At 56.8% G+C, this 57671-nt stretch carries 48 protein-coding genes (1 of these 48 running past the window's edge); 29 read left to right on the top strand and 19 right to left on the bottom strand.

The window, feature by feature from the left end; all coding sequences use genetic code 11:
• The 5 genes from lpxK to KHQ26_RS10760 form a co-directional block, all read left to right on the top strand.
• Window positions 1–335 carry the end of a tetraacyldisaccharide 4'-kinase gene (gene lpxK / locus KHQ26_RS10780; RefSeq protein WP_019704634.1) on the top strand. The gene continues 646 nt to the left of window position 1, outside the view, so 335 of the gene's 981 nt are visible here — the last part of the coding sequence; the start codon falls outside the window, past its left edge; the stop codon is at window positions 333–335.
• Window positions 336–389: 54 nt separating this feature from the next.
• A complete protein-coding gene (locus KHQ26_RS10775) occupies window positions 390–1619 on the top strand; it encodes a winged helix-turn-helix domain-containing protein (RefSeq protein ID WP_009486271.1) in 1230 nt (409 codons plus the stop codon).
• A 63-nt stretch (window positions 1620–1682) separates the two neighbouring features.
• Window positions 1683–1865, top strand: coding sequence for a protein YcaR (ycaR, locus tag KHQ26_RS10770; RefSeq protein WP_002898177.1), 183 nt, complete (start codon window positions 1683–1685; stop codon window positions 1863–1865).
• Complete coding sequence (gene kdsB / locus KHQ26_RS10765; RefSeq protein ID WP_002898180.1) at window positions 1862–2608, top strand: 3-deoxy-manno-octulosonate cytidylyltransferase; 747 nt, start codon at window positions 1862–1864, stop codon at window positions 2606–2608. Before ycaR ends, kdsB begins: the two co-directional genes overlap by 4 nt.
• Window positions 2609–2745: 137 nt before the next feature.
• Window positions 2746–3639 (top strand): YcbJ family phosphotransferase, encoded by an 894-nt coding sequence (locus KHQ26_RS10760; protein WP_211777884.1) that lies wholly within the window; start codon window positions 2746–2748, stop codon window positions 3637–3639.
• On the opposite strand, the gene elyC is transcribed toward KHQ26_RS10760, so the two are convergent.
• Window positions 3616–4395 carry an envelope biogenesis factor ElyC gene (gene elyC / locus KHQ26_RS10755; protein ID WP_020804503.1) on the bottom strand — a complete coding sequence of 260 codons (780 nt, stop codon included), beginning with the start codon at window positions 4393–4395 and terminating at the stop codon, window positions 3616–3618. The two genes, KHQ26_RS10760 and elyC, sit on opposite strands and share 24 nt — an antisense overlap.
• A 121-nt stretch (window positions 4396–4516) precedes the next feature.
• Here elyC and cmoM point away from each other — a divergent pair, with 121 nt between their 5' ends.
• The 7 genes from cmoM (at window position 4517) to KHQ26_RS10720 (ending at window position 15275) form a co-directional block, all read left to right on the top strand.
• On the top strand, window positions 4517–5317 hold the full coding sequence (gene cmoM / locus KHQ26_RS10750; protein ID WP_002898187.1) for a tRNA uridine 5-oxyacetic acid(34) methyltransferase CmoM: 801 nt from the start codon (window positions 4517–4519) through the stop codon (window positions 5315–5317).
• Window positions 5314–6636: a chromosome partition protein MukF gene (gene mukF / locus KHQ26_RS10745; RefSeq protein ID WP_002898189.1), complete on the top strand. Its 1323-nt coding sequence runs from the start codon at window positions 5314–5316 to the stop codon at window positions 6634–6636. The genes cmoM and mukF overlap by 4 nt, the downstream gene beginning before the upstream one ends.
• Window positions 6617–7321 (top strand): chromosome partition protein MukE, encoded by a 705-nt coding sequence (gene mukE / locus KHQ26_RS10740; RefSeq protein WP_004150840.1) that lies wholly within the window; start codon window positions 6617–6619, stop codon window positions 7319–7321. The genes mukF and mukE overlap by 20 nt, the downstream gene beginning before the upstream one ends.
• Entirely contained in the window at window positions 7321–11769 is a 4449-nt protein-coding gene (mukB, locus tag KHQ26_RS10735; protein ID WP_004176682.1) for a chromosome partition protein MukB, read from the top strand. Before mukE ends, mukB begins: the two co-directional genes overlap by 1 nt.
• A 200-nt stretch (window positions 11770–11969) precedes the next feature.
• On the top strand, window positions 11970–13760 hold the full coding sequence (gene ldtD, locus KHQ26_RS10730; protein ID WP_004211429.1) for a L,D-transpeptidase: 1791 nt from the start codon (window positions 11970–11972) through the stop codon (window positions 13758–13760).
• A 302-nt stretch (window positions 13761–14062) separates the two neighbouring features.
• Window positions 14063–14614 carry a YcbK family protein gene (locus KHQ26_RS10725; protein WP_002898198.1) on the top strand — a complete coding sequence of 184 codons (552 nt, stop codon included), beginning with the start codon at window positions 14063–14065 and terminating at the stop codon, window positions 14612–14614.
• A gap of 13 nt (window positions 14615–14627) precedes the next feature.
• Window positions 14628–15275, top strand: a complete 648-nt coding sequence (locus tag KHQ26_RS10720; RefSeq protein ID WP_002898200.1) for an MBL fold metallo-hydrolase — start codon at window positions 14628–14630, stop codon at window positions 15273–15275.
• A 68-nt stretch (window positions 15276–15343) separates the two neighbouring features.
• Here KHQ26_RS10720 and KHQ26_RS10715 read toward each other — a convergent pair whose 3' ends face one another.
• The 4 genes from KHQ26_RS10715 to KHQ26_RS10700 form a co-directional block, all read right to left on the bottom strand.
• A complete protein-coding gene (locus KHQ26_RS10715) occupies window positions 15344–16534 on the bottom strand; it encodes an amino acid aminotransferase (protein WP_002898202.1) in 1191 nt (396 codons plus the stop codon).
• Between the two features lie 187 nt (window positions 16535–16721).
• A complete protein-coding gene (gene ompK35, locus KHQ26_RS10710) occupies window positions 16722–17801 on the bottom strand; it encodes a porin OmpK35 (RefSeq protein WP_004141771.1) in 1080 nt (359 codons plus the stop codon).
• A 591-nt stretch (window positions 17802–18392) separates the two neighbouring features.
• Window positions 18393–19793 (bottom strand): asparagine--tRNA ligase, encoded by a 1401-nt coding sequence (gene asnS, locus KHQ26_RS10705; protein WP_002898206.1) that lies wholly within the window; start codon window positions 19791–19793, stop codon window positions 18393–18395.
• 175 nt (window positions 19794–19968) lie between these two features.
• Window positions 19969–20430 (bottom strand): Lrp/AsnC family transcriptional regulator, encoded by a 462-nt coding sequence (locus KHQ26_RS10700; RefSeq protein WP_002898209.1) that lies wholly within the window; start codon window positions 20428–20430, stop codon window positions 19969–19971.
• Between the two features lie 311 nt (window positions 20431–20741).
• Between KHQ26_RS10700 and dpaL the strand changes: the two genes are divergently transcribed.
• The 4 genes from dpaL to KHQ26_RS10680 all read left to right on the top strand — a co-directional run bounded on the left by dpaL (window position 20742) and on the right by KHQ26_RS10680 (window position 25801).
• The gene (dpaL, locus tag KHQ26_RS10695) at window positions 20742–21953 is read left to right on the top strand and encodes a diaminopropionate ammonia-lyase (RefSeq protein WP_071599331.1); all 1212 of its coding nucleotides are present in this window, start codon (window positions 20742–20744) and stop codon (window positions 21951–21953) included.
• 122 nt (window positions 21954–22075) lie between these two features.
• Entirely contained in the window at window positions 22076–23365 is a 1290-nt protein-coding gene (locus tag KHQ26_RS10690; protein ID WP_020804933.1) for an aromatic amino acid transport family protein, read from the top strand.
• A gap of 24 nt (window positions 23366–23389) precedes the next feature.
• Window positions 23390–24628, top strand: coding sequence for a Zn-dependent hydrolase (locus tag KHQ26_RS10685; protein ID WP_020804929.1), 1239 nt, complete (start codon window positions 23390–23392; stop codon window positions 24626–24628).
• Between the two features lie 18 nt (window positions 24629–24646).
• Entirely contained in the window at window positions 24647–25801 is a 1155-nt protein-coding gene (locus KHQ26_RS10680; protein ID WP_020804931.1) for a M20 aminoacylase family protein, read from the top strand.
• Between the two features lie 42 nt (window positions 25802–25843).
• Here KHQ26_RS10680 and pncB read toward each other — a convergent pair whose 3' ends face one another.
• Window positions 25844–27046, bottom strand: coding sequence for a nicotinate phosphoribosyltransferase (pncB, locus tag KHQ26_RS10675; RefSeq protein WP_002898217.1), 1203 nt, complete (start codon window positions 27044–27046; stop codon window positions 25844–25846).
• A 326-nt stretch (window positions 27047–27372) separates the two neighbouring features.
• Between pncB and pepN the strand changes: the two genes are divergently transcribed.
• Window positions 27373–29988 carry an aminopeptidase N gene (gene pepN, locus KHQ26_RS10670; protein WP_211777883.1) on the top strand — a complete coding sequence of 872 codons (2616 nt, stop codon included), beginning with the start codon at window positions 27373–27375 and terminating at the stop codon, window positions 29986–29988.
• Between the two features lie 204 nt (window positions 29989–30192).
• Here the strand turns inward: pepN and ssuB are convergent, their stop codons facing one another.
• The 5 genes from ssuB to ssuE are packed head-to-tail and all read right to left on the bottom strand — an operon-like array spanning window position 30193 to window position 34437.
• Window positions 30193–30966 carry an aliphatic sulfonates ABC transporter ATP-binding protein gene (ssuB, locus tag KHQ26_RS10665; RefSeq protein WP_004150838.1) on the bottom strand — a complete coding sequence of 258 codons (774 nt, stop codon included), beginning with the start codon at window positions 30964–30966 and terminating at the stop codon, window positions 30193–30195.
• Window positions 30963–31754 carry an aliphatic sulfonate ABC transporter permease SsuC gene (gene ssuC / locus KHQ26_RS10660; RefSeq protein WP_029497160.1) on the bottom strand — a complete coding sequence of 264 codons (792 nt, stop codon included), beginning with the start codon at window positions 31752–31754 and terminating at the stop codon, window positions 30963–30965. The genes ssuB and ssuC overlap by 4 nt, the downstream gene beginning before the upstream one ends.
• 10 nt (window positions 31755–31764) lie before the next feature.
• Window positions 31765–32910: an FMNH2-dependent alkanesulfonate monooxygenase gene (gene ssuD, locus KHQ26_RS10655; protein WP_002898293.1), complete on the bottom strand. Its 1146-nt coding sequence runs from the start codon at window positions 32908–32910 to the stop codon at window positions 31765–31767.
• The gene (locus KHQ26_RS10650) at window positions 32907–33869 is read right to left on the bottom strand and encodes a sulfonate ABC transporter substrate-binding protein (RefSeq protein ID WP_004141753.1); all 963 of its coding nucleotides are present in this window, start codon (window positions 33867–33869) and stop codon (window positions 32907–32909) included. The genes ssuD and KHQ26_RS10650 overlap by 4 nt, the downstream gene beginning before the upstream one ends.
• Complete coding sequence (ssuE, locus tag KHQ26_RS10645; RefSeq protein WP_002898296.1) at window positions 33862–34437, bottom strand: NADPH-dependent FMN reductase; 576 nt, start codon at window positions 34435–34437, stop codon at window positions 33862–33864. Before ssuE ends, KHQ26_RS10650 begins: the two co-directional genes overlap by 8 nt.
• Before the next feature lie 249 nt (window positions 34438–34686).
• Between ssuE and pyrD the strand changes: the two genes are divergently transcribed.
• Window positions 34687–35697: a quinone-dependent dihydroorotate dehydrogenase gene (pyrD, locus tag KHQ26_RS10640; protein WP_002898303.1), complete on the top strand. Its 1011-nt coding sequence runs from the start codon at window positions 34687–34689 to the stop codon at window positions 35695–35697.
• Window positions 35698–35866: 169 nt separating this feature from the next.
• Window positions 35867–36409, top strand: coding sequence for a cell division protein ZapC (gene zapC / locus KHQ26_RS10635; protein ID WP_002898308.1), 543 nt, complete (start codon window positions 35867–35869; stop codon window positions 36407–36409).
• Here zapC and KHQ26_RS10630 read toward each other — a convergent pair.
• Window positions 36406–37515, bottom strand: a complete 1110-nt coding sequence (locus KHQ26_RS10630) for a YcbX family protein (RefSeq protein ID WP_004179196.1) — start codon at window positions 37513–37515, stop codon at window positions 36406–36408. The genes zapC and KHQ26_RS10630 overlap by 4 nt on opposite strands.
• A 99-nt stretch (window positions 37516–37614) precedes the next feature.
• On the opposite strand from KHQ26_RS10630, the gene rlmKL reads away from it, so the two are divergent.
• From rlmKL to rmf, 6 genes are all read left to right on the top strand, one after another.
• Window positions 37615–39720, top strand: coding sequence for a bifunctional 23S rRNA (guanine(2069)-N(7))-methyltransferase RlmK/23S rRNA (guanine(2445)-N(2))-methyltransferase RlmL (rlmKL, locus tag KHQ26_RS10625; RefSeq protein WP_004191110.1), 2106 nt, complete (start codon window positions 37615–37617; stop codon window positions 39718–39720).
• 12 nt (window positions 39721–39732) lie between these two features.
• Window positions 39733–41640 (top strand): ABC transporter ATP-binding protein, encoded by a 1908-nt coding sequence (locus KHQ26_RS10620; protein WP_004147848.1) that lies wholly within the window; start codon window positions 39733–39735, stop codon window positions 41638–41640.
• A gap of 14 nt (window positions 41641–41654) precedes the next feature.
• On the top strand, window positions 41655–42923 hold the full coding sequence (gene pqiA / locus KHQ26_RS10615; protein ID WP_004147849.1) for a membrane integrity-associated transporter subunit PqiA: 1269 nt from the start codon (window positions 41655–41657) through the stop codon (window positions 42921–42923).
• Entirely contained in the window at window positions 42913–44550 is a 1638-nt protein-coding gene (gene pqiB, locus KHQ26_RS10610) for an intermembrane transport protein PqiB (protein WP_020804932.1), read from the top strand. The genes pqiA and pqiB overlap by 11 nt, the downstream gene beginning before the upstream one ends.
• Entirely contained in the window at window positions 44550–45113 is a 564-nt protein-coding gene (pqiC, locus tag KHQ26_RS10605; protein ID WP_002898392.1) for a membrane integrity-associated transporter subunit PqiC, read from the top strand. Before pqiB ends, pqiC begins: the two co-directional genes overlap by 1 nt.
• Before the next feature lie 254 nt (window positions 45114–45367).
• Window positions 45368–45535 carry a ribosome modulation factor gene (gene rmf, locus KHQ26_RS10600; RefSeq protein WP_002898396.1) on the top strand — a complete coding sequence of 56 codons (168 nt, stop codon included), beginning with the start codon at window positions 45368–45370 and terminating at the stop codon, window positions 45533–45535.
• Window positions 45536–45603: 68 nt separating this feature from the next.
• On the opposite strand, the gene fabA is transcribed toward rmf, so the two are convergent.
• Entirely contained in the window at window positions 45604–46122 is a 519-nt protein-coding gene (fabA, locus tag KHQ26_RS10595) for a bifunctional 3-hydroxydecanoyl-ACP dehydratase/trans-2-decenoyl-ACP isomerase (protein ID WP_002898398.1), read from the bottom strand.
• Window positions 46123–46191: 69 nt separating this feature from the next.
• Window positions 46192–47949, bottom strand: coding sequence for an AAA family ATPase (locus KHQ26_RS10590; protein WP_020804925.1), 1758 nt, complete (start codon window positions 47947–47949; stop codon window positions 46192–46194).
• Between the two features lie 185 nt (window positions 47950–48134).
• Here KHQ26_RS10590 and matP point away from each other — a divergent pair, with 185 nt between their 5' ends.
• Window positions 48135–48587: a macrodomain Ter protein MatP gene (matP, locus tag KHQ26_RS10585; protein WP_002898404.1), complete on the top strand. Its 453-nt coding sequence runs from the start codon at window positions 48135–48137 to the stop codon at window positions 48585–48587.
• A gap of 131 nt (window positions 48588–48718) precedes the next feature.
• Here the strand turns inward: matP and ompA are convergent, their stop codons facing one another.
• Both ompA and sulA read right to left on the bottom strand, forming a co-directional pair.
• A complete protein-coding gene (ompA, locus tag KHQ26_RS10580) occupies window positions 48719–49789 on the bottom strand; it encodes a porin OmpA (RefSeq protein WP_002898408.1) in 1071 nt (356 codons plus the stop codon).
• 352 nt (window positions 49790–50141) lie between these two features.
• Window positions 50142–50651 carry an SOS-induced cell division inhibitor SulA gene (gene sulA, locus KHQ26_RS10575; protein WP_004179215.1) on the bottom strand — a complete coding sequence of 170 codons (510 nt, stop codon included), beginning with the start codon at window positions 50649–50651 and terminating at the stop codon, window positions 50142–50144.
• 348 nt (window positions 50652–50999) lie between these two features.
• On the opposite strand from sulA, the gene KHQ26_RS10570 reads away from it, so the two are divergent.
• Window positions 51000–51596, top strand: coding sequence for a TfoX/Sxy family DNA transformation protein (locus KHQ26_RS10570; protein ID WP_004179217.1), 597 nt, complete (start codon window positions 51000–51002; stop codon window positions 51594–51596).
• 13 nt (window positions 51597–51609) lie between these two features.
• Here KHQ26_RS10570 and yccS read toward each other — a convergent pair whose 3' ends face one another.
• The gene (gene yccS / locus KHQ26_RS10565; protein ID WP_002898422.1) at window positions 51610–53745 is read right to left on the bottom strand and encodes a YccS family putative transporter; all 2136 of its coding nucleotides are present in this window, start codon (window positions 53743–53745) and stop codon (window positions 51610–51612) included.
• A gap of 17 nt (window positions 53746–53762) precedes the next feature.
• Complete coding sequence (locus KHQ26_RS10560) at window positions 53763–54209, bottom strand: YccF domain-containing protein (protein WP_002898425.1); 447 nt, start codon at window positions 54207–54209, stop codon at window positions 53763–53765.
• 124 nt (window positions 54210–54333) lie between these two features.
• Between KHQ26_RS10560 and helD the strand changes: the two genes are divergently transcribed.
• On the top strand, window positions 54334–56388 hold the full coding sequence (gene helD / locus KHQ26_RS10555) for a DNA helicase IV (RefSeq protein ID WP_211777882.1): 2055 nt from the start codon (window positions 54334–54336) through the stop codon (window positions 56386–56388).
• A gap of 11 nt (window positions 56389–56399) precedes the next feature.
• On the opposite strand, the gene mgsA is transcribed toward helD, so the two are convergent.
• Complete coding sequence (mgsA, locus tag KHQ26_RS10550; protein WP_002898432.1) at window positions 56400–56858, bottom strand: methylglyoxal synthase; 459 nt, start codon at window positions 56856–56858, stop codon at window positions 56400–56402.
• Between the two features lie 154 nt (window positions 56859–57012).
• Here mgsA and KHQ26_RS10545 point away from each other — a divergent pair, with 154 nt between their 5' ends.
• Window positions 57013–57426, top strand: a complete 414-nt coding sequence (locus KHQ26_RS10545) for a CoA-binding protein (protein WP_004144085.1) — start codon at window positions 57013–57015, stop codon at window positions 57424–57426.
• Window positions 57427–57671 lie beyond the last annotated feature (245 nt).

Here is a 57671-nt window from a genome sequence, read left to right as displayed (position 1 = left end):
ACCTGCTTACCGGCGAACGTCGCGATGTCTCCACCTTCACGAACGTAGTGGCGATGGCCGGCATCGGCCATCCGCCGCGCTTCTTCGCCACCCTCGAAAGCTGCGGCGTCCAGCCGGTCAAAACCGTGGCGCTGGCGGACCATCAGGCGCTGAGCCAGGATGATGTCGCCGCCCTGGTGACCGCCGATCAGACGCTGCTGATGACCGAGAAAGATGCCGTGAAATGTCGCGATTTCGCCGCTGCAAACTGGTGGTATTTACCGGTCGACGCCATAATGGCCGATGAACGCGCACAGCGGTTGCTTGCGGACTTAGCGACGTTGGCGCAACGTTAACTGACGCGCCGGCTTTGCTCGCCGCTGTGCTGGAATTCCTGACGGAGAACCTGCATGTCGGTATTGCAACTATCGCTTAACGAGGCGCGCCACCTCCATCTCGCGGCGCAGGGGTTGTTAAAGAAGCCCCGACGTCGCGCTCGCCCGAAAGACATTCTTTCCACCATCCAGCAGATGTCGCTGCTGCAAATCGATACCATCAACGTGGTGGCCCGCAGCCCCTACCTGGTGCTGTTCAGCCGTCTTGGCAGCTATCCGCAGCACTGGCTGGATGAGTCGCTGCGCAACGGCGAGCTAATGGAATACTGGGCGCATGAAGCCTGCTTTCTGCCGCGCAGCGATTTCGCCCTGGTGCGCCATCGCATGTTGAATCCCGACAATATGGGCTGGAAATACCATCGCGCGTGGATGGAGGAGCATGCCGGGAGTATTGCCGAGCTGGTGGCGCATATCGGGCAAAACGGCCCGGTTCGCTCGGCGGATTTTACCCACCCGCGCAAAGGCGCCAGCGGCTGGTGGGAGTGGAAACCGCATAAGCGCCACCTGGAAGGGCTGTTTACCGCCGGCGAAGTGATGGTGGTGGAGCGGCGCAATTTTCACCGCGTGTATGATCTAACCCGGCGGGTGATGCCGGACTGGGACGACGAGCGCGACGCGCTCTCCCGCGAAGACGCAGAGGCCATTATGTTGCGCAATAGCGCCCGTAGTCTCGGCATCTTCCGCGCCCAGTGGCTGGCCGATTACTATCGCTTGCGCCAGCCGTCGCTACCGGGTCTGCTGGCGGCCTGGCAGGAAGAGGGGCTGGTGGTGCCGGTTAACGTGGAAGCACTCGGCGAGATGTGGCTGCATCACGAGGCGCTGGCGCAGCTGGAGACCGCGCCCGGCGGTAAGCTGACCGCCAGCCATAGCGCCGTGCTCTCGCCCTTCGACCCGGTGGTCTGGGATCGGAAACGCGCTGAGCAGCTGTTCAACTTCAGCTATCGCCTGGAGTGTTATACCCCGGCGCCGAAGCGTCAGTATGGCTACTTCGTACTGCCTCTGCTGCACCAGGGAAAACTGGTCGGGCGGATGGACAGTAAAATACATCGCAAAAGCCGGGAGCTGGAGATCTTCGCTCTGTGGCTGGAGGAGGGGGTGAAGATCACCCGTGGTCTGGAGCAGGGGCTGCGCCGGGCGATTAACGACTTCGCACGCTGGCAATCGGCAGAGCGGATCCTGTGCCGACGCCTGCCGGAAGGGCTGTTTGTCGGCCAGGAGCAGGGGTGGGAAATCGACGCCGATTGATCCCGGCGCCTGCCTTCCTGTGATATGCTGCTGAGAAATCTATCCGGTCCATCAGGAGGAAACATGGATCACCGTTTACTTGAAATCATCGCCTGCCCGGTCTGTAACGGCAAGCTGTATTACAGTCAGGATAAGCAAGAACTTATTTGCAAACTTGATAGCCTGGCGTTTCCGCTGCGCGACGGTATCCCGGTGCTGCTGGAGACAGAGGCGCGTCCGCTGGCGCTAGAAGAGAGTCACTCATGAGTTTCGTGGTCATTATTCCTGCGCGTTTCGCCTCCACGCGCCTGCCGGGAAAACCACTGCAGGACATTAATGGTAAGCCGATGATTGTCCATGTGCTGGAGCGCGCTCGCGAATCCGGCGCGGATCGCATTATTGTCGCCACCGATCACGAAGATGTCGCCCGGGCGGTTGAAGCCGCCGGCGGCGAGGTCTGTATGACCCGCGCCGACCATCAGTCCGGCACCGAACGGCTGGCGGAAGTGGTGGAAAAGTGTGCGTTCAGCGATGACACCATTATCGTCAATATTCAGGGCGATGAGCCGATGATCCCCCCGGCGATTGTCCGCCAGGTGGCGGAGAATCTGGCTGCCAGCAGCAGCGGAATGGCGACCCTGGCGGTACCGATCCATGATGCGGAAGAGGCGTTTAACCCGAATGCGGTCAAAGTGGTGATGGATGCCAAGGGTTACGCGCTCTATTTCTCCCGCGCGACTATTCCCTGGGATCGCGATCGCTTTGCCCAATCCCGCGAGACCATCGGTGACTCCCTGCTGCGTCACATCGGCATCTATGGCTATCGCGCCGGCTTTATCCGCCGCTATGTCAGCTGGGCGCCGAGCCCGCTGGAGCAGATTGAAATGCTCGAGCAGCTGCGAGTGCTGTGGTATGGCGAGAAAATCCATGTCGCCGTGGCGGCCGAAGTGCCCGGCACCGGCGTGGATACCCCGGAAGATCTGGAGCGCGTCCGCGCTGAGCTGCGTTAGCCCTCTGTCCCCTCCTTGCTGGAGGGGATATCCCCGTCGGTTTTTTGCTTTTTTTACCCCTTTTTGATCTTATCCGATGACAACCCAGGTGCGGGCGCTCATTATGAAACCAGTAGTGTTCATAGGGGTAATCGACAATGGAACAGTTGCGAACCGAACTCAGTCATCTTCTTGGCGAAAAGCTAAGCCGGGTGGAGTGTGTCAGTGAACAAGCCGCTACGGCGCTGTGGTTCCTGTACGATGCGCAGGGAAACCCGATGCCGCTGCTGGCGCGAAGTTTCACCACGCCCGGCGTGGCGCGGCAGCTGGCATGGAAGATCTCGACCCTGGCGCGTAATGGTACGGTGCGTATGCCGGTGGTTTATGGCGTCATGACGCACGAAGAACATCCCGGACCAGATGTGCTGTTGCTTGAGCGCCTGCGCGGCGTACCGGTGGAGGCGCCGACGCGCACCCCGGCGCGCTGGGAGCAACTGCAGGAGCAAATCGTCGAGGGGCTGCTGGCGTGGCATCGGCAGGACAGTGGCGGCTGCGTGGGAATGGTCGACAATACCCAGGAAAACCTGTGGCCGAACTGGTACCGCCAGCGGGTAGAGATATTGTGGAGCACCCTGAACCTGTATCAGGACACCGGTCTCACCATGCAGGATAAGCGCCTTTTGTTCCGCTCCCGCGAGTGCCTTCCGGAGCTGTTCCGCGATTTCAATGATAATGCTGTGCTGGTGCATGGCAACTTCACTCTGCGCAGCATGCTAAAAGATCCGCGCAGCGATCAGCTGCTGGCGATGGTGGGGGCGGGGATGATGCTGTGGGCGCCACGCGAGTATGAACTGTTCCGCCTTGCTGAAGGCGGCCAGGCGGAACAGCTGCTGTGGCGCTACCTGCAGCAGGCGCCAGTTTCCGAGGCCTTTGTCTGGCGGCGCTGGCTTTATCTGCTGTGGGATGAGGTGGATAGTCTGGTCAACACCGGGCGCTTTGATCGCGCCCGTTTTGACCTCGCTGCAAAATCACTCCTGCCCTGGCTCGCCTGAGCTGCCTTTCAGCCATTGCCAGACGCGACCAAGGGTTTCATAGCCGACCCGGTCGCTGTGCATCAGCCACACTGGAGAAGGAATGGCCCGCTCCCACGGATTGAGCGGCGAGGTCACCGCCAGCTGATTGGCCGGCGCGGGAAGCGGATCCAGGCCGGCATGGCGAAAGAATATCATCGCCCGCGGAAGGTGTGACGCCGAGGTGACCAGCAGGAAGGGCGCGTCGCCGATGGCGCGCTTCACCGCCAGCGCTTCCTCTTCTGTATCTTTCGGCCGATCGAGCACAATGATATCGCTGCGAGGTACGCCAAGGCTCTCCGCCACTCTCGCCCCGGCTTCCGCCGTGCTGACGGGGTTCGTTTTCGCCGCCGCGCCGGTAAAGATCATTTTCGAACCGGGATTCGCCTGCCACAGGCGGATGCCCTCCGTCAGGCGCGGCAGGCTGTTATTGATAAGATTAGAGCTTGGCGCCCACTCCGGATTCCAGGTATAACCGCCGCCCAGCACCACCACGTAGTTCACCGGCTGCTCGCCGCGCCAGGTGGGGTAGGTACCTTCAATCGGTTTCAGCAGGCTGTCGGCCACGGGCTGCAGGCTCAGCAGCGTCAGCAGCAGCCAGCCGAGGCTCACGCATAGCTTCCCGGTACGCTGAAAGCGGCTGAACCATAACAGCGCGATCCCGATACCGATCAGCAACAGTAAGGCGGGTAGCGGCAACAGCAGGCCGCCGACGATCTTTTTTAGCGTGAAAAGCATGCCAGATGGTTCCTTTTTTAACCATATAACCAAAGTTATGTTCGGATCTTATAACAGATCGCTTCATTCTCGGCGCGGGTATGACAAAATAGCGGTTTTGTGTTGGCTTGTGGAGTCACTCGTGCAGGATCGCAATTTCGATGACATTGCTGAAAAGTTTTCGCGCAATATTTACGGCACCACAAAAGGCCAGTTGCGTCAGGCGATCCTCTGGCAGGATCTGGAACCGCTGTTGGCGCAGCTGGGGCCGGGACCGCTGAGGGTGCTGGATGCCGGCGGCGGCGAAGGGCAAACGGCCATCAAAGTCGCGCAACTGGGCCATCACGTGACGCTCTGCGATCTCTCCGCTGAGATGGTGGCTCGCGCCCGCCAGGCGGCCGCCGATAAAGGTGTGATCGACAACATGCATTTTGTACAATGCGCGGCTCAGGATATTGCGCAGCATTTGGAAAGCCCGGTCGATCTGGTACTGTTTCATGCGGTGCTGGAGTGGGTGGCGGAGCCCCAGGAAATACTGCATACCCTGTGGTCGACGCTGCGTGCTGGCGGTGGACTGTCATTGATGTTCTACAATGCTAACGGCCTGTTGATGCACAATATGGTTGCCGGTAATTTTGATTACGTTCAACTGGGCATGCCAAAAAAGAAAAAACGCACGCTGTCGCCGGATTATCCGCGTGAACCACAGCAGGTTTATCACTGGCTGGAAGAGATTGGCTGGCAGATCGTCAGCAAAACCGGCGTGCGGGTGTTTCATGATTATCTGCGTGAAAAACGCCAACAGCATGACAGCTATGCGGCGCTGCTGGCGCTGGAGACGCGCTACTGTCGTCAGGAGCCGTATCTCAGCCTGGGCCGTTATATTCATGTCACCGCGCTTAAGAGCCAGGCTCATAGCCGCAGATGCAAGGATAAAGTATGAGTGAATTTTCCCAGACAGTCCCCGAACTGGTTGCCTGGGCCAGAAAAAATGATTTTTCAATCTCGCTACCGGTCGACAGACTCTCTTTCCTGCTGGCGATCGCCACTCTGAATGGTGAACGACTGGAAGGGGAAATGAGCGAGGGTGAACTGGTGGATGCGTTCCGCCACGTCAGTGATGCGTTTGAGCAGACCAGCGAAACCATCAGCCAGCGCGCCAATAACGCGATCAACGATTTGGTGCGCCAGCGTCTGCTGAACCGCTTTACCAGCGAAATTACCGAAGGCAATGCGATCTATCGCCTGACGCCGTTGGGGATTGGGATCACCGATTATTATATCCGTCAGCGCGAATTCTCGACGCTGCGTCTCTCGATGCAGCTGTCGATCGTCGCCGGCGAGCTGAAGCGCGCGGCGGACGCCGCGGAAGAGGGCGGTGATGAATTCCACTGGCATCGCAACGTTTTTGCGCCGCTGAAGTATTCCGTAGCGGAAATTTTCGACAGCATCGACCTGACGCAGCGCATTATGGATGAGCAGCAGCAGCTGGTGAAAGACGATATCGCGCAGTTGTTGAATAAAGACTGGCGCGCGGCGATTTCCAGCTGTGAACTGCTGCTGTCGGAAACCTCCGGCACCCTGCGCGAATTGCAGGATACGCTGGATGCGGCAGGGGATAAGCTGCAGGCGAACCTGCTGCGCATTCAGGACTCGACCATGGCGCGCGACGATCTCCATTTTGTCGATCGGCTGGTGTTCGATCTGCAAAGCAAGCTCGACCGCATCGTCAGCTGGGGTCAGCAGGCGATTGACCTGTGGATCGGCTACGACCGCCATGTGCACAAGTTTATCCGTACCGCTATCGATATGGATAAGAACCGCGTCTTCGCCCAGCGTCTGCGCCAGTCGGTGCAGACCTATTTTGATGAACCGTGGGCGCTAACTTACGCCAACGCCGACCGCCTGCTGGATATGCGCGATGAAGAGATGGCCCTGCGCGATGAAGAGGTCACCGGCGAGCTGCCGGCGGACCTCGAATTTGAAGAGTTTAACGAAATTCGCGAGCAGCTGGCGGCGCTGATCGAAGCGCAGCTGGCGGTCTATAAAGAGAAAGGAATACCGCTGGATCTCGGCCTGGTGGCGCGGGAGTTCCTGGCGCAGTATCCGCGCGGGCGTCACTTCGACGTGGCGCGGATCGTCGTGGATCAGGCGGTACAGCTGGGCGTCGCCCAGGCAGATTTCACCGGACTGCCGGCAAAATGGCAGCCGATTAATGATTACGGAGCCAAGGTACAGGCGCATGTCATTGACAAATATTGAACAAGTGATGCCGGTTAAGCTGGCGCAGGCGTTGGCCAATCCGTTATTTCCGGCGCTGGACAGCGCCCTGCGCGCGGGCCGTCATATCGGTCTCGACGAGCTGGATAATCACGCATTTTTGATGGATTTTCAGGATTACCTGGAAGAGTTTTACGCTCGCTATAACGTCGAGCTGATCCGCGCGCCGGAGGGATTCTTCTACCTGCGCCCGCGGTCCACCACGCTGATTTCGCGCTCGGTACTGTCCGAGCTGGATATGATGGTGGGCAAAATTCTTTGCTATCTCTATCTCAGCCCGGAGCGCCTGGCGAACGAAGGGATTTTTACCCAGCAGGAGCTCTATGACGAGCTGCTGACCCTGGCCGATGAATCCAGGCTGCTGAAGCTGGTGAACAACCGTTCCACCGGTTCGGATCTGGACCGCCAGAAGCTGCAGGAAAAAATGCGGGCCTCGCTTAACCGCTTACGCCGTCTGGGGATGGTGTGGTTTATGGGCCACGATAGCAGCAAGTTTCGCATTACCGAATCGGTATTCCGCTTTGGCGCCGATGTGCGCGCCGGCGACGACCCGCGCGAAGCGCAGCGCCGTCTGATCCGCGACGGGGAAGCGATGGCCCTGGAAAATCACCTGCAGCTCAATGATGAGAATGAAGAAAACCAGCCGGATAGCGGGGAGGAAGAGTAATGATTGAACGCGGTAAGTTTCGCTCGCTAACGCTGGTTAACTGGAACGGCTTCTTTGCCCGGACCTTTGATCTTGATGAACTGGTGACCACCCTCTCCGGGGGGAACGGCGCGGGTAAGTCCACGACCATGGCGGCCTTCGTCACGGCGCTGATCCCGGATTTAACCCTGCTGCACTTCCGTAACACCACCGAAGCGGGGGCCACCAGCGGCTCACGCGATAAAGGCCTGCACGGTAAGCTGCGCGCCGGGGTGTGTTACTCGGTACTCGATGTGATCAACTCCCGCCACCAGCGCGTGGTGGTCGGCGTGCGCCTGCAGCAGGTCGCCGGGCGCGATCGTAAAGTCGATATTAAACCTTTCGCCATTCAGGGACTGCCGACCTCTATCCTGCCGACCCAGCTGTTGACCGAAACGCTGAACGATCGCCAGGCGCGCGTCGTGAGCCTCAACGAGCTGAAAGATAAACTCGAGGCGATGGAAGGGGTCCAGTTTAAACAGTTCAACTCGATCACCGAATATCACTCGCTAATGTTCGATCTGGGCGTGGTGGCGCGTCGCCTGCGTTCCGCCTCCGATCGTAGCAAGTACTACCGCCTGATTGAGGCCTCGCTGTACGGCGGGATCTCCAGCACCATTACCCGCTCGCTGCGCGACTACCTGCTGCCGGAAAACAGCGGCGTGCGTAAAGCGTTCCAGGATATGGAAGCGGCGCTGCGGGAAAACCGCATGACGCTGGAAGCCATTCGCGTTACCCAGTCCGACCGCGATCTGTTTAAACACCTGATCAGCGAAGCCACCAACTACGTGGCGGCGGACTATATGCGTCACGCCAACGAGAGGCGCATTCACCTGGATAAGGCGCTGGAGTATCGCCGCGATCTCTTCACCTCGCGTTCGCAGCTGGCGGCTGAGCAGTATAAGCACGTCGACATGGCGCGCGAACTGCAGGAGCATAACGGCGCGGAGGGCGATCTGGAAGCCGATTACCAGGCCGCCAGCGATCACCTGAACCTGGTGCAGACTGCGCTGCGTCAGCAGGAAAAAATCGAGCGCTACGAAGCGGATCTCGACGAGCTGCAGATCCGTCTGGAAGAGCAGAATGAAGTGGTGGCGGAAGCCGTCGATCGTCAGGAAGAGAACGAAGCCCGCGCTGAGGCCGCCGAGCTGGAAGTGGATGAGCTGAAAAGCCAGCTCGCCGACTATCAGCAGGCGCTCGATGTGCAGCAGACCCGCGCCATTCAGTATAACCAGGCGCTGCAGGCGCTGGAGCGCGCGAAGGCGCTGTGCCATCTGCCGGATCTGACCCCGGAGAGCGCCGACGAGTGGCTAGAAACCTTCCAGGCGAAAGAGCAGGAAGCGACGGAGAAAATGCTGTCGCTGGAACAGAAAATGAGCGTGGCGCAAACCGCGCACAGCCAGTTTGAACAGGCTTACCAGTTGGTGGCGGCGATTAACGGCCCGCTGGCGCGCAATGAAGCCTGGGACGTAGCGCGCGAATTGCTGCGCGACGGCGTGAACCAGCGCCACCAGGCCGAGCAGGCGCAGGGGCTGCGCAGCCGCCTCAACGAGCTTGAACAGCGCCTGCGCGAGCAGCAGGACGCTGAGCGTCAGCTGGCCGAGTTCTGCAAACGCCAGGGTAAACGCTACGATATCGACGATCTGGAAACGCTGCATCAGGAGCTGGAAGCGCGCATCGCGTCGCTGGCCGACAGCGTCTCCAATGCTCAGGAGCAGCGCATGGCGCTGCGTCAGGAGCTGGAGCAACTGCAGTCGCGTACCCAGACGCTGATGCGTCGGGCGCCGGTCTGGCTGGCGGCGCAGAACAGCCTTAACCAGCTGTGCGAGCAAAGCGGCGAGCAGTTTGCGTCCGGCCAGGAGGTCACCGAATACCTGCAGCAGCTGCTGGAGCGTGAACGAGAGGCTATCGTTGAACGTGACGAGGTCGGCGCCCGCAAGCGCGCCATCGACGAAGAAATCGAGCGTCTTAGCCAGCCGGGCGGTTCGGAAGATCCGCGCCTCAACGCCCTGGCGGAACGGTTCGGCGGCGTTCTGCTGTCCGAGATCTACGATGATGTTAGCCTGGACGATGCGCCGTACTTCTCCGCGCTGTACGGTCCGTCGCGCCATGCGATCGTGGTGCCGGATCTGTCGCGGGTAGCCGAGCAGCTTGAGGGACTGGAAGATTGCCCGGAAGATCTCTATCTGATCGAAGGCGATCCGCAGTCCTTCGATGACAGCGTATTCAGCGTCGACGAGCTGGAAAAAGCGGTGGTGGTGAAGATTGCCGATCGCCAGTGGCGTTATTCGCGCTTCCCGTCGCTGCCGCTGTTTGGCCGCGCGGCACGTGAAAACCGCATTGAAACCCTGCATGCCGAGCGTGAATCGCTGTCAGAGCGTTTTGCGACCCTGTCGTTCGATGTGCAGAAAACCCAGCGCCTGCACCAGGCCTTCAGCCGCTTTATCGGCAGCCATCTGGCGGTGGCTTTCGAGGACGATCCGGAAGAAGAGATCCGCAAACTCAACAGCCGCCGCGGCGAGCTGGAGCGTGCGCTGAGCGCCCATGAAAGCGATAACCAACAGAACCGTGTGCAGTACGAGCAGGCGAAAGAGGGCGTGTCGGCGCTCAACCGCCTGCTGCCGCGCTTGAACCTGCTGGCGGATGATACGCTGGCCGACCGCGTGGACGAGATCCAGGAACGTCTGGACGAAGCGCAGGAGGCCGCGCGCTTTATTCAGCAGCACGGTAACCAGCTGGCGAAGCTGGAGCCTATTGTTTCGGTGCTGCAGAGCGATCCGGAGCAGTTTGAGCAGCTGAAAGAAGATTACGCCTATGCGCAGCAAACCCAGCGCGATGCGCGTCAGCAGGCTTTTGCCCTGGCGGAAGTTGTGCAGCGCAGGGCCCACTTCAGCTACTCCGATTCGGCGGAAATGCTCAGCGGCAACAGCGATCTCAACGAGAAGCTGCGCCAGCGTCTGGAGCAGGCGGAGTCCGAACGCAGCCGCGCGCGCGACGCGATGCGTGCCCATGCGGCGCAGCTTAGTCAGTACAATCAGGTGCTGGCCTCGCTGAAGAGCTCGTATGACACCAAGAAAGAGCTGCTCAACGATCTGTATAAAGAGTTGCAGGACATTGGCGTGCGCGCCGACGCCGGCGCGGAAGAGCGTGCTCGCGCGCGTCGCGATGAGCTGCACATGCAGCTGAGCAATAACCGCTCCCGACGCAATCAGCTGGAGAAAGCGTTGACCTTCTGCGAAGCGGAAATGGACAACCTGACCCGTAAACTGCGCAAGCTGGAGCGCGATTACTGCGAAATGCGCGAGCAGGTGGTGACCGCCAAGGCGGGCTGGTGCGCGGTGATGCGTCTGGTGAAAGACAACGGCGTCGAACGTCGTCTGCATCGCCGCGAGCTGGCCTATCTCTCCGCCGATGAGCTGCGCTCAATGTCGGATAAGGCGCTGGGGGCGCTGCGTCTGGCGGTCGCCGATAACGAACATCTGCGTGACGTGCTGCGTATCTCGGAAGATCCGAAGCGTCCGGAGCGCAAAATTCAGTTCTTCGTTGCCGTATACCAGCATCTGCGCGAGCGTATTCGTCAGGATATTATTCGCACCGATGATCCGGTGGAAGCGATCGAGCAGATGGAGATCGAGCTCAGCCGCCTGACCGAAGAGCTGACCAACCGTGAACAGAAGCTGGCGATCAGTTCCCGCAGCGTGGCCAACATTATTCGCAAAACCATTCAGCGCGAGCAGAACCGTATCCGGATGCTCAACCAGGGTCTGCAGAGCGTCTCCTTCGGCCAGGTCAACAGCGTGCGTCTGAACGTCAATGTGCGTGAGACCCACTCGATGCTGCTCGACGTGCTCTCCGAGCAGCATGAGCAGCACCAGGATCTGTTTAACAGCAATCGTCTGACCTTCTCTGAGGCGCTGGCCAAGCTCTATCAGCGTCTCAACCCACAGATCGACATGGGGCAGCGCACGCCGCAAACCATCGGTGAAGAGCTGCTCGACTACCGCAACTATCTGGAGATGGAAGTGGAAGTTAACCGCGGCTCCGACGGCTGGCTGCGCGCGGAGTCCGGCGCGCTGTCTACCGGGGAAGCTATCGGTACCGGGATGTCGATTCTGGTGATGGTGGTGCAGAGTTGGGAAGATGAATCCCGTCGCCTGCGCGGCAAGGATATCTCGCCTTGCCGTCTGCTGTTCCTCGATGAAGCGGCGCGTCTTGACGCCCGCTCCATCGCCACCCTGTTCGAGCTGTGCGAACGTCTGGAGATGCAGCTGATTATCGCAGCGCCGGAGAACATCAGTCCGGAAAAAGGCACTACCTATAAACTGGTGCGTAAGGTGTTCAATAATCACGAACATGTGCACGTCGTGGGGCTGCGCGGGTTTGCCGCGCCGCTGCCGGAAGCGCTGCCGGGAACGGCCGACGCCTCCTGACGATGCAGCTCACTACTGGCGGGTAAGCGCTGAAAAGGGCAACGTTAAGTTGCCCTTTTTGCTATCCAGCTTGCTATGCCAGGGTGGTATAATCTTTAAGCTTCTTTACATTAGGTAAGGCAAAAGCCTTTTCGTCTTTATATACTGTGTTAAAGCCCACGAATTTGTGGGCGGCAATGTGTGACAACAGGGGGCAAGGGATGTTGCTTAAGAAACGGTATGGTCGTCCATTGTCAGCGCTCAGTCTGAGCCTGGCAATGGCATTTGCTCCGCTGTTCAATGTCCAGGCCGCAGAGCCTGAAGTCGTACCAGGTGATAGCTCCGCTACGCCTGGAGAGCTTTCCGTCGCGCTGTCGCAAAGCGACGGGCAATCGCCGGCGGTCGCGAAGCTGGCCGGTGAGCAGCCGCTGTCGATGGAAGCCGCGGCGAACAGTCGCGCCCAGATCGAAGCGCTATTGCCGGCTGGCTACAAACCCGTCTTTATGAATCCGCTGGTCTCGCTATACGCCGCCAGGGATATGAAACCGATGTGGGAAAACCGCGAGGCGGTGCAGGCGTTCCAGCAGCAGCTGGCGGAGATCGCCATCGCCGGTTTTCAGCCGCAGTTTACCACCTGGGTCAGTCTGCTGACCGATCCTGCCGTCAGCGGTATGGCGCGCGATGTGGTGTTGTCTGATGCCATGATGGGCTATCTGCACTTTATCAGCGGCATCCCCACCCAGGGGACCCGCTGGTTATATAGCTCGACACCGTACAAGATGGCGACCCCGCCGCTGTCGGTGATTAACCAGTGGCAGCTGGCGCTGGATAATGGCTCCCTGCCGGCGTTTATCGCCGGCCTGGCGCCGCGTCATCCGCAGTATGAGGCCATGCACCAGTCGCTGCTGGCGCTGGTGGCTGATTCACGTCCATGGCCGCAGATGACCGGCAGCGGCTCGCTGCGTCCGGGAGAATGGAGCAATGATATCGGCGCGCTGCGCGAGATCCTCCAGCGTACCGGGATGCTGGAAAATTCCGCCAATATCGTTCTGCCCGGCGACGTGGTGAGTCCTTCGGCGAAGAAAAAGAGCAAGCCCGCGGCGCGCGGTGTGTACGATCGCCAGCTGGTGGAGGGCGTTAAGCGCTTTCAGGCCATGCAGGGGCTGGGGGCGGATGGGGTCATCGGCCAATCCACCCGTGACTGGCTCAATGTCTCATCGGCGCAGCGCGCTGGCGTGCTGGCGCTGAACATTCAGCGTCTACGTCTGCTGCCAGGCAAACTATCGACCGGTATCATGGTGAATATTCCCGCGTTTTCGCTGGTCTATTACCAGGACGGCAGTCAGGTGCTGGCCTCGCGGGTGATCGTCGGACGTCCAGACCGCAAGACGCCGATGATGAGCAGCGCGCTGAACAACGTAGTGGTCAATCCGCCGTGGAACGTACCGCCCACCCTGGCGCGCAAAGATATTCTGCCGAAGGTGCGTAATAATCCTGGCTATCTGGAGCAGCATGGCTACACCGTGATGCGCGGCTGGAACAGTAAAGAGACCATCGATCCTTACCGGGTTGACTGGTCAACCATCACCGAGAACAATTTACCGTTCCGTTTTCAGCAGGCGCCTGGGGCACGTAATTCACTGGGGCGTTACAAGTTTAATATGCCGAGTTCGGATGCTATCTATCTGCACGATACGCCGAATCATAATCTGTTTCAGAAGGATGTCCGTGCGCTCAGTTCCGGCTGCGTCAGGGTCAATAAAGCCTCGGAGCTGGCCAATATGCTGCTGCAGGACGCGGGCTGGAATGACACGCGCATTTCCGACGCCCTGAAGCAGGGGGATACGCGCTATGTCAATATTCGGCAAAATATACCGGTGAATTTATATTACTTAACGGCGTTTGTGGACGCTGATGGACGTACACAATATCGAACAGATATTTACAATTACGATATCACCGCGCGATCCAGCGCACAAATTCTGACGAAAGCGGAACAATTAATCAGGTAAATGAAGTAGTTCAATGGATTTTGTTGTCCTAGCACTGGGTAAAAAAGGGCGCTGCACCTCTGCAGCGCCCGATTTTCCTGGGGTGAGGCTGCCTTGACGTTGGCAATAATGCCCGGTAAGGTGCCTTTCGTGCGCCAGAAGTGCATATACATATCATTCCGCTCAATGCGTAGCGCGGTTAGCGCGAACGCTCTCCTTTGCCGGGCAACATCTCGGTCGTGGCGAGCGATAGCGAGCTGATCCTGGCATCGCGCAAAGCGGAAAAAGTATATAACGATTCATTGACTGTAGACCTGATTATCATGGACAAATTTGACGCTAATCGCCGCAGATTGCTGGCGTTGGGTGGCGCTGCGCTGGGTGCTGCCGCCATTCTCCCTGCGCCGGCATTTGCCACCCTCTCGACCCCCCGTCCGCGTATTTTGACGCTGAATAACCTGCATACCGGTGAATCGCTCAGGGCGGAGTTTTTCGATGGCAGAGGCTATATTCAGGATGAATTAGCAAGACTTAACCATTTTTTCCGTGACTATCGCGCGAATAAAATTAAGTCCATCGATCCAAATCTGTTCGATCATCTTTATCGGTTGCAGGGACTACTTGGCACCAACAAACCTGTCCAGCTTATCTCTGGCTATCGTTCCCTTGATACCAACGATGAGCTTCGCGCACGAAGCCGTGGTGTAGCGAAACACAGCTATCACACCAAGGGGCAGGCGATGGATTTCCATATTGAAGGTATTTCGTTAAGCAATATTCGCAAAGCGGCGTTATCTATGCGCGCAGGTGGTGTAGGATATTACCCACGTAGTAACTTTGTGCATATTGATACCGGTCCCGTAAGGCACTGGTAACGAAAGGAGCGTCATGAACTATCGTATTATTCCGGTTACCGCGTTCGCGCAGAACTGTTCTCTTATCTGGTGCGGGCAAACCCGGCTGGCGGCGCTGGTCGATCCTGGCGGCGATGCTGAACGTATCAAAGCGGTGGTGGCGGAGGCTGGCGTCACGCTGATGCAGATCCTGCTGACGCATGGCCACCTCGATCACGTTGGCGCCGCGGCTGAACTGGCGCAGCATTATGGCGTACCGGTTATTGGTCCGGAAAAAGAGGATGAGTTCTGGCTGGAAGGATTACCGGCGCAAAGCCGGATGTTCGGCCTGGAGGATTGCCAACCGCTGCGTCCGGATCGCTGGCTCAATGAAGGCGATGTGGTCAATGTGGGGAATGTGGCGCTGCAGGTGCTGCACTGCCCGGGCCATACGCCGGGCCATGTGGTCTTTTTTGATGACGCCTCCCGACTGCTGATCTCCGGAGACGTGATTTTCAAAGGCGGGGTGGGACGCAGCGATTTTCCGCGCGGCGACCATGGGCAGCTGATTGCGGCTATCAAGGAAAAGCTGTTGCCGCTGGGCGATGATGTGACCTTTATTCCCGGCCATGGTCCGCTGTCGACGCTGGGTGAGGAACGCCGTAATAACCCGTTTCTGCAGGATGAGATGCCGGTCTGGTAACAGACATGACGCGAACACATAAAAAAGGCCGCATTCGCGGCCTTTTTCTTTATACCGAATACTATCGCTTACAGTACGGCGACGATGGCTTCGCACAGCGGCGCCATATTGTCAGGCGTCATCCCGGCCACGTTGATACGTCCGGAAGCTACCGCATAGATGGCGAACTCTTCACGCAGGCGCAGCACCTGCTCTTTAGTCAGGCCGCTGAATGAGAACATGCCGTTCTGCTGGCTGATAAAGCTGAAGTCGCGGCTCGCGCCTTTCTCCTGCAGGGTATTGACGAACAGCAGACGCATACGCTGGATGCGCTGGCGCATATCGGTCAGTTCCTGCTCCCAGATTGCCCGTAGCGCATCGTTGCTCAGAATGGTGGCGACCACGGAGGCGCCGTGCGCAGGCGGGTTGGAGTAGTTGGCGCGGATCACCGACTTCATCTGACTGAAGGCGCGGTCTACAGTCTCCTGATCCGCGGCGACCAGAGTGCAGGCGCCGACGCGCTCGTTGTACAGGCCAAAGTTTTTCGAGTAGGAGCTGGCGACCAGCAGCTCTTTATGTAGAGCAGCAAAAGCGCGTAGCCCTTCAGCATCTTCTTCCAGACCGCGGGCGAAGCCCTGGTAGGCGAAATCGAACAGCGGTAGCCAGCCTTTTTCCACCGACAGCTGCGCCAGCTGCTGCCACTGATCGAGCGTCGGATCGATACCGGTCGGGTTGTGGCAGCAGCCGTGGAACAGTACCACGTCGCCCGCCTGGGCTTCGTTCAGGCTGGCCAGCAGACCATCAAAGTCCAGCGCGTGGTTAGCCGCGTCGTAGTATGCGTATTCGCGCACTTCCAGCCCGGCAGAGGTGAATACGCTTTTATGGTTCGGCCAGCTCGGATTACTTACCCACACACGTTTCACGTCGGTGTTTTTGGCGAGGAAGTCTGCGGCGACACGCAGCGCACCGGTACCGCCCGGTGTCTGCGCGGTGCGGGCGCGTTTATCAGCGATAATCGCATTGCCTTTACCGAACAGCAGCTCCTGGGTGCAGCGACCAAATTCAGGAATACCATCGATGCCCAGATAGTTTTTAGTCGTTTCATTTTCCAGCAGATACTGCTCTGCTTTTTTGACGCTGGTCAGAACGGGCGTTTTACCGGTTTCATCCTTGTAAACACCAATTCCGAGGTTAATTTTTTCAGGGCGGTCATCGGCACGAAACAGATCGGCCAGACCTAAAATCGGGTCGGCTGGGGCGGCGGTAATATTCTCAAACATGACGAGGTTCCATTGTGATTACTGAAGGGAAATCCGCTATCAGGTTAACGGGAGAATAACGAATTGCCAACCGTTTGCGACAAAAAGCGCGAAGGTTTTCGAAAGAGACGATCTTTGCCTCACGAATACAGAAAAGCAGGACCGAAGTCCTGCTTTGAAGGCATATCACGAAGGGGTGTACTACAGATTAGAACTGGTAAACGATACCCACGGCCGCCTGGTCGTCAGTGGCGACACCAGCCGCTTTGGTGTAATCGTTGTCGTCCAGCTGGTTGAATTTATACGCAGCGTAGACGTTCATGTTCTTGTTAAAGTAGTACCAGGTACCCACTTCGATGTATTTAACCAGATCCGCATCGCCGCCGGAGAAGCCAGCACGCGACTGCAGGTCCTTGCCTTTGGTCTGTACGTAGCCGATGGACGGACGCAGGCCGAAGTCAAACTGATACTGTACAACTGCTTCAAAGTTCTGAGTTTTACCGGCGAAGTGGTTATCTTCTTCCGGAGTCATGTTGTAAGTCTGGGAGTACATGACGGCCGCATAGATGTTGTTAGCGTCATATTTTGCAGAGGTCGCCCAGGCTTCGGCTTTGTCGCCATTGCCGTCAGCTTTCTGATCGACGCTACGGTTAGAGCTGGAGTAGCCTGCAGACAGTGCGATACCGTTGTCGAACGCGTAGGTGGCTGCGGTGCTGAAGCCGTCGCCATTCTGCTTGCGAATCGCACGGTCGTGGTCGTTTTTACCCTGGTACTGCAGCGCGAAGCTCAGACCGTCAACCAGACCGAAGAAGTCAGAGTTACGGTAGGTTGCGACGCCGTTGGTACGACCGGTCATGTAGTTGTCGGTGTAGTTCCAGCCGTCACCGCCCCATTCAACCAGCATATCGGTTGCCGCTTCGACGTCGTAGATCGCGCCGTAGTTACGGCCATAGTCGAATGAACCGTATTCGCCCGCTTTCAGGCCTGCGAACGCCAGACGGGTTTTTGTGGTCTGGGAACCTTCAACATTGGACGCGTCCATGTTGTATTCCCACTGGCCGTAGCCGATCAGCTGATCGTTGATCTGAGTTTCGCCTTTCAGGCCGATACGGGCATAGGTGGTATCGTCGCTGCTGGTGTCGCCATTGGTGGTCCAGACGTGCTCGCCGACCATTTTTCCATAGAAGTCCAGTTTGTTGCCGTTTTTGTTATAGATTTCTGCAGCGTTGGCTGCACCGGCTACCAGCAGGGCAGGGATCACCACTGCCAGAATATTGCGCTTCATCATTATTTATTACCCTCATTAATATTTTTTATATGAACACGTGCCACTGCCGTCAATAAGTTCTGTCAATAAAAACTTACAGAACCATTGATGAGAGTTTGGTGTCTGAAGGCATCTTTCCATCCGCGACAACGTTTCGCTAGCCGGAAAATGCTACGAATATCTCATATGAGTAACAAAACGAAAAATCATGTAACTAAATGTGTATTTAGCGGAACTTTGTGAACTTAATCAAAATTCCGTTCCACCGGATAAGGGCAAACGCCATTACTTATCTATCTATATGAATTATTTATGATTAATTTGGCTAAGCGGCAATTCGTTCATTTTGTGTATTGAATTCGTATTCTTTTTATTCAGTCTCTGTCTTTGCAAGATGTGCGGGTAAAGGTCAAAAAATGAGCAAATTTATCAGCGGTTTTGCTCAGTTATGAACATAAAGTGCGATCTGCATCACCAGGATGCACCGAAACAGTGCGTAACATAATTGTGATTTCCTGGTCTTGATGTTTAAGGTTGTTGAATTTTACTAACAGTAATTGACATAAAAAAAGGCCAGCTTGCGCTGGCCTTTCAGATTGATGTCAGAAAAATTTAGAATGTCGCGTTGCGCGGCGTCCGCGGGAACGGAATAACATCGCGGACGTTCTGCACGCCGGTCACGTAAGCGATGAGGCGTTCGAAGCCCAGACCGAAGCCGGAATGCGGCACGGTGCCGTAGCGACGCAGGTCGCGATACCACCAGTAGTCTTCTTTGTTAAGACCCATCTCTGCCATACGCGCGTCAAGCACGTCGAGACGCTCTTCACGCTGGGAACCGCCGATAATCTCGCCGATGCCCGGCGCCAGAACGTCCATTGCCGCGACGGTTTTACCGTCTTCGTTAAGGCGCATATAGAACGCTTTAATGTCTTTCGGGTAGTTTTTCACCACCACCGGCGCTTTGAAGTGCTCTTCGGCCAGGTAACGTTCGTGCTCAGAGGAGAGATCCACGCCCCAGTACACCGGGTTCTCGAACTGTTTGCCGCAGTTTTCCAGAATGGTGACGGCGTCGGTGTAATCCACCTGGGCAAAATCAGCGGTGATAAAGCGCTGCAGACGGTCGATAGCGTCTTTATCCACGCGCTCGGCGAAGAACTGCATGTCGTCCGCACGCTCTTCCAGTACCGCTTTGAAGACGTACTTGAGCATCGCTTCCGCCAGGCCGGCAACGTCGTTCAGGTTGGCGAAGGCCACTTCCGGCTCCAGCATCCAGAATTCCGCCAGGTGGCGGCTGGTGTTGGAGTTCTCGGCGCGGAAGGTCGGGCCGAAGGTATAAATCTTCGACAGCGCACAGGCGTAGGTCTCGCCGTTCAGCTGGCCGGAAACGGTCAGGAACGACTCTTTACCGAAGAAGTCTTTGTCGAAATCGACTTTGCCCTGATCGTTACGCGGCAGGTTTTCCAGATCCAGCGTCGACACGCGGAACATTTCGCCGGCGCCTTCGGTATCGGAGGCGGTGATCAGCGGGGTGGAAACCCAGAAGAAGCCCTGTTCGTTGAAGAAGCGGTGCAGCGCCTGCGCCAGGGTGTGACGCACGCGGGCTACCGCGCCAATCAGGTTGGTGCGCGGACGCAGGTGCGCTACTTCACGCAGATACTCGATGCTGTGGCGCTTGGCCGCCATCGGGTAGGTGTCCGGGTCTTCCACCCAGCCGGTCACTTCCACGCTGGTCGCCTGGATCTCAAAGCTTTGACCCTGACCCTGAGAAGCCACGACTTTACCGGTGACAATCACCGAGCAGCCGGTGGTCAGACGCAGCACTTCCTGATTGTAATTGGGCAGAGAATTATTAATAACGGCCTGTACAGGATCAAAGCAGGAACCGTCATAGACGGCGAGGAAAGAAAAGCCAGCTTTAGAATCTCGGCGGGTACGCACCCATCCGCGGACCGTGACTTCGCTGTCAACGGCAACGCGGCCCTGGAGTACGTCGGCTACAGGCACAACGCTCATAATAATCTCTCTATGTAGTCCAATAAAAAAGTCTCTTCCCCCAACAGCGGGGGGATATCTATGTTACCTGTCATCTTCCATCAGACAAGTAGATTTCGCACAGGGAAGGGTGGATTTCGGAAATAAATACACCTCCGGGGCGTTCTTTGGCTCCCCATGTCGACTTTTACACGACTTACTCGATAATGACCGTCATTTCCTGCTTCGCATTTTGCATAGACACGATGGTCCGGAAAGACTTGATATTTCCCGAGGCAAAAAAGAGTTCACGGGTTAGCGCTTCGTATTCCGCCATATCACGGACGTTGATCACGAGCAGGAAATCGAAGTCGCCAGTGACATAGTAGACCTGCTGCACTTGCGGACAGGTTACGAAACGCTGTTTATCCTCCTCAAGCAGATCGAGACGTTCATTCTCAATGGTCACCTGCACCATAATGGTGATTGGTCTTCCCACTTTACTGGCGTCCACTAAGCTAACACTGCCTTTAATCACTCCTGCATCCTCCAGTGCAGCGATACGCCGATTGACTGCCGAAGGAGACAGGCTGATCCGATCGGCGATCTCCCGTTGCGACAAGCGATTATTACGCTGCAAGAGCGTAAGAATTTTTTTATCCCATGCGTCAAGTTTCATCATATATCTCGTCCTGCAAGCCTGTGATCAACCTCACTAATGCAACGTTGTTGCGTGAGAGTGATAAAACAGAGTGAAAATTGCGGCGCGATGGGCAACTTTGCGCCAATTAACCGCCGGGCGCAGTGTACCATCACAGGCAGTGGGAAAGCGGTATATCGCGACAAAAAGCCTCTCACATTCTGACTTAACCAATTTAAAGCGACCGTCCTGTCTCAGGCCGCACGGATCCGTGCACCCGTTGTTTAGGCGGAATGGTCGCAAATAACGTTATCGTCGCAGGACGATATGAAAATAGAGGTGCCTGAATAGTGGACACAATTAAATTTCAACTTAACGCCCGGCGGCAGCCCTATGGCCAGGGAGCAGACTTGAGTCTGCTGAATGAAAGCGTGGGGAACGAAGTGCTGGCATTCCATCAAAAATTTCCTGATTACCGGGTCACGCCGCTGCGTAAGCTGGAATTTTTAAGCCAGCGGCTGGGGCTGGGATCGATCCATATAAAAGATGAAGCGCAGCGATTCGGTTTGAATGCGTTTAAAGGATTAGGCGGATCTTATGCGATGGGGAAATATCTCGCCGCTCTGCTTGAGCGAGATATTAATACGTTGAGCTTTGCCGAGCTTAATTCACCAGTGATTAAGGCGCGTATCAAGGACATCGTATTTGTGACTGCTACCGACGGTAACCACGGACGTGGCGTGGCGTGGGCGGCTGAGCAGCTTGGGCTGCGTGCGGTGGTGTATATGCCAAAGGGCTCGTCGCCGGTACGCGCGCAGAATATTCGCCGGCATGGCGCCGAATGCACGATTACTGAACTGAACTACGACGACACAGTTCGGCTGGCGGCCAAAACCGCGCGCGAGCAGGGATGGGTTCTACTCCAGGATACCGCCTGGCAGGGCTACGAGCAGATCCCCACATGGATCATGCAAGGCTATATGACCCTCGCTGTTGAAATCTGGCAGCAGCTGGCAGAAAGCGGAGCGCCGATGCCGACGCATCTGTTTTTACAAGCCGGGGTCGGGTCGTTTGCCGGTAGCATCATGGGATATTTCATCGAAAAGATGCAGCAGCAGGCTCCCACCATCATCATCGTTGAGCCGCACAAGGCGAACTGCCTGTTTCGCTCGGCAACCATTAATGACGGACTGCCGCACAGCGTCGGCGGGGATATGTCAACCCTGATGGCCGGGCTTGCCTGTGGTGAACCTAATATCACCAGCTGGCCAATGCTCCGCGACCATGCCACCTGTTTTATTTCCGCCGACGATTGTCTGGCGGCCAACGGCATGCGCCTGTTGGCCGCTCCGCGACCAGGTACTGACGAACCTTTTGTCTCCGGGGAATCCGGCGCTATTGGCACAGGAGTGCTTTATGCGCTGATGACTCAACCGGCGTATCGCGAGCTTGCCGAATCGCTGCGCCTGAATGCCGATGCACAGGTTCTGTTAATCAGCACGGAAGGAGATACATCACCCGATGTCTATGAAGACATCGTCTGGTTTGGCCGTAATGGTTGAGCGCTATCGACAATAACAAGGGGGCCATCTTACCTACCCTACAAGCCCTCGGTATGACAAGCGTTCTGACTCATAACGAAAACATACGCGCTTTCGCGTCATGCATAGAGAGAATCTGACCGATGAATACTGAAAATATAATTATCAATAAAGGATATTCCGATCCCGCAAAGTGGCATAGCGAAGATACCGTTTGGGTCCTTGGCCTGTTCGGTACCGCCATTGGCGCCGGGGTGCTGTTTCTGCCGATTAATGCCGGAATTGGCGGCTTCTGGCCGCTGCTGATTGTTTTTGTCCTCGCTTTTCCTATTACTTATCTGGCTCACCGCGGTCTGGCGAGATTCATTTACTCTTCCAATACGCCGGAAAGCAGTATTACCGATGTTATTGGCGAGCATTTTGGCGCGCTGGCGGGAAAAGTATTTACCGTCATCTATTTCTTCGCCGTCTATACCATTCTGATTATGTATGCGGTAGCTATCACCAACACCGCGCAGAGCTTTATCACCCACCAGTTGGCAATGGCCGAGCCTCCCCGGTCGCTGGTGGCCATCGTTCTGATCCTCGGGCTGATGTTTATCGTCCGTTTCGGACAGCGTTTGATAATGCGGGTGATGAGCACCCTGGTTTATCCCTTCATCATCTCGCTTATTTTTATGGCACTTTTTCTGATTCCGCACTGGAACGGCGCAATTTTGCAAACCGTAAGCTTCAGCGCCACGGGCGATGAGCAGGGGATCATGTTATCCCTGTGGATGACCTTCCCGGTACTGGTGATGTCGTTTAACCACTATCCCATCATTTCGCCGATGGTGGTGCGCCAGAAGCAGCGTTACGGTCTGGCGCTCGCTGAGGGTAAATGTGCGCAGATCCAGCGCTACGGTATCCTGCTCATGACGGTGGTGGTGCTGTTTTTTGTTCTCAGCTGCGTGTTAAGCCTGTCGCCGCAGCAACTGGCGGAAGCCAAAGCCCAGAATCTGTCGATTTTGTCCTATCTTGCCAATCAGTACGATACACCGATTATTGCCTGGCTATCGCCGATTATCGCCTTTGTCGCTATTACTAAATCATTTCTTGGCCACTACATCGGCGCCTATGAATCGCTGCGCGACCTGATTCTGGAGGCCGCCGCCGCACGCGGGAAAAAACCTGGTATTCGCCTCGTCGACGCGGTCATCCTGGTGTTTATGGTGCTTACCTGCTGGTTCGCCGCGTACAAGAACCCCAGTATCCTCGGTATTATCGAATGCATCAGCGGTCCCACCGGGGCGGCAATTCTGCTGCTGTTGCCTATGTACGCCATTCATAAATTACCGGTGCTTGCCCCCTGGCGCGGTAAAGCGAGCAACGTTTTCGTCACCCTGATCGGTCTTATCACCGTATCTGCCATTTTTTACGGCATGTTCCAATAACCACCATTATTAGCGAGATGTTATATGAGTCATTATCTGCAGATTAACGGCCAACGGCTTATCGATTCCCTGTATGCACTTGGCGAACATGGTGCGCTGCCAGGCGGCGGCGTATGCCGCCTGGCAGCGACTGCCGAAGATAAAGCCGGCAGGGACTTTGTTGTAGCCCGCATGAAGGCGCTGGGCCTGAGCGTGTCAATTGATGCTATCGGCAATGTCACCGGCGTTTATCACGGCGAGGAGACGTTGCCGATGGTGATGATGGGGTCACATATCGATACCGTCGCCACCGGTGGGTTATACGATGGCAACTACGGCGTTATGGCCGGCCTTGAGGTGATTGCCACCCTCCAGGATGCCGGGATCCGCACCCGACGACCGTTGGCGGTAACCTTCTTTACTAACGAGGAGGGGGTGCGATTTCAGCCCGATATGATGGGCAGCGTGGTGTTTGCCGGCGAGTATCCGTTGGCGCAGGCGCTCGCGGCAAAAGATCTCGACGGTATCACGCTCGATGAAGCGCTGCGTAACATTGGTTATAAAGGCGAACGTCAGCCGGGAGATATGGCGGTAGATAGCTACGTTGAGCTGCATATCGAACAGGGACCAATTCTTGATAAAGAGCAGATTGATATTGGCGTGGTTACCGGCGTACAGGGTATTTCGTGGCAGGCATTTACCCTGAGAGGCGTATCGAATCATGCGGGTACTACCCCAATGTCCATGAGACGTGATGCCGGGCTGGCGGCTGCGAAAATCGCTGTTTTTGCCCGTGAGCTGGCGCTAAGCCTTGGTGGTAATCAGGTAGCTACCGTTGGACATTTCAGCGTGAAGCCTAATCTGATCAACGTCATTCCCAACCATGTCGTCATGTCAGTGGATCTCCGCAATACCGATAATGCGATCTTATGTCTGGCGGAGCAGCAATTAGCCGAATTTGTCGCGAAAACGTCGCAGGAAGAGGGCGTGGAGATAACCAGCCGCTCACTGGTGCGCTTTAATCCCGTCATTTTTGCCGATGAGATCGTCAATGCGGTGGAAGCCGAGGCGGAGCGTCAGGCGCTCAGTTACCGACGTTTGCCAAGCGGCGCCGGACACGATGCACAATTTATGGCGTCGGTATGTCCCGCCGGGATGATTTTTGTCCCCTGCGTCGATGGCATTAGCCATAACGTCAAAGAACATAGCGCAGCCAAAGATCTGATTGCTGGCGCCAATGTGCTGCTGCAGGTGGTTTTACAGCGCGCCCAGCGTATGGACTAATGTTTACAGGAGCAGAGAATGAATCAGCAACAGCTAAAGCAGCAGCTTATCGCCTGGCGTCACTATTTGCATGCCCATCCGGAAAGCGCCTTCGAGGAGCAGAATACTTCACGGTTTATTGCCGAAAAGCTCGAAGCTATGGGCATTGAGGTGCACCGCGATATTGGCAAAACCGGGGTGGTGGGGAGATTGAAATGCGGCGACGGGAAGGGCGTTATCGCTATTCGTGCCGATATCGATGCCATTCAATTGACCGAACAGGGAGACTGGTCTTACCGCTCCATGACCGCCGAGCGGATGCACGGCTGCGGACATGATGGTCATACCTGCATTGCGCTGGGCGCGGCGCAGTTGCTATTGCAGCGGCAGAATTTTAACGGCACGGTCTGCTTTGTTTTTCAGCCTGCTGAGGAACCTGGCTATGGCGCCAGAGCGATGATGGACGATGGCGTTATTGAACGCTTTGGCATAGAGGAAATCTACGGTCTGCATAATATGCCGGGTATGAAAGCCGGGACTATCGCCACGCGAGTCGGTGGCATTATGGCCAGTGAAGATAACTTTATTATTCGTATTAAAGGGCAGGGAGCGCATGCGGCGCGGCCGCATATGGCGAAAGATCCGCTGGTCATTGCGGCGGAAATCATCCTGGCTTTGCAGACAATTGTTTCGCGAAATGTTGATCCGAACGTGCCAGCGGTCATTTCCTGTACTGAACTGCACACCGATGGCATCCGCAATGCGATTCCGACGCACGTCGAAATCAAAGGGGATACGCGCAGCTTTGCACCGGAGGTACAGATGCTGCTCGAAGAACGAATGCGTACCATTAGCGAAGCGATTTGCGCGATGCACGGTGCGACGTGCCAGTTCAGCTATACCCATGAATTTGCGCCAACGGTGAACTGGCAGCAATGCGTTGATGTAGCGGTCACCGCTGCGATTAACGTGGTAGGGGCTGAGAAGGTGGACGGCAACGTCGCACAGATGATGATTTCGGAGGATTTTGGCGCTTTTCTGCAAAAAATCCCCGGCTGTTTCATCTTTTTAGGCAACGGCGATAGTTCCAATACACCGTTGCATAATGCCTGCTACGACTTTAATGATGAGATATTGCTAACTGGCGCGGAGTATTTTGCCGAGGTCGTCAGAACCCGTCTGCCGCAGGAGTGATATTGATTGGCCCGATAGCAGAATGCCGTCGGGCCAAGTTTTTTAGCTTGCCTTTTTAATCGGCGGCAGGTCGAACGCTTCGCGCAGGGCGCGGACGAAGGCCTTATCGTGGCAGATAGTTTTCCCCGGGCTGTCGGAGAGTTTCGCCACCGGCTTGCCGTTACATTCCACCAGCTTAATCACGATATTGAGCGGTTTAACCTGCGGCAGATCGCAGGTTAAACGGGTGCCGATCCCAAAGCTGAGCTTCACCCGCGAGGCGAAGTGGCGATACAGATCGACGGCTTTCGCCAGGTCGAGATTATCGGAGAAGACCAGCACTTTGCTCAGCGGATCGATACCCAGCTTCTGATAATGGGCGATAGCTTTTTCTCCCCATTCCACCGGGTCGCCGGAATCGTGGCGCAACCCCTGATAGCGGGTGGCGAATTCCGGACCGAAATCGCGCAGGAACGCATCCATAGTGATGCAGTCGGTCAGCGCGATGCCCAGCTGGTCGGGATACTCTTCCAGCCAGGCGGCAAGGGCCGCCCGCTGGCTGCTGGCAAGGCTGGGGCTGATCTGCTGGTGGGCCTGGAACCACTCATGGGCCTGGGTACCCATCGGGGTTAAATTCAGACGGCGCGCCAGATCGTAATTGCTGGTGCCGACAAACCATGGTTCCTGCTGCAGACGCCGCACAATACCTTCCTGCACCTCGCGTGAGAAACGACGGCGGGTGCCGAAGTCCATCAGACGGAAGGCGCTCATGTCGAGGTCAGCGGTCATGGTGGCGAAGTCGCCTAGCTTATGTTCCAGCGTGTTGAGCGCCTGATCGACGCCCATCTCTGGTGAACGATAGCGATGGACCAACTCGCTTATCACCGCCAGCAGCGGGACTTCCCACATGATGGCTTCCCGCCATGGGCCGGTAAGGCGAATGTTCAGCTTGCCATTGTCATTGCTGACCGTGACCTGGCTCGGGTCATAGCGAAAATCGCGCAGCCAGTTGAGGTAATCCTGGCGAAAAAAGGGAAGGGTGGACAGCCAGCGATATTCATCATCCCGCAGCCTCAGGTCGCGCATGGACTCCACCTGCTCGCGGATCGCGTCGGCATAGATGCCGAGCAGGTCGTCTCCGCGGCAGCGAAACTCCGCCGCCACATGCACATCGCCGTAGCGGTGGAAGACAGCCTGCTGCATGTGCAGCTTATAGGCATCCGTATCAAGCAGCGAGTGCAGTACAGGAGAAGTGAATTGTGTCATGGTGCGCAGTAGCATCCTCTCACTGGAGCGTTCCATCGAAACCAACGCGGAAAATGGAGGCGGAGTATACCTTTATTACCCGACTCTGTCCCGCGATGGCGAGCAATGGTGACGCTGACGGTCATTTGCGAGGCCTAGTTTAATATATTGAACATGGATCACACCACAAGCTTTGCGTCGGGTCGAGGGCATTTCGTGCCGCGAGTGTTAACAAAATGTAGCGATTTCCGTGTTTCACGTTGAAAAGATGAAGATTCTGCATAGCGCGATTGACACAACAGGAATAGACTGGGACGACACTTTACCGAAGATGCTAAAGGTTTTTTATGACACAACAGCCCCAAGCCAAATACCGCCACGACTATCGTGCGCCGGAGTATCTGATTAGCGATATCGATTTGACCTTTGACCTGGATGCCGCAAAAACCGTTGTTACGGCCGAGAGCAAGGTCTCCCGCCACGCGGCTGCGTCTGATGTGCCATTGCGCCTGGACGGCGAAGATCTGACCCTGATCGCTCTGCAGGTGAACGGCCAGCCGTGGAGTGACTATAAAGAAGAAAACAATCAGCTGGTGATCGGCGGCCTGCCGGAGCATTTCACCCTGACCATCGTCAATGAGATCAGCCCGGCGGCGAACACCGCGCTGGAAGGCCTGTATCAGTCAGGCGAAGCGCTGTGCACCCAGTGCGAAGCGGAAGGTTTCCGCCATATCACCTGGTATCTGGACCGTCCGGATGTGCTGGCGCGCTTTACCACCAAAATTATCGCCGATAAAGCGAAATACCCGTTCCTGCTTTCCAACGGCAACCGTATGGCGGAAGGGGAGCTGGAGAACGGTCGTCACTGGGTACAGTGGCAGGATCCGTTCCCGAAGCCGTGCTACCTGTTTGCGCTGGTGGCCGGTGATTTTGACGTCCTGCGCGATTCATTCCGCACCCGCTCTGGCCGCGAAGTGGCGCTGGAGCTGTACGTCGATCGCGGCAACCTCGATCGCGCGCCCTGGGCGATGACCTCGCTGAAAAACTCTATGAAGTGGGATGAGGAGCGCTTTGGCCTCGAGTACGACCTCGATATCTATATGATTGTCGCCGTCGACTTCTTTAATATGGGTGCCATGGAGAACAAAGGACTCAACGTCTTTAACTCCAAATATGTTCTGGCCCGTACCGATACCGCCACCGATAAAGACTACCTCGATATTGAGCGCGTGATTGGTCATGAATATTTCCATAACTGGACCGGCAACCGCGTCACCTGTCGTGACTGGTTCCAGCTCAGCCTGAAAGAGGGGCTGACCGTGTTCCGCGATCAGGAGTTCAGTTCCGACCTCGGCTCACGGGCGGTGAACCGCATCAACAACGTGCGCACCATGCGCGGGCTGCAGTTTGCCGAAGACGCCAGCCCGATGGCGCACCCGATCCGTCCGGATATGGTTATCGAGATGAACAACTTCTACACCCTGACGGTCTATGAAAAGGGTGCCGAAGTGATCCGCATGTTGCACACCCTGCTGGGTGAAGAAAACTTCCAGAAAGGGATGCAGCTGTACTTTGAACGCCATGACGGCAGCGCCGCCACCTGCGACGATTTCGTGCAGGCGATGGAAGATGCCTCTAACGTCGACCTGTCGCACTTCCGCCTCTGGTACAGCCAGTCCGGTACGCCAATCGTCACCGTGCATGACGACTATAATCCGGAGACCGAGCAGTATACGTTGACCATCAGCCAGCGTACGCCGCCGACCGCCGAGCAGGCCGAGAAGCAGCCGCTGCATATCCCGTTTGCCATTGAGCTGTACGATAACGAGGGCAAGGTGATCCCCCTGCAGAAGGGCGGTCACCCGGTACACCCGGTGCTTAATGTGACCCAAGCCGAGCAGACGTTTGTCTTCGATAACGTTTATTTCCAGCCGGTGAAGGCGCTGCTGTGCGAATTTTCAGCGCCTGTGAAACTGGAATACAAGTGGAGCGATCAGCAGCTGACCTTCCTGATGCGTCACGCGCGGAATGATTTCTCGCGCTGGGATGCGGCGCAGAGCCTGCTGGCGACTTACATCAAGCTGAACGTCAACCGCCATCAGCAGGGGCAGCCGCTGTCGCTGCCGGTGCACGTAGCGGATGCCTTCCGCGCCATCCTGCTGGATGAGAAGATTGATCCGGCGCTGGCCGCTGAGATCTTAACCCTGCCGTCAGCCAACGAAATCGCCGAGATGTTCGCGATTATCGATCCGATCGCCATCGCCGCCGTGCGCGAAGCGCTCACCCGCACCCTGGCGAACGAACTGGCGGACGAATTCCTCGCGGTTTATAACGCCAATAAGCTCGACAGCTATCGGGTGGAGCACGCCGATATTGGTAAACGTGCTCTGCGCAATACCTGCCTGCGCTATCTGGCGTTTGCGGAACCGACGCTGGGCGATAAGCTGGTGGCGACGCAGTATCACCAGGCAGATAACATGACCGACGCGCTGGCCGCCCTGTCGGCGGCGGTTGCCGCTGAGTTGCCGTGCCGCGATGCGCTGATGCAGGAGTACGATGACAAATGGCATCAGGACGGTCTGGTGATGGATAAGTGGTTTATCCTGCAGTCCACCAGCCCGGCAGCCAACGTGGTGGAAACCGTGCGCGGTCTGCTGAACCACCGTTCGTTCAGCATGAGCAACCCGAACCGTGTGCGCTCGTTAATCGGCGCTTTCGCCAGCAGCAACCCGGCGGCGTTCCATGCTGAAGATGGCAGCGGCTATCAGTTCCTGGTGGAGATGCTGACCGAGCTTAACCAGCGTAACCCGCAGGTGGCGTCGCGCCTGATTGAGCCGTTGATTCGTCTGAAGCGTTATGATGAGAAGCGACAGGCGCTGATGCGCGCCGCGCTGGAGCAGCTGAAGGGGCTGGAGAATCTCTCTGGCGACCTGTTCGAGAAAATCAGTAAGGCGCTGGCGTAACGGTGCCATAACCCCGGATTGCGGCGCGCCTTGCGCCCTGTCCGGGTTACCCGTTAGCGTGGTGATGTTGTCGGGCGGCGCGATGCTTACCCGACCTGGAATACACGGCTGATTTGGCGTTGGTAGCCCGGCTGTGCAACGCGCGAGCCGGGGACATGTCGGATGACGATATGCCCCCGTTCAGACAGCGGACAGTTACTCCGGTCAGCCATGACTAAACAAACGCGGCGCACGCTCGCTGTCGCCGCGTTTCATCACCCGATCCAGTACTTCAGCCTCCAGCTCGGCCAGCTTCGCCGAACCGGTGCGCCGCGGTCGTGGGATATCCACGCTTAAATCGAGGCCAATCTTCTTCTCTTCAATTAACAGTACCCGATCGGCCATGGCCACCGCTTCACTGACGTCGTGCGTGACCAGCAGGACCGTAAAGCCATGCTCCTGCCACAGGGAGACGATCAGCTCCTGCATCTCCAGACGGGTGAGGGCATCCAGCGCCCCCAGCGGTTCGTCCAGCAGCAGCAGGCGCGGGCGATGGATCAGCGCGCGGGCCAGCGCAACGCGCTGCTTCTGCCCACCCGACAGCGCGGCCGGCCACTCCTGTGCGCGGCTTTCAAGTCCGACGCTGGCCAACGCCTGCAGGGCGGCGTCGCGCCAGGCGCCTTTTAGCCCCAGCCCCACGTTATCAATCACTGTTTTCCACGGCAGCAGGCGCGCATCCTGAAACATCATCCGGGTGTCGTCCTGGATCGCCGCCAGGGGCGTCGCGCCAGCCAGCAGTTCGCCGGCGTTTGGTTTTTCCAGACCTGCCAGCAGGCGCAGCAGGGTACTTTTGCCGCCGCCGCTGCGGCCCACCACCGCCACAAACTGGCCGCTGGGAATATGCAGATCCAGCTCGTTAAGAATGGTGTTGTCGCCATAGCGTTTCGTCACCCCGTTCAGCAGCAGCGGGATACCTGGGTTGAGACGGGCAGTGTTCATGCGTTATCCTCCTGAAGATGATACGCCGGATTCCAGCGCAGCCAGAGCCGTTCCAGCAGCTGGGCGCAGACGTCGGCCAGTTTGCCAAGGATGGCGTAAAGAATGATCGCCACTACCACCACGTCGGTTTGCAGAAATTCACGCGCATTCATCGCCAGATAACCGATGCCGGCATTCGCCGAGATAGTTTCGGCGACAATAAGCGTCAGCCACATCAGACCAAGGGCAAAACGCACGCCGACCATAACTGAGGGCAGGGCGCCGGGTAATATCACGTGACGGAACAGGGCGAAGCCGGATAAGCCATAGCTGCGCGCCATCTCAACCAGCCCACGGTCAATATTGCGGATCCCGTGCCAGGTGTTGATATAGATCGGGAACAGGGTGCCCAGCGAGACAAGGAAGATCTTGGCGGTCTCATCGATGCCGAACCACAAGATCACCAGCGGGATCAGCGCCAGATGCGGGACATTGCGCAGCATCTGGATCGAGGTATCCAGCAGACGCTCGCCCCAGCGAGACAGGCCGCTGATCAGGCCGAGTATTAGCCCGATCGAGCCGCCGATGGCGAAGCCGACCAGCGCCCGCCATGAGCTGATGGCCAGATGCTGCCACAGCTCACCGCTGGCCGAGAGGGTCCAGAACGCTTTCAATACCCCCTCCGGCGAGGGCAGCACCCGCGTCGACAGCCAGCCGACGGACGAGGCCAGCTGCCAGACAATGACCGTCCCTACCGGCAGCAGCCAGGGGGCGAGGCGTAACAACAGGGGATGGGTTGATTTTGCCATCACGGTCTCCTCAGCTTTGCGCTACTTTACGCGGAATAAACTCGTTGGCGACCGCTTCCCCCTGCAGGCGCAGGTTTTGCGGCTGCGGGATGGACGGCACCGCGACGTCAAGCAGGGGGAACAGCAGCTCTCCGACCCGGTACGCCTCTTCCAGATGCGGATAGCCGGAAAAGATAAAGCTATCGATACCCAGCGCGGCGTATTCATTGATCCGTTCGGCTACGGTGGCGGCATCGCCCACCAGCGCGGTCCCGGCGCCGCCGCGCGCTAAACCCACGCCAGCCCACAGGTTGGGGCTGATTTCCAGCTTATCGCGTCGCCCGTTGTGCAGGGCCGCCATCCTTTGCTGGCCGACGGAGTCGGTTCTGGCGAAAGCCGCCTGGGCGCGGGCGATCGTCTCGTCGTCAAGATGGGAGATAAGGCTGTCCGCCGCCTGCCACGCTTCCTCGTTGGTTTCCCTGACGATCACGTGCAGACGGATGCCAAAACGCACCTGGCGACCATGCCGGGCGGCTTTCTCTCGCACCTGAGCTATTTTCTCTGCCACCTGGGCCGGCGGTTCTCCCCAGGTAAGATAAAGATCGACCTGCTCAGCGGCCAGCTCCTGCGCCACCTCAGACGAGCCGCCGAAATAGAGCGGTGGACGCGGCTGCTGCAGTGGCGGAAACAGCAGTTTGGCGTCGCGAACGCGCTGATGCTTGCCGTTAAAGGTGACGGTTTCTCCCTCCATCAGCTTGCGCCAGATGTGGGTAAATTCAGCCGAGGCCTCGTAGCGCTCGGTGTGGTCGAGGAAGACGCCGTCGCCTGCCAGTTCGGCAGGATCGCTGCCGGTGACCAGATTGAACAGCGCCCGGCCGTTTGACAGCCGGTCCAGGGTCGCCGCCTGACGCGCGGCCACCGTCGGCGATACCACGCTTGGCCTGAGAGCGACAAGGAACTTCAGCCGCTGCGTCACCGGGATCATTGAGGCCGCGACCAGCCACGCATCCTCACAAGAGCGTCCGGTCGGGATCAGCACGCCGGTGAAGCCCAGCCGATCCGCCGTCTGCGCGATTTGCTGCAGATAGCCATAATCGACCGGACGGGCACCCTCTTCGGTACCCAGATAACGACCATCACCATGGGTCGGTAAAAACCAGAACATATTCAGACTCATGATTTCGCTCCTTGTGTGGCGGTGGGCTGCCAGATGCGGGCCCGGATATCAACTTTTTTTGGCACCAGCTTGTTCTCGTAGAACAGGTCTGCCGTCTGCTGCTGGCGAGCGGCGGTTTCGGCGCTCACCGGGGTAACCGCGGTGGGGGGACGATGGTCCAGATAGCTGGCGATCACCGCCTCCGGTAAGCCCATCGTTTTCGCCAGCAGCGTAATGCTTTGCGCGCGTTGGCTGTGGGTCAGGGCATCGGCCTGAGTAAAGGTGTCGAGTACGCCTTCAATGAAAGCGCCATTGCGTTCAGCGTAGGGCCGGGAAGCAAGATAGAAGGATCCCGTCTGTTTCAGATCGGTTCCGTCAGTGAGTACCCGGGCGCCGCCCTGCAGCAGCGCGGCGGAGTAGTACGGATCCCAGATGGCCCATGCGTCGACATTGCCCTGCTGGAAGGCGGCGCGCGCATCGGCGGGAGCAAGGTAAACCGGCTGAATATCGCTAAATTTCAGACCTGCGAGCTGCAGGGCGCGCAGCAGCAGATTGTGGGAGCTGGAGCCTTTCTGGAAAGCGACCTTTTTCCCTTTTAACTCAGCAACGTTATGAATCGGGCTGCCCTGCGCCACCAGGATCACCTCCGCCTTGGGCTTGGGCGGCTCCGCGCCGATATAGACCAAATCGGCGCCTGCCGCCTGGGCAAAGATAGGCGGAATATCGCCGGTACTGCCGATATCAATGCTGCCGACGTTCAGCGCCTCCAGCATCTGCGGACCGGCCGGGAACTCAATCCACGAGATATGGGTTTGCGGATAGCGCTGCTCCAGCAGCTGATGGCTCTTCGCCAGCACCATGCTGACGCTGCCTTTCTGGTAGCCGATGCGCAGAGCGTCAGGCGCCGCCGGGGCGGCGTGACCCAGCGTAGAGAATAGCAGCAGTCCGCCCAGAGTCAGGGCGCGGAGAGGATTAAGCATGCTCCACCCCACGCAGAGATGTTAACGACGGCGCACGGCTGCTGGGGCGATGCAGCGCCTGCCAGAAGGTCTCCAGGGCGTCATCAAGGCGCCGCTGCAGATTCGCGGTAAACTGCGGCTTATGCTGGTAATCGGTCACCTGGCTGTCATCAGCGAAGACGCCATGGAGGATCTCCTGGGCCTTGAGGGCATTCAGCACTGGCTTCAGCGCGTAGTCCACTGCCAGCATGTGAGCGATGGTGCCGCCGGTGGCCAGCGGCAGCACAATTTTGCCCTCCAGCGCTCGCTCAGGCAGCAGGTCGAGCAGCGTTTTCAGCGCGCCGGAGAACGAGGCTTTATACACCGGCGTGGCGATGATCAGGCCATCAGCCCCGGCCAGCTGTTCATTGAGCGTCTGCAGCGCCGGGTTGTCAAAACGAGCGTACAGGAGGTCTTCCGGGGCAAAGTTCTGCAGATGCCAGTGGCAGACTTCGATATCGGCGGCGGTGAGCGTCTCTCTGGCGTATTCCAGCAAGGCGCTGGAACGGGAAGGGTAACGCGGGCTGCCCGCAAGCGTAATGACGCGCATCTCTCTCTCCTTATAACTAAATGTTTGCATTTATCTATAATTGATAACATTTATAGTGAGTGTGACAGAGGGCCATTATTTCCCTAAATGATTTATCCGCGGTTAGATAGCCGAAAAGCGCATAATGGCGCGCGGGGTAGGTAATCGTTTGCGCTGATGGGGGATTTTTTGTCGCAGGTCAATTCCCTTTCCGCAACAGATCGCACATAATACGCCCCCGGTTTGCACACCGGGAATCCAGGAGAGTTCATGTACTACCCCTTCGTTCGTAAAGCCCTTTTTCAGCTCGATCCTGAGCGCGCTCATGAAGTTACCTTTCAACAATTACGCCGTGTCACCGGGACGCCGCTGGAAATGCTGGTTCGCCAGAAGGTACCGGCCAGGCCAGTCACCTGCATGGGGCTAACCTTTAAAAACCCGCTGGGTCTGGCGGCCGGGCTGGATAAAAATGGGGAATGCATTGACGCGCTGGGCGCGATGGGGTTTGGTTCGATTGAGATCGGCACCGTGACGCCGCGTCCGCAGCCGGGCAACGATAAGCCAAGGATCTTCCGTCTGGTTGATGCCGAGGGATTGATCAACCGCATGGGCTTTAATAACCATGGCGTCGATAACCTGGTTGAGAACGTGAAAAAGGCGCATTTTGACGGCGTGCTGGGTATCAATATCGGCAAAAATAAAGATACGCCGGTTGAGCACGGGAAAGATGATTACCTGATTTGTATGGAAAAAGTCTATCCGTACGCCGGGTATATCGCCATTAATATCTCCTCGCCGAATACCCCAGGGCTGCGCACGCTGCAATACGGCGAAGCGCTGGATGATTTACTCTCCGGTATTAAAAATAAGCAGCTCGAGCTGCAGCAGAAGCATCAAAAATATGTCCCGGTCGCCGTAAAGATCGCGCCGGATCTTTTACCTGAGGAATTGATCCAGGTTGCCGATAGCCTCGTGCGTCATAATATTGATGGCGTGATTGCAACCAATACCACCCTCGATCGTTCCCTGGTTCAGGGAATGAAACATTGCGATGAGACAGGCGGGCTTAGCGGTCGTCCATTACAATTAAAAAGCACTGAAATTATCCGTATGCTCTCCGCTGAGCTGAATGGCCGTTTGCCTATCATCGGCGTGGGCGGCATTGATTCGGTGATTGCCGCGCGGGAAAAGATTGCCGCTGGGGCATCGCTGGTGCAGATCTATTCTGGATTTATTTTTAAAGGTCCGCCGCTGATTAAAGAAATTGTTACCCACATCTAATCTTTTCCTCCTCTGAATCCCACCCAGGGCTTTATTTCCGGCCCTGGTTGTTTTATATTCCCTCACTGTTGCTTATTTAAACATTTTAGACTTTTCTTAATTTTAGAAAATATTCTGCGGTAAGTCGCAACAACTTTGCAGAGGCGTATGAAAGGGGACAGGGGGAAAAATGCGGATTAAACCTGACGATAACTGGCGTTGGTATTACGATGAAGAGCACGACCGCATGATGCTCGATCTGGCCAATGGCATGTTATTTCGCTCGCGCTTCGCCCGGCGCATGCTGACTCCGGATGCCTTTGCCCCTTCGGGATTTTGCGTTGATGACGCCGCGCTCTATTTCTCTTTTGAAGAAAAATGTCGCGATCTCGAGCTATCGAAAGAGCAGCGGGCGGAATTAGTCCTTAACGCGCTCACCGCCATCCGTTTTCTCAAACCGCAGATGCCGAAAAGCTGGCACTTTATCGCCCATACCCATCACTGGCAGCCGAGCGGCGGCGACGCCGCCTGCGTTTGGCTGAGCGATACCGGCGAGCAGGTGAATTTACTGGTGGTGGAGCCGGGCGATAACGCCGCGCTCTGTCTGTTGGCTCAGCCGGGTCTCACCCTTGCCGGCCGCGTCATGCAGCTGGGCGATGTCATTAAAATCATGAATGACAGACTGCAGCCGGCGCAGAGCGCGGTCAGCTACAGTCTGGGGCAGGCGGTTTAAGGCGCCAGGCGTAGCGCTGTTTTCGGTACACAGCTGCAGGCGAGAATAGTGCCATCCCCGGCAACCGCGTTTTTCTTTAACGGACTCACTTCTCCCTCTTCCAGCCGGATGCGGCAGCTGCCGCAGATCCCCGCCCGACACGAATAGGGTACGCGAATGCCCTGTTGTTCCAGTTGCTCCAGCAGCACCTGCTGGTTATTGCCGGTAAACTGTTGACCCTGCCATTCGATGGCAACCGTAGCCTGCTGCTGCGCCTCGGGAGCCGGGGTATCGTCGCTTTCACCTGCCCCGTAGGCTTTCGCCGGGCCGCGGGTAAGGATTTCCACTTCATCTCCCACCCGGATCACCCCGCTGTTGCGGGCAATCAGGTTCTGGCCGAAATCGACATCGCCATTGTCCAGCGCGGTACGAAAACGCTTTAAGGTTTCCAGCGGCTCCCCGGCGGGATGCTTCTGACCGCGCTCCGGGCTGACGGTGGTAAAAATGCAGCGGCTGCACGGCTTAGCGACGTCAAACACCACCTCGCCGATGCGGATCACTTTCCAGCTATCTTCATCCCAGGCCGCCGCGCCGGTGACCACAAGGTTAGGGCGAAACTGTTCTATGCTTACGCTGGCCGGGCAGCGCTGTTGCAGATCGCGCAGGGAGGCCTCGTTAGCCAGCAGGTAAGGGTAGCCGTCGGCGAAGGAGAGCGGCACCGCATCATGGCGCTTTACCCGGCGGGTTAGCTGCGGCCCCAGCCAGCGCAGCTGGACATCGCGCTTGAAAAAGCCGCTGAGCCACTGGTTAACGGCGGCGGGCGCGATGAGGGCGGTAAAATGGTTGCCCCAGACTTCGGTCGGCTCGGCCTGCGTGGCGAAATCGCTAAAACGCACCACGGCGCTGCTGCCGTCCGGTGCGGTCAGGTGAAGGCCATCATGCAGCGGCGCCGGAATAAATTTCACCATTTGCGGAAACTGGCGAGCGGTAATAAAGGTCCCGTCGGTTTCGGTGACCATAAACAGGCGATCGAAGGCCAGGCCGCTGATATCAGCAAAGGCGTGGGTCAGGCCCATGCCGCGCATGGATTTAACAGGATGAATAAAAAGTCGCGATAGCGTTACCATACGCTGCCTCCGGGTTCCAAAAATAAGCCTATAACTTTATGACATAGGGCACATATTGGCTATAATGCGCACCAATTTTCTTTAAGTAAAAGTGACGATATGAATTCTCTGTTTGCCAGTACGGCTCGTGGGCTGGAAGAGCTGTTAAAAACTGAACTGGAAGGGCTTGGCGCGACGGACTGCCAGGTAGTCCAGGGCGGGGTCCATTTTCAGGGGGATACGCGCCTGCTGTATCAAAGCCTGATGTGGAGCCGGCTGGCTTCGCGCATCATGCTGCCGCTGGGCGAATGTCGCGTATACAGCGATCTGGATCTGTACCTCGGCGTACAGGCCATTCCGTGGACGGAGATGTTCAACCCTGGCGCCACCTTCGCGGTGCATTTTAGCGGCCTCAATGACGAGATCCGTAACAGCCAGTACGGCGCGCTGAAGGTTAAAGACGCCATTGTCGACAGCTTCACCCGTAAGAATCTACCGCGCCCGAACGTCGATCGTGAGTCGCCCGATCTGCGGATCAACGTCTGGCTGAACAAAGAGACGGCGCACATCTCGCTGGATCTGAGCGGCGAAGGCCTGCACCTGCGCGGCTATCGCGATGGTACCGGAATGGCGCCGATCAAAGAAAATCTCGCGGCGGCGATCGTCATGCGCTCTGGCTGGGTACCGGGTACGCCGCTGCTCGATCCGATGTGCGGCTCCGGTACCCTGCTGATTGAAGCGGCGATGCTGGCGACCGACCGCGCGCCGGGCCTGCACCGCGGCCACTGGGGCTTTGGCGGCTGGGCGCAGCACGATGACGGCATCTGGAAAGAGGTGAAGGCGGAAGCGCAAACCCGCGCTCGTCAGGGATTGGCAGCGTATGAGTCACGCTTCTACGGCTCAGACGTCGACGCGCGCGTAATCGAGCGCGCGCGCCGCAACGCCCGCCGCGCCGGCATTGGCGAGCTGATCGATTTTGACGTGAAAGACGTCGCCCAACTGAACAACCCGCTGCCGAAAGGCCCGTACGGGACGGTGATCAGTAACCCGCCGTACGGCGAACGTCTGGAAAGCGAGCCAGCGCTGATCGCTCTGCACAGCCTGCTTGGCCGGATAATGAAAAGTCAGTTCGGCGGCTGGAACCTGTCGGTATTCAGCGCTTCGCCGGAGCTGCTGAGTTGCCTGCAGCTGCGTGCCGACAAGCAGTTTAAAGCCAAGAACGGCCCGCTGGACTGCGTGCAGAAGAATTATCACCTGGCGGAGAGCGAAGGCGGCAAGCCGGCGATGCTGGCGGAGGATTTTGCTAACCGTCTGCGTAAGAACCTGAAGAAGTTTGAAAAATGGGCCCGCCAGGAAGGAATCGAATGCTATCGCCTGTACGATGCTGATCTACCGGAATACAACGTGGCCATTGACCGCTATGCCGACTGGGTGGTGGTCCAGGAGTATGCCCCGCCGAAAACCGTCGACGCGCATAAGGCGCGCCAGCGTCTGTTCGACATCATCGCTGCGACTATCGCCGTACTGGACATGGCGCCTAACAAGCTGGTGCTGAAAACCCGTGAACGGCAGAAGGGGAAAAACCAGTATCAGAAGATGGCGGAGAAGGGCGACTTTATTGAGGTACAGGAGTATAACGCGCGCCTGTGGGTCAACCTCACCGACTACCTGGATACCGGTCTGTTCCTCGACCACCGTATCGCCCGTCGCATGCTCGGCCAGATGAGTAAAGGTAAGGACTTCCTGAACCTGTTCTCCTATACCGGCAGCGCCAGCGTCCACGCAGGCCTCGGCGGTGCGCGATCCACCACCACGGTGGATATGTCACGCACCTACCTGGAGTGGGCGGAACGCAACCTGCGTCTCAATGGCCTGACCGGCCGCGCGCATCGCCTGATGCAGGCGGACGTGCTGGGTTGGCTGCGGGAGAGCACCGAGCAGTTCGATCTGATCTTTATCGATCCGCCGACCTTTTCCAACTCCAAACGAATGGAAGATGCGTTTGACGTCCAGCGCGATCACATTCGCCTGATGACCGATCTAAAACGTCTGCTGCGTAAAGGCGGCACCATTATGTTCTCGAATAACAAACGCGGTTTCCGTATGGATCATGACGGGCTGGCGGCGCTTGGCCTGAAGGCGCAAGAGATTTCGCAAAAAACGCTGTCGCAGGATTTTGCCCGCAACCGTCAGATCCACAACTGCTGGCTGATTACCGCAGCCTGAAAGGAATAAATAATGTCACTGATTAGTATGCACGGCGCCTGGCTTTCCTTCAGCGATGCGCCGCTGCTGGATAATGCCGAGCTGCATATTGAAGATAACGAACGCGTCTGCCTCGTCGGACGCAACGGCGCCGGTAAATCTACCCTGATGAAGATCCTCAACCGCGAACAGGGGCTGGATGACGGACGCATCATTTATGAACAGGACCTGATCGTGGCGCGTCTGCAGCAGGATCCGCCGCGGAACGTTGCTGGTACGGTGTACGATTTTGTCGCCGAAGGGATCGCCGAGCAGGCGGCTTATCTGAAAGCCTACCATGACGTGTCGCATCAGGTGATGACCGATCCGAGCGACAAAAATTTAAATGAACTGGCGCGCCTGCAGGAGCAGCTCGATAACCTGGGACTATGGCAGCTGGACAGCCGCATTAACGAAGTGATTGAGCAGCTGGGCCTTGACGCCAATGCGCAGCTGGCGTCGCTGTCCGGTGGCTGGCTACGTAAAGCGGCGCTGGGCCGCGCCCTGGTCAGTGGGCCGCGCGTGCTGCTGCTGGATGAGCCCACTAACCACCTCGATATCGAAACCATCGACTGGCTGGAAGGGTTCCTGAAAACCTTTAAAGGCACGATTATCTTTATTTCGCATGACCGTTCCTTTATCCGCAATATGGCGACGCGCATTGTCGACCTCGATCGTGGCAAGCTGGTGACCTATCCGGGAAATTACGATCAGTATCTCCTCGATAAAGAAGAAGCCCTGCGGGTCGAAGAACTGCAGAATGCGGAATTTGACCGCAAGCTGGCCCAGGAAGAGGTGTGGATCCGTCAGGGTATCAAAGCGCGCCGGACCCGTAACGAAGGCCGAGTCCGCGCGCTGAAGGCGATGCGCCGCGAGCGCGGTGAGCGTCGGGAAGTGATGGGCAGCGCGAAGATGCAGGTTGAGGAGGCTTCCCGTTCCGGCAAAATCGTCTTTGAGATGGAAAACGTCAACTATCAGGTTGACGGCAAAGTGCTGGTGAAGGATTTCTCCGCACAGATCCAGCGCGGCGACAAGATCGCCCTGATCGGCCCCAACGGCTGCGGGAAAACCACGTTGCTGAAGCTGATGCTCGGCCAGCTGCAGGCCGACAGCGGGCGGATCCATGTTGGCACCAAGCTGGAGGTCGCCTACTTCGACCAGCACCGCGCGGAGTTGGATCCGGATAAAACGGTGATGGACAACCTGGCGGAAGGCAAACAGGAGGTAATGGTTAACGGTAAGCCACGCCATGTGCTGGGTTATCTACAGGACTTCCTGTTCCATCCGAAACGAGCGATGACCCCGGTACGTGCGCTTTCCGGAGGGGAACGTAACCGCCTGCTGCTGGCCCGGCTGTTCCTGAAACCCAGCAATCTGCTGATCCTTGATGAACCGACTAACGACCTCGATGTTGAAACGCTGGAGCTGCTGGAAGAGCTGATCGATGGTTATCAGGGGACCGTGATGCTGGTGAGCCACGATCGTCAGTTTGTCGACAATACCGTGACCGAGTGCTGGATCTTCGAAGGCGGCGGTCGTATTGGCCAGTACGTCGGCGGCTATCACGACGCCCGCGGTCAGCAGGCCCAGTCTTTGGCGCAAAAGCAGACGGTCGTTAAAAAAACGACGGAAGTCGCTCAGCCAAAAGCAGAAACTGTCAAACGCGGCGGGAACAAACTAAGCTATAACCTGCAGCGCGAGCTGGAACAACTGCCGCAGAAGCTGGAGGCTCTCGAGGCCGAACTGCAGACGCTGCAGGATCAGGTTGCCGATCCCGATTTCTTCGGGCAACCGCACGATCGCACGCAGCAGGTGCTGGCGCAGCTGGCCGAAGCGGAGCAGGCGCTGGAAGCGGCCTTTGAACGCTGGGAATATCTCGAAGGATTAAAGAACGGCGCCTGAGCCGAGGAGTTGTCATGTGCGATCATCATCATGCTGCGCGACATATTCTATGTCCCCAATGTGATTTGCTGGTGGCTTTGCCGCAGCTTGAGCATCGCCAGAAAGCCGCCTGCCCGCGCTGCGGTACAACGTTAACCACCACGTGGGACGCGCCTCGCCAGCGTCCCACGGCGTATGCGCTGGTCGCGCTGTTTATGCTGCTGCTGGCCAACCTGTTCCCTTTTATCTATATGAAAGTGGGCGGCATCAGTAGCGAAATAGAGCTGCTGGAAATTCCCAACGTACTGTTTACCGAGGATTACGCCAGTCTCGGGACTTTCTTTTTACTCTTTGTTCAATTAGTGCCGGCGTTTTGCCTGGTCACCATTTTGCTGCTGGTTAATCGGGTCAGAATGCCTGCCGGCCTGAAGACGTTCCTTGCGCGAATTCTCTTTCAACTGAAAACCTGGGGCATGGCGGAGATCTTTCTTGCCGGCGTACTGGTGAGCTTCGTCAAGCTGATGGCCTACGGTGATATCGGCATCGGTCTGAGCTTTGTTCCCTGGTGTATGTTTTGCCTGCTGCAGTTACGTACTTTTCAGTGCGTCGACCGCCGCTGGCTATGGGATGATATTGCCCCCATGCCGGCCATTACCCAGCCGCTGAAGGTCGGGGTGACCGGTATCCGTCAGGGGCTGCGCTCCTGTGCCTGCTGTACGGCGGTGTTGCCGGTCGATCAGACCGTCTGCCCGCGCTGTAACAGTAAAGGAACGGCGCGGCGCAAAAATAGCCTGCAGTGGACGCTGGCGCTGCTGGTGACGTCATTTATCCTTTATCTCCCTGCCAACATTATGCCGATCATGATCACCGATCTGCTGGGCGATAAAATGCCATCGACCATTATGGCCGGGGTGATTTTACTGTGGAGTGAAGGTTCATATCCGGTGGCGCTGGTGATCTTTATCGCCAGTATTATGGTGCCGACGCTGAAGATGATCGCTATCGCCTGGTTATGCTGGAACGCCAACGGCAACGGCGCGCGAGATTCGGAGCGCATGCATCTGATCTATGAGGTGGTGGAATTTGTTGGCCGCTGGTCAATGATTGACGTTTTTGTCATCGCCGTGCTTTCTGCGCTGGTCCGCATGGGAGGGTTAATGAATATCTATCCAGCCATCGGCGCGGTCATGTTTGCGCTGGTGGTGGTGATGACCATGTTTTCAGCCATGACGTTTGATCCCCGTTTACTGTGGGATCGTGAGCCAGATTCAAGCCATGAGGAAATACAACAACATGGAAAATAAGAGCGGAGAAGCGAAAGTGCAGAAGGTGAAGAACTGGTCACCGGTGTGGATCTTCCCTATCGTCACTGCGCTGATCGGGGCATGGATCCTGTTTTATCATTACAGCCATCAGGGGCCTGAGGTCACGCTGATCACCACCAATGCGGAAGGGATTGAAGGGGGAAAAACCCGGATCAAGAGCCGCAGCGTAGACGTTGGGGTGGTGGAGAGCGCGACGCTGACCGACGATCTCACCCACGTGGAAATCAAAGCCCGCCTCAATTCCGGGATGCAGAAGCTGCTGCACGACGATTCCGTCTTCTGGGTGGTAAAGCCGCAGGTTGGGCGCGAGGGGATCAGCGGTCTTGGGACATTGTTGTCCGGGGCCTATATTGAACTGCAGCCGGGAACGAAAGGTTCGGTGCCAGCGCAGTATCCGCTACTGGATTCTCCGCCGCTGGCCTCGCCGGATGCCAAGGGGATCCGTATTCTGCTGGAAAGCAGCAAGGCGGGCCAGCTGTCGCCGGGCGATCCGGTGTTGTTCCGCGGCTATCGCGTGGGGTCAGTGGAAACCAGCACCTTCGACACGCAGAAACGTCGTATAACTTACCAGCTGTTCATCAATGCGCCTAACGATCGCCTGGTGACCACCAACGTTCGTTTCTGGAAAGACAGCGGGATCGCTGTAGATTTGACCTCGGCGGGGATGCGCGTCGAGATGGGCTCGCTGTCGACGCTGTTTGGCGGCGGGGTGAGCTTCGATATTCCTGAAGGACTGGACCTCGGCGAGCCGGTGGCGAATAAAACGGAATACCATCTGTTTGACGATCAGAAGAGCATCCAGGATTCAGTCTTTACCGAGCATATCGATTACGTCATGTTCTTCAAAGACTCGGTTCGCGGCCTGCAGCCGGGCGCGCCGGTGGAGTTCCGCGGTATCCGTCTGGGCACCGTCGGCAAAGTGCCGTTCTTTATTCCGGGGCTGAAGCAGCGTTTGAACGATGACTATCGTATTCCAGTGGAAGTGCGGGTTGAACCGCAACGGCTGATTAATCAGCTTGGCGGCGATCCGAATATTCGCGCCCACATTGACGATCTGATCAACCGCGGACTGCGCGGCTCGCTGAAAACCGGTAACCTGGTGACCGGCGCGCTGTATATCGATCTCGACTTCTATCCGAAGGCGCCCCCGCGCGGGAAAATACAGGAGTTTAACGGCTATCCGATTATCCCGACCATCAGCGGTGGACTGGCACAGATCCAGCAGCGTCTGATGGATGCGCTGGATAAGATTAATAACCTGCCGATTAATCCGCTGCTGGAGCAGGCGACCAGCACCCTGGCGCAGAGCGAGAAGACGATGCAGCACGTGCAGACCACGCTGGATAATCTGAACAAGATCACCTCCAGCCAGTCAATGCAGCAGCTGCCCGCCGATATGCAGACGACGCTGCGTGAACTGAACCGTAGCATGCAGGGCTTCCAGCCGGGCTCTGCGGCCTACAATAAGATGGTGGCCGATATGCAGCGTCTGGATCAGGTGCTGCGTGAGCTGCAGCCGGTTCTGAAAACGCTAAATGATAAGAGCAATGCGCTGGTATTTGAGGCGAAGGATAAAAAAGATCCACAGCCGAAGGGAGCGAAATAATGAAAAAATGGTTACTGGCGGCAGCCGTATGCGTACTGACGGCGTGCAGTAGCGGCGGGGAAAGCAAGACATACTATCAGCTACCGGTTGTGCAGGGCGGCGCGCAGAGCGCCGCCAGTCAGGGGGCACGTCTGCTGTGGGTAGAGCAGGTCAGCATCCCGGATTATCTGGCGGGTAACGGGGTGGTCTATCAGACCACCGACGTGCAGTATGTGATCGCCAATAATAATCTGTGGGCCAGTCCGCTGGATCAGCAGCTGCGCACTACGCTGGTGGCAAATCTCAGCCAGCAGTTGCCCGGCTGGGTAGTGTCGTCCCAGCCGCTGGGGAGCGAGCAGGATACCCTCAACGTTGCGGTCAATGGCTTTCATGGTCGCTATGACGGGCGGGTTATCGTTAGCGGTGAGTGGCTGCTGAAGCATCAGGGACAGCTGATTAAGCGCCCGTTTAACATCGTCCTCAGGCAGGAACAGGATGGTTATGACGCGATGGTCAAGACCCTGGCGCAGGCGTGGAGCCAGGAGGCGGCTGCCATTGCCAGCGAGCTTAATCGTCTGCCATAAGTAAAATTCATCATAATGATCTGCCGCGTGGTTCACCTGGGCCGCGCGGCATTTTTTTTTGCCAGGTCAGTTCGTTACCGGCGGCTACGCCGAGCGAACAAAAAATGAACTCTTATATAGGTCACAAATATGACACTGGCGTGAATTTTGCGCATTGACGTTGCCTTCTTTTCGCGGTATTCGTAACCCGTGGCTGCACAATTTGCGACCACTGTTTTCTTTTCCACCAGATCAAAGAATGAGGGAAACGAGGCATGAAGAGACAAAAACGAGATCGCCTGGAACGGGCACACCAACGCGGATATCAGGCGGGTATCGCGGGAAGATCGAAAGAAATGTGTCCATACCAGAGCCTGAATCAACGCTCATGGTGGCTGGGAGGCTGGCGAGAAGCCATGGAGGACAGGGTACTAACGGCCTGACACTGTCTCTTTAAAAAAGAAGCCTCCGCATAGCGGGGGCTTCGCCTTTTAATCGCTGCTGAATGTTATCAGAAAGCGGAAGTATCCTGGAACAGACCCACTTTCAGATCGTTCGCGGTGTAGATCAGACGATCGTCAACCAGCACTTCACCATCCGCAAGTCCCATAATCAGACGACGGTTAACAATGCGCTTGAAGTGGATACGGTAGGTGACTTTTTTCGCGGTCGGCAGAACCTGACCGGTAAATTTCACTTCGCCAACGCCCAGCGCGCGGCCTTTGCCTTCGCCGCCCAGCCAGCCAAGATAGAACCCGACCAGCTGCCACATAGCATCCAGGCCCAGGCAGCCCGGCATCACCGGATCGCCGATAAAGTGGCAACCGAAGAACCACAGGTCAGGATTGATGTCGAGTTCTGCCTCAACATAACCTTTATCGTAGTTACCACCGGTTTCGGTCATTTTGATGACGCGGTCCATCATCAGCATGTTTGGTGCCGGTAACTGCGGGCCTTTCGCGCCGAACAGTTCACCACGACCAGAGGCAAGAAGATCTTCTTTTGTATAGGATTCGCGTTTATCTACCATGTTTTCAGTAAGCCTTATTTTAAGTTCGGGACGCAGGATAGCTAACACGTGTAAGCTGAACAAGTCCGATCAGTTAGAACTTGTCCCACCTAACCAGCGTAGCGGCCACGGAAAACGATGGCGAGTCTCTTGCTGGGTCGCCTGCGCTATCCGCTCCTGAATGGTTTGTCGCAGCGTCTGTCCTTCACCGTCCCACATCAGCTGGGTCAACATCGGCAGCGCTTCGGTAATATCGTCAATGGCCCAGATAGCAAACTGGTTGTCGGCAACGGCCTGACGTAGCTCGTGGTTCAGGCTGAGATGACGAACGTTGGCGGCAGGGATAATCACTCCCTGTTTGCCGGTTAAACCGCGCTGCTGACAGATAGTGAAGAAGCCTTCAATTTTCTCGTTCAGGCCGCCGACCGGCTGCACGCGACCAAACTGGTCGACGGAGCCGGTGATCGCGATGCTCTGATTTATCGGTACATTGGCCAGGGCGCTGATTAAGGCGCAGAGTTCCGCCATGGAGGCACTGTCGCCATCCACTTCACTGTAGGACTGCTCAAAGGTCAGCGAAGCAGTGAAGGGAAGCTGCTGCTCCAGCTCCAGCTCGGACATCAGAAAAGCCTGCATGATCATCATGCCTTTCGCATGAATGTTACCGCCCAGCTCGGCTTTACGTTCGACGTCGATAAATTCGCCATCGCCAATGTGCACGACGCAGCTGATGCGTGAAGGTTCACCGAACGCGCGTGGATGACCGGGGAATTCGATCACCGACAGGGCGTTGATCTGCCCGACGCATTCGCCTTCGGTTTCAATCAGGATCTGTTCCTGCAGGATTTCATCCTGCATACGCTCCGCCAGGTAGCCTTCACGCCATACCCGGCGCGCCAGCATGGTCTGCATCGCTTCGCCGGTAATCTCCTCGCCTTCACAGAAGGCGGCGGCTTCCCGCAGCTGGCGGGTTATCCATAGCGGACTGAGCGGCAGGGTCTCCTGATCGCCGGTATAGCGCGTTCCCTCATCGATCAGCAGAGGCCAGGCATCGGCTGCCGGGCCCGGCAGCTCCAGCTGCTGCGCATTCTGCCATACCCACTGGCACCAGGCCTTTAGCGTGTCGGCGTCAGCAAACTGCAGAGTGTCTTCATACTCGCTATAGATCGCCTGCGCAGCCAGCTCCGGCTCCATTTCCTGGAAATCGGCCAGCGATTCGCGTTCGCCCACCAGGATGATTTTCAGACTCAGCGGCATGGAGGGAATGCTGACCGGCAGCGGACGCGATTCATCCATAGAAAGCCAGTCAAAGCGCTGACGAGTCACCATATTTTTCAGACGCACCCACAGCAGCGGTTGCGCCAGCAGTGTACGTAGCGAAAGCACAAGCACGCCGCCGTTGGCCTGATGGACCAGCCCAGGCTGGAGGGTGATTGCACCGTTAAACTGGCGTACGCAGCCAAACAGCTGTTCCGCTTCTACCCAATCGGCCATCACGACCGGGGCAGTACTGGCGAAATTATCCTCAGCGCCCTGCGCCGGTGCGAGCGACACCTGAGCGTCGGTTACCTCATAGCGGACGCCGTAAAGCGGTGCGGCAGGCTCGTGCAGAGTCCGGGTTTCAGCCGCCAGCCATTGCAGATATTCCGGCTCTTCAGGGGCTTTCACCAGCATGAAGGAGGAGACTGCCGGCGTGTACAGCAGCTGCTCAAGCCCATAGAACAAACGCGGCTGCAGATCGCCCGAGAGGGAGGGGGCCGGATGGGAAAGTTCAGCTTGAGCAAACAGCGCCTGGTAAGCTTCCAGATCAGGCGCAAGGTCGGTTCGGGTCAGTTTCGTAATGGTCAAAGTCGCTGTTTTTTAGTTAGATGTAAAGCGCGCAATTATACCTGATGCCGCGACCGAGCACACGGAGGATTATGGTTACCCTGATGATTACCCGGTCGCAGACTTCACGAATAATGATTTATATTCAGCACATCAGAAAAAAACTGATATCCTGAAATGAGTTACACGGTCACATTGAGATCGCAATGAAATATCAACAACTGGAAAATCTTGAAAGCGGCTGGAAATGGAAATATCTGGTAAAGAAGCACCGGGAAGGTGAGCTGATTACCCGCTACATTGAGGCCAGCGCTGCGCAAGCTGCGGTAGATGACTTGCTGACGCTCGAGAATGAACCTGTGCTGGTGCATGCCTGGATTGAGCAGCATATGAATCCGGCGCTGATGAACCGCATGAAGCAGACTATCCGCGCGCGACGGAAACGCCATTTTAACGCTGAGCATCAGCATACGCGTAAGAAGTCTATCGACCTTGAGTTTGTCGTTTGGCAGCGTCTTGCTGGCCTGGCGCAGCGGCGGGGCAAAACCTTGTCTGAAACCATCGTCCAGCTGATTGAAGATGCCGAGCACAAAGAGAAATATGCCAGCAAAATGTCGAGCCTGAAGCACGATCTGCAGGTACTGTTAGGGAAAGAATAGCCAGGTAGGATCGTCGACCCGCCTGCTGGTGGTTGCCCTGGCCGGGGGCTGCTTCACAGCTCTCAGCCGCTGAAGTGGGCGAGAGGGCATAAAAAAAACCCGCCGAAGCGGGTTTTTTTATCGGTTATAACTTAAGCCGCCGGCTGAGTTACAACTTCTTTGTAGCCTTTAACTTCGATCTCTACACGACGATCCGGAGCCAGGCAATCGATCAGGGCAGCGCGAGCTTTCACGTTGTCACAGGTGTTGCCAGTAACCGGGTTGGATTCACCCATGCCGCGAGCGGAGATTTTGCCAGCCGGGATGCCTTTAGCAACCAGGTAGTCAACAACGGACTGAGCACGTTTCTCAGACAGCTGCTGGTTGTAAGCTTCGGAACCGATGCGGTCGGTGTAGCCCAGAACAACAGCGGAACCGTCTTTCGGATCCATGTTGCTCAGCTGAGTGTACAGCTGATCCAGAGCCTGCTGACCTTCCGGTTTCAGGGTAGCTTTGTTGAAGTTGAACAGAACGTCAGACTTCAGGGTGAAGTGCTTGGTAGCCACTTCCGGAGCCGGAGCCGGAGCCGGAGCAACAACCGGTGCAGCATCTTCCTGACCGAAGCGGTAGGAAACGCCCAGGCTCAGCATGCCGTTATCAGGACGGGTACCCACAGTGCCCGCGTCGCCGATGTTGTTAACCCACTGGTATTCCAGACGGGTAGCGATGTCACGAGTAACAGCCCACTCTACGCCGCCAGCAAATACTGGGGAAACGCCAGTGTCGTGTTCGCTACGGGAAACGCCGGTAGAAGCGTAGTTGCCTTTGGAGTCAGCGCGCCAAACCATGCCGCCCAGACGGGTGTAGATGTCCAGATCGTCAGTGATCGGGTAACCCAGTTTAGCGGTCAGCTGAACGCCCTGAGCTTTGAAAGCACCGTTGTCAACGCTGCCTTTATATGCCATACGGCCCAGCCAGTCATAACCCATTTCGAAACCGAGGTACGGGTTAACCTGGTAACCACCGAACGCACCAGCACCAAGCTGATCGTTACGGGTCGGACCGTTGTTGTTCTGGAAACCGTTACCGTAGAAACCGGTGTCGTGATACTGGGACCAACCCAGTTTACCACCTGCATACCAGGTGTTATCTTTCGGAGCGGCCTGCGCTACGGTAGCGAAGCCAGCCAGTGCCACTGCAATCGCGATAGCTGTCTTTTTCATTTTTTGCGCCTCATTATCATCCAAAATTCGCCATGAAGTTACAAAAGACCTCACGGTTAAATCCTTCACCGGGGGCGTGACTTGTTGTTAACTATGCTGATACATGCAGCGTAAGCCGATCACCCCTGGCGATGTAAAGTCTACAACTTAGTTCGAAACTTACAAGTGTGAACTCTGTCAGGCATATGAAAAAAAAGGGTTGTGTACACAATATTTAACAAATATGGTTGATTTTCGTACACGAAAAAAAGACAGAAATCCCCGTGTGGCAGGCATTCCGCGAAAAAGACCATAAAAAACGCTGTACCTTTCCCAGCGGTAAAAAAAATTCCAGGAATAATCCTAATTTCACTCAATGATACAAATTTGAGTGAATTTTTAGCCCGCTGAGTTGTCTGCCGAGCGTGCCCTGATTTCGCACCGGGCGCATGATGAATCCCATCGCGGACCCTACCTGGGCAGCGTTAACGAGACGTTCATGTTCGTCAGCGGTTAACTCCTCCGCCAGCCAGCAGATAACCACACTATAATTACCCGTGCGCAGGGCACGGATCATTGAGTCTATGGTATGGCAGGGAGAGAGCTGGCTAATTTGCATGACCTTGGACAGCGGCAGACCGGCGGACTGAACCCATTCGCGGCTGAGCTTTTGTTGCGGCGTGAGCCACAGCTGCCAGCGCGACTGTTGACCCAGCTGCTGTAATAAAGGTAGCAGCAATAACTGCGTCATCATGGGTTGATCTTCACGATAGACAATTTCACTGATCAGCCCATTGGTGTTCTGTTCGCCAGAACGATGAGCGTAGTGGCCTGCCGGAGCAGAAGCCTGTGCTGAACGGTTTGCGTGAGCTGAAGTAAACATAGTCTATCCCGCCTTTAGTTACTGTATGCATATACAGTATCTTCGCCAGGGGAAAAGATCAACCGCAATTTGCCATTTTGCTGCCGGGAATTTAATCGCTTCTCGTGGTTCCTTATCTGTCAAAAGAAGCCCCTGCATTATCCAATCCTTAACGCGCGCTAATGGTTTCATTTCTCCCTGTCGATTGCTGCAACGCTTGCGATTTTCTGAAAGCGTCTCGCAAAACCGCATTCTGGTGAAAAAGTCGGCGAAAATCATCTTGCTGCTGCCCGGGAAGTCCCTTATGTTTTCTCTTAGCGGATCCGTTAACAACTTAAGTTTAATTACATGATTAACAAAGGAATGATCATGAGAAAACTAGTTTGTCCGCGGCTCCCGCAATTTCAGGCCTGCGTCTCACCGCTGGGTCAACTGCATACTCGTCCGCTCTTTGGCGGCTACAGCCTGGCTATTGATGATACGGTGTTTGCGATGGTGGCCGAGGGGAACATTTATCTGAAGGCCTGCGAGCAGAGCGCTGCTTATCGGGTGGAACATCGTAATCCTCTGTTAACGCTGCGCCGACACGGCCGCATAGTGCCGCTGAAGTATTATCAAATTGACGACACTTTATGGCGCGATGAGCAGCAGCTTTTTCGGCTATCGCTACTGTCGTGGCAGAGTGCGCAGCGCGAAAAGAACTGCCGACGGGCGTCGGGCCGCCTGAAGGATTTACCCAATATCAGCTTTCATATGGAATTGCAGCTGATTCACGCGGGCATACCGGACGTTAGGACGTTGCGGGAAGTTGGTGCGCAGGAGGCATGGCTGAGGCTACGCGTAAATAATGCTTCTTTATCGCTGAGCGTATTGCTGGCGCTGGAGGGGGCGATTGCCGGGGTACATGCCGCCGCGCTCCCGACGCCACGGCGTCAGGAGCTTCTCGAATGGGCGGCTACCCGGTAGCGGAAAAGCCTTGTTATTCGGTTTGGGCGTGGACCCGTTGCTGCAGGCGGCAGATTTCAGGCAGCAGCGCCAGCAGCAGGCCAATCTGCTGTAAGACCAAGGGTTCCTTACTGTCCGCGCGCGGTTCCAGATGATGGATCCGGCTTTGCAGGCTGTTCAAAGCCTGTTGCACCCGCTGTTCATCCGCGGGGGTATGGTGCAAGGCGTCATCCACATAACAGACTGCATCATCCAGCAGGGCGAGGATTTCCGGCGTGGACAGTTTTTCCCGATGCGCGCCAAGAGCGGAGATGTAGCTGGTGAACGTGTGGTTAAGGCATAGCAGACGAAAGGCGGTTTCTCGCTGGGTGGCATCCGCGCGTGGTTCAGTCGATAAGTTCGAGACGACGGAGGCCAGCTCAGCATCACGGTTGTAGGCGTCACGACGCGCGACACGGTAGGCCAGCCGGTTGTCGCGGCCCTGATGATACTGCTCCAGAATCGCGTCCAGATAGCGGCAGTTCGCGTTCATTGCCCGGTCCAGCACCCGCGGCAGGTTGCGGAATTTCCAGTCCGGCCAGATGAAGCTGACCGCTGCCCAGGCGATGGCGCAGCCGATCAGCGTATCAATGATACGCGGCAGCGCGACTTCAAAGCCCTCGCCCAGCAGGTTAAAGCACAGCAGCACCAGCAGCGTAATAAACATCGTGGCATGGGCGTACTGCACGTTACGGAAGGCAAAAAACAGCACGCCGGTCAGGACGATCAACAGCAGTTGCCCTTCAACAGAGGGAACCAGCAGCAGGACCGGCAGGCCGATCGCCACCCCAACCAGCGTGCCGATAATCCTTAGCGCCAGGCGATGGCGGGTGGCGTTATAGTTCGGCTGACAGACGAACAGGCTGGTTAGCAGGATCCAGTAGCCATGCTGGAGCCCGGTAAACTGGATAAAGGCATAGCCGGCGCAGAGCACCAACGACATACGTACTGCGTGGCGGAAAAGGGCCGACTCTGGCGACATATTGCGCTGCAGGCGCAGCCAGATATCGCTCAGACCGCCAAGTCTGTCGTCGGCCAGCAGCGTCTCGGTATTACTCCCGGCAGGCGCGGTGGTTTGCACTGATTCAATGGTGGCCAGCTGAGCATCGATAGCGCGCAGGTTATTCAGTAAATACCCGAGGGCGTTGAGCTGCTCGTCGGATGCGCCGCCGGCGCGCACGCGCTCAAGTGCCGCATCGAGATGCATGAACGCCCGTTCAAAATGGGCATCATGCTGATAGGGTTCGCGTAACAGAATCGCCCGCGACAGTTTCTGGCAGGCCTGCGCCTGCATCGAAAGCATTCGCTGGAAACGGAACATCACATCGCTATAGCGAAATTGATCGCGTAGGGTTTGATACTGAATATGCGATGAGCTGGCGCGTTCATGAATATCCTGGGCCACAAAGTAGTACTGCAGGGTGCGGCGGGTTCCGCGCTGGCCCCGATCGCCTCGCAGTCGGGTTAGCAGCGAGACCTTGGTTTGGTTAAGCGTAGCTACCAGCTGGCCATTAGCGAGCGCCAGATCGTACAGCGGCGCCTGGCTCTCATCCTCAAGGTCAGGATCAAACAGCCGGGATTTGAGCTCAAGATAGCGGGCCAGCTGCTCATAGCTACGCGCCAGGTTGTCCTGCAATGGACGAATCGGAAAGATCAGGTGCCCGGACAGCGTCAGCAGGTTGTACCACACTGCCCCCGCCAGCAGGAACAACGGCTGCAGATACCAATGATCGTACAGCGTGACGCCGAGCATGGTGTAGATGGCGATAAGCAGGGCGCCGAAGGCAATGGTCGCATAGCGCTGACCGAGGCCGCCAAGCAAAATAAAGCCGATGGTAGACACGGTCAAACCAAGGGCAAACAGCGGCGGCCACGGAAACAGCAGCTCCACGGAGGCGGAGGCGATAAAAAAGCAAACCAGAGTAATGGCAAGATTACGCAGACGGCCGGCCAGACGGTCGTCAAGGTCGGTCAGAGCCGCAGCCACGACGCCGAGGGTGAGGGGGATGGTCAGTTTGACTTCGCCGATCCACCAGGGAAACAGCGTTGTGCCGCAGAGCGCGATAAAAATTCGTACGTTATAAAGCCAGGCGCTGTTCCAGGTGTAGCGGCGTAGCAGGGGGCTAATCATGTCCGTGTTCCGTTCGGTTACTGAAAGCGACGACGCGCATTGGCTTCACGCGCAGCACGCGCGGTTTCCACAGAAACGACCCGGCGACCCACCGGCCAGAGGGCGATGGCGGCGATTTTGAAATTCGCGATCCCCACCGGGATGCCTATGATAGTCAGGCACTGAGCTATACCGCTGAAAATGTGCATCAGGCAGAGCCACCAGCCGAAAAAAATGAACCACAGAATGTTCAGAACGGTACCGCCGGCGTTCAGTAGACCGTTTTTGCGCCCCGGCTCGAGCTCGTCAACATGAATCGCCTCGTTACCGTAGGGAAATAACGAAAGGCGAGTGATTTCCCAGCAGGAACGAGTCAGCGGCAGCGTGACAATCAGAATGATGCTGACCAGGGTGGCGAGTAGCCAGCCTAGAGTGGTGGCGAAACCGCCAAGGATAAAGTTCAAAATATTCAGAATGGTACGCATAAAGCCTCGGTTTTGCCCGGTGGATAATAAGACCTGATGATTGTAACGTTTTTTTGCGCTGGAGCACCTGGTCCGGGGCGGTTAAACTGAAAAACAATCCACCCTGATTGAAAATCGACATTATATGGAACTTAAAGCGACAACATTGGGCAAACGCATGGCTCAGCACCCTTATGATCGGGTGCAGCTACTGAACGCCGGGGTAAAAGTTTCCGGCGATCGTCATGAGTATCTTATACCTTTCAATCAGTTATTGTCAGTGCATTGTAAGCGCGGTCTGGTCTGGGGCGAACTGGAGTTTGTGCTACCGGACGGGAAAGTCGTGCGTTTGCACGGTACCGAGTGGAGCGAAACGCAGCGCTTTTATCATCATTTACACACACTCTGGCAGCAGTGGAGCACGGAGATGAGCAATATCGCCGCCGGCGTGCTGAAGCAGCAGCTGGCGACGATCGAGCACACTCGCGCAGAAGGCAAGTGGCTAACCCGTCAGCAGGTGGCGGATGTTCAGGATAATATACGCCATGCGTTGACTGGTTTGCCGATGCCCACCAGTCGGCTTGATGCCTTTGATAACTGCCGGGAGCTGTGGCGGGAGTGTCAGCGCTGGTTAGGCGATATTGAAGCGACGCGTCTGGCCCATAACCAGGCCTTTACCGAGGCGATGCTGGAGCAATATCGCGAATTTTTTGATAGCGTTGAGTCGTCCCCGCTCAATGCGTCACAAGCGCGTGCGGTAGTGAACGGCGAGCGCTCCCTGCTGGTGCTGGCGGGAGCGGGCAGCGGTAAAACCTCGGTACTGGTGGCGCGAGCGGGCTGGCTGCTGGCGCGGGGAGAAGCCGCGGCAGATCAAATTTTGCTGCTGGCATTCGGCCGCCAGGCGGCGCAGGAAATGGATGAGCGGATCCGCGAGCGTCTGGCATCAGATGATATTACCGCGCGTACTTTCCATTCGCTGGCGTTGCATATTATTCAGCAGGGCAGCAAAAAAGTGCCCACTATCAGTAAGCTGGAAAGCGATACTGCGGCCCGCCACGCATTGCTGCTGAAAAGCTGGCAAAAGCAGTGCCAGGAGAAAAAAGCGCAGGCGAAAGGTTGGCGCCTGTGGCTGGAAGAAGAGATGGGCTGGCAACTGCCGGAGGGGGACTTCTGGCAGGACAAAAAGGTGCAGCGGCGGATGGCCAGCCGGCTTGACCGCTGGGTGAGCCTGATGCGCATGCACGGCGGCTCCCAGGCGGAGATGATTGCCGGGGCGCCGGAAGCGGTACGCGACCTGTTCAGTAAACGGGTGAAGCTGATGTCGCCTCTGATGAAAGACTGGAAGGCGGCGCTCAAGGCCGAGAATGCGGTCGATTTTTCCGGCCTGATCCATCAGGCGGTCAATATTCTCGATAAAGGCCGCTTCGTCAGCCCATGGAAACACATTCTGGTGGATGAATTTCAAGATATTTCGCCGCAGCGAGCCTCGCTGTTGGCCGCGTTACGCCGGCAGAATAGCCAAACCACGCTCTTTGCCGTCGGGGATGACTGGCAGGCGATCTACCGGTTCAGCGGGGCGCAGGTTTCTCTGACCACCGCATTCAACCACTACTTTGGCGAAGGGGATTGCTGTGCGCTGGATACCACCTATCGCTTTAACGGGCGTATCGGCGAAATAGCCAATGGCTTTATCCAGCAAAATCCGCATCAGTTAAGCAAACCGCTGAACAGCCTTATGGCAGGTGATAAAAAGGCCGTCACGCTGTTAGCCGACGACAAGCTGGACGATCTTCTGGATAAGCTGAGCGGTTACGTTAAGCCCGAGCAGCGCATCCTGCTGCTTGCCCGTTATCACCATCTGAAGCCTGAGGCGCTCAACAAAGCGGCGACGCGCTGGCCGCACCTGCAGCTTGATTTTATGACGATTCATGCCAGCAAAGGTCAGCAGGCTGACTTTGTCATTGTGTTGGGACTACAGGATGGGGAGGATGCGTTTCCGGCCCCGGCGCGCGAGTCGATTATGGAGCAGGCGCTCCTGCCGCAGCCGGAAGATTTTCCGGATGCGGAGGAGCGTAGACTGTTGTACGTGGCGCTCACCCGCGCTCGTCACCGGGTATGGCTGTTATTTAACAAGGCGCAACCTTCGCCGTTTGTCGAGATCCTGCAGGCGCTGGATGTGCCCGTGGCCAGGAAGCCGTAATCGCGGCTCGATTATTTCAGGCGCTCGGCAAGATAGCGTGGATAATCCGGGATCAGAATATCTAGCGGTTGACCGAAGTGCGGCGACTGGATAATAAAGTCAGCGGTGGAGACGTTAGTGGCGACCGGAATGTTCCAGACGGTGGCCAGGCGCAGCAACGCTTTGACATCCGGGTCGTGGGGAACGGCGTTCAGCGGATCCCAGAAGAAGATCAGCACGTCGATTTTGCCTTCTGAAATGAGGGCACCCACCTGCTGGTCGCCGCCCATCGGACCGCTCAGCATGGCATTAACCTCCAGGCCGGTAGCCCGGGAGACGAGATTACCGGTAGTGCCGGTAGCATACAAAATATGTTGCGCCAGCAGCGCCTGATGGCGAGCAACCCATTTCATCAGCATATCTTTGCAGTGATCGTGAGCCACCAGCGCGATATGTTTTTGCGCAGGCAGGGTACGTGTTGTCAGTTCCATATTTTCATTCCACATTTTGACCTGCAAACAGATTACTGAATGTGGCTGTCGCTGCAAGCATCGGGGATGAAAATTTTGCTGAATCTGTGGGTTAGGCTGGATGGCCCCCTGCTGCGGATTAGCATACACTTAGGTGAAATAGCAGGAGGAAACCATGAAAGAGAATGATATTGCTGGCATCCTGACCTCGACACGGACGATTGCGCTGGTCGGAGCCAGCGACAAGCCTGACCGTCCGAGCTACCGGGTCATGAAGTATCTGCTGGATCAGGGGTATCACGTTATCCCGGTTTCGCCGAAGGTGGCGGGCAAGACGCTGCTGGGACAACAGGGGTATGCGACGCTCGCCGACGTTCCGGAAAAGGTCGACATGGTTGATGTCTTCCGTAATTCAGAAGCGGCGTGGGGCGTAGCGCAGGAGGCGATAGCCATCGGCGCGAAAACGCTATGGCTGCAGCTGGGGGTGATCAATGAGCAGGCTGCGGTGCTGGCCAGGGAAGCCGGATTGAGCGTAGTGATGGATCGCTGCCCGGCCATTGAACTACCGCGACTAGGGTTGGCGAAATAAAATAAAACCCCGCGTTAGCGGGGTTTTTTATTCCCTTCTTTTAAGGAGTAATTGCGGGTGATTTATTTCTGTTAGCGAAACGTTTCGTTATTCGCTTTATAATTCTGTGGTTAAAAATAACCTTATCGAAGATGGTGTTTTTATTTCATTGCGATGACCATATTAATTATGCGGTTTAATAAAAAACGGTCTAATGCGATCTTGTTTTCTTATATAGTTAGGCATGTTTTAAATAAGGTTATTAC

This window comes from Klebsiella sp. 10 (genome assembly GCF_018223925.1).
Lineage (GTDB): Bacteria > Pseudomonadota > Gammaproteobacteria > Enterobacterales > Enterobacteriaceae > Klebsiella > Klebsiella pneumoniae.
This window is presented reverse-complemented; position numbering and strand designations above follow the sequence as displayed.

Excerpts from the sequence above, each read along its gene's own strand:
- KHQ26_RS10775 (WP_009486271.1), top strand. The coding sequence starts at position 390 with ATGTCGGTATTGCAACTATCGCTTAACGAGGCGCGCCACCTCCATCTC.
- ycaR (WP_002898177.1), top strand. The coding sequence starts at position 1,683 with ATGGATCACCGTTTACTTGAAATCATCGCCTGCCCGGTCTGTAACGGC.
- kdsB (WP_002898180.1), top strand. The coding sequence starts at position 1,862 with ATGAGTTTCGTGGTCATTATTCCTGCGCGTTTCGCCTCCACGCGCCTG.
- KHQ26_RS10760 (WP_211777884.1), top strand. The coding sequence starts at position 2,746 with ATGGAACAGTTGCGAACCGAACTCAGTCATCTTCTTGGCGAAAAGCTA.
- elyC (WP_020804503.1), bottom strand. The coding sequence starts at position 4,395 with ATGCTTTTCACGCTAAAAAAGATCGTCGGCGGCCTGCTGTTGCCGCTA.
- mukF (WP_002898189.1), top strand. The coding sequence starts at position 5,314 with ATGAGTGAATTTTCCCAGACAGTCCCCGAACTGGTTGCCTGGGCCAGA.
- mukE (WP_004150840.1), top strand. The coding sequence starts at position 6,617 with ATGTCATTGACAAATATTGAACAAGTGATGCCGGTTAAGCTGGCGCAG.
- mukB (WP_004176682.1), top strand. The coding sequence starts at position 7,321 with ATGATTGAACGCGGTAAGTTTCGCTCGCTAACGCTGGTTAACTGGAAC.
- ldtD (WP_004211429.1), top strand. The coding sequence starts at position 11,970 with ATGTTGCTTAAGAAACGGTATGGTCGTCCATTGTCAGCGCTCAGTCTG.
- KHQ26_RS10725 (WP_002898198.1), top strand. The coding sequence starts at position 14,063 with ATGGACAAATTTGACGCTAATCGCCGCAGATTGCTGGCGTTGGGTGGC.
- KHQ26_RS10720 (WP_002898200.1), top strand. The coding sequence starts at position 14,628 with ATGAACTATCGTATTATTCCGGTTACCGCGTTCGCGCAGAACTGTTCT.
- KHQ26_RS10715 (WP_002898202.1), bottom strand. The coding sequence starts at position 16,534 with ATGTTTGAGAATATTACCGCCGCCCCAGCCGACCCGATTTTAGGTCTG.
- ompK35 (WP_004141771.1), bottom strand. The coding sequence starts at position 17,801 with ATGATGAAGCGCAATATTCTGGCAGTGGTGATCCCTGCCCTGCTGGTA.
- asnS (WP_002898206.1), bottom strand. The coding sequence starts at position 19,793 with ATGAGCGTTGTGCCTGTAGCCGACGTACTCCAGGGCCGCGTTGCCGTT.
- KHQ26_RS10700 (WP_002898209.1), bottom strand. The coding sequence starts at position 20,430 with ATGAAACTTGACGCATGGGATAAAAAAATTCTTACGCTCTTGCAGCGT.
- KHQ26_RS10690 (WP_020804933.1), top strand. The coding sequence starts at position 22,076 with ATGAATACTGAAAATATAATTATCAATAAAGGATATTCCGATCCCGCA.
- KHQ26_RS10685 (WP_020804929.1), top strand. The coding sequence starts at position 23,390 with ATGAGTCATTATCTGCAGATTAACGGCCAACGGCTTATCGATTCCCTG.
- KHQ26_RS10680 (WP_020804931.1), top strand. The coding sequence starts at position 24,647 with ATGAATCAGCAACAGCTAAAGCAGCAGCTTATCGCCTGGCGTCACTAT.
- pncB (WP_002898217.1), bottom strand. The coding sequence starts at position 27,046 with ATGACACAATTCACTTCTCCTGTACTGCACTCGCTGCTTGATACGGAT.
- pepN (WP_211777883.1), top strand. The coding sequence starts at position 27,373 with ATGACACAACAGCCCCAAGCCAAATACCGCCACGACTATCGTGCGCCG.
- ssuB (WP_004150838.1), bottom strand. The coding sequence starts at position 30,966 with ATGAACACTGCCCGTCTCAACCCAGGTATCCCGCTGCTGCTGAACGGG.
- ssuC (WP_029497160.1), bottom strand. The coding sequence starts at position 31,754 with ATGGCAAAATCAACCCATCCCCTGTTGTTACGCCTCGCCCCCTGGCTG.
- ssuD (WP_002898293.1), bottom strand. The coding sequence starts at position 32,910 with ATGAGTCTGAATATGTTCTGGTTTTTACCGACCCATGGTGATGGTCGT.
- KHQ26_RS10650 (WP_004141753.1), bottom strand. The coding sequence starts at position 33,869 with ATGCTTAATCCTCTCCGCGCCCTGACTCTGGGCGGACTGCTGCTATTC.
- ssuE (WP_002898296.1), bottom strand. The coding sequence starts at position 34,437 with ATGCGCGTCATTACGCTTGCGGGCAGCCCGCGTTACCCTTCCCGTTCC.
- pyrD (WP_002898303.1), top strand. The coding sequence starts at position 34,687 with ATGTACTACCCCTTCGTTCGTAAAGCCCTTTTTCAGCTCGATCCTGAG.
- zapC (WP_002898308.1), top strand. The coding sequence starts at position 35,867 with ATGCGGATTAAACCTGACGATAACTGGCGTTGGTATTACGATGAAGAG.
- KHQ26_RS10630 (WP_004179196.1), bottom strand. The coding sequence starts at position 37,515 with ATGGTAACGCTATCGCGACTTTTTATTCATCCTGTTAAATCCATGCGC.
- rlmKL (WP_004191110.1), top strand. The coding sequence starts at position 37,615 with ATGAATTCTCTGTTTGCCAGTACGGCTCGTGGGCTGGAAGAGCTGTTA.
- KHQ26_RS10620 (WP_004147848.1), top strand. The coding sequence starts at position 39,733 with ATGTCACTGATTAGTATGCACGGCGCCTGGCTTTCCTTCAGCGATGCG.
- pqiA (WP_004147849.1), top strand. The coding sequence starts at position 41,655 with ATGTGCGATCATCATCATGCTGCGCGACATATTCTATGTCCCCAATGT.
- pqiB (WP_020804932.1), top strand. The coding sequence starts at position 42,913 with ATGGAAAATAAGAGCGGAGAAGCGAAAGTGCAGAAGGTGAAGAACTGG.
- pqiC (WP_002898392.1), top strand. The coding sequence starts at position 44,550 with ATGAAAAAATGGTTACTGGCGGCAGCCGTATGCGTACTGACGGCGTGC.
- rmf (WP_002898396.1), top strand. The coding sequence starts at position 45,368 with ATGAAGAGACAAAAACGAGATCGCCTGGAACGGGCACACCAACGCGGA.
- fabA (WP_002898398.1), bottom strand. The coding sequence starts at position 46,122 with ATGGTAGATAAACGCGAATCCTATACAAAAGAAGATCTTCTTGCCTCT.
- matP (WP_002898404.1), top strand. The coding sequence starts at position 48,135 with ATGAAATATCAACAACTGGAAAATCTTGAAAGCGGCTGGAAATGGAAA.
- ompA (WP_002898408.1), bottom strand. The coding sequence starts at position 49,789 with ATGAAAAAGACAGCTATCGCGATTGCAGTGGCACTGGCTGGCTTCGCT.
- sulA (WP_004179215.1), bottom strand. The coding sequence starts at position 50,651 with ATGTTTACTTCAGCTCACGCAAACCGTTCAGCACAGGCTTCTGCTCCG.
- KHQ26_RS10570 (WP_004179217.1), top strand. The coding sequence starts at position 51,000 with ATGAGAAAACTAGTTTGTCCGCGGCTCCCGCAATTTCAGGCCTGCGTC.
- yccS (WP_002898422.1), bottom strand. The coding sequence starts at position 53,745 with ATGATTAGCCCCCTGCTACGCCGCTACACCTGGAACAGCGCCTGGCTT.
- KHQ26_RS10560 (WP_002898425.1), bottom strand. The coding sequence starts at position 54,209 with ATGCGTACCATTCTGAATATTTTGAACTTTATCCTTGGCGGTTTCGCC.
- helD (WP_211777882.1), top strand. The coding sequence starts at position 54,334 with ATGGAACTTAAAGCGACAACATTGGGCAAACGCATGGCTCAGCACCCT.
- mgsA (WP_002898432.1), bottom strand. The coding sequence starts at position 56,858 with ATGGAACTGACAACACGTACCCTGCCTGCGCAAAAACATATCGCGCTG.
- KHQ26_RS10545 (WP_004144085.1), top strand. The coding sequence starts at position 57,013 with ATGAAAGAGAATGATATTGCTGGCATCCTGACCTCGACACGGACGATT.